The 57,671-nt window shown below is 72.5% G+C and carries 44 protein-coding genes (1 of these 44 running past the window's edge); 21 read left to right on the plus strand and 23 right to left on the minus strand.

Going from position 1 to position 57,671, the window contains the following annotated elements; all coding sequences use genetic code 11:
- A partial coding sequence (locus AB0J69_RS32225; protein ID WP_364124867.1) for a WYL domain-containing protein occupies positions 1-595 on the plus strand: 595 nt, incomplete at its 5' end.
- A gap of 4 nt (positions 596-599) precedes the next feature.
- Positions 600-1,163, plus strand: a complete 564-nt coding sequence (locus AB0J69_RS32230; RefSeq protein WP_364124869.1) for an NADAR family protein — start codon at positions 600-602, stop codon at positions 1,161-1,163.
- On the opposite strand, the gene AB0J69_RS32235 is transcribed toward AB0J69_RS32230, so the two are convergent.
- Together AB0J69_RS32235 and AB0J69_RS32240 are read right to left on the minus strand one after the other, a co-directional pair.
- A complete protein-coding gene (locus AB0J69_RS32235; protein ID WP_364124872.1) occupies positions 1,153-1,347 on the minus strand; it encodes a hypothetical protein in 195 nt (64 codons plus the stop codon). The genes AB0J69_RS32230 and AB0J69_RS32235 overlap by 11 nt on opposite strands.
- 330 nt (positions 1,348-1,677) lie before the next feature.
- On the minus strand, positions 1,678-2,220 hold the full coding sequence (locus AB0J69_RS32240) for an RNA 2'-phosphotransferase (RefSeq protein WP_364124875.1): 543 nt from the start codon (positions 2,218-2,220) through the stop codon (positions 1,678-1,680).
- Between the two features lie 252 nt (positions 2,221-2,472).
- Between AB0J69_RS32240 and AB0J69_RS32245 the strand changes: the two genes are divergently transcribed.
- Positions 2,473-5,397 carry an FAD-linked oxidase C-terminal domain-containing protein gene (locus AB0J69_RS32245; protein ID WP_364124878.1) on the plus strand — a complete coding sequence of 975 codons (2,925 nt, stop codon included), beginning with the start codon at positions 2,473-2,475 and terminating at the stop codon, positions 5,395-5,397.
- Positions 5,398-5,601: 204 nt separating this feature from the next.
- Here AB0J69_RS32245 and AB0J69_RS32250 read toward each other — a convergent pair whose 3' ends face one another.
- From AB0J69_RS32250 to AB0J69_RS32260, 3 genes are read right to left on the minus strand one after another with little or no spacing between them, the layout of a single operon-like run.
- Positions 5,602-7,770 (minus strand): ATP-dependent RecD-like DNA helicase, encoded by a 2,169-nt coding sequence (locus AB0J69_RS32250; RefSeq protein WP_364124880.1) that lies wholly within the window; start codon positions 7,768-7,770, stop codon positions 5,602-5,604.
- 10 nt (positions 7,771-7,780) lie between these two features.
- Complete coding sequence (locus AB0J69_RS32255) at positions 7,781-9,046, minus strand: erythromycin esterase family protein (protein ID WP_364124882.1); 1,266 nt, start codon at positions 9,044-9,046, stop codon at positions 7,781-7,783.
- A gap of 49 nt (positions 9,047-9,095) precedes the next feature.
- Positions 9,096-10,241, minus strand: a complete 1,146-nt coding sequence (locus AB0J69_RS32260) for an acetate/propionate family kinase (protein WP_364124885.1) — start codon at positions 10,239-10,241, stop codon at positions 9,096-9,098.
- 104 nt (positions 10,242-10,345) lie between these two features.
- Between AB0J69_RS32260 and AB0J69_RS32265 the strand changes: the two genes are divergently transcribed.
- Genes AB0J69_RS32265 through AB0J69_RS32280 form a run of 4 tightly spaced genes read left to right on the plus strand, consistent with a single transcriptional unit; the run spans position 10,346 to position 14,371 of the window.
- Complete coding sequence (locus AB0J69_RS32265) at positions 10,346-10,834, plus strand: 2Fe-2S iron-sulfur cluster-binding protein (RefSeq protein ID WP_364124889.1); 489 nt, start codon at positions 10,346-10,348, stop codon at positions 10,832-10,834.
- A complete protein-coding gene (locus AB0J69_RS32270; RefSeq protein ID WP_364124891.1) occupies positions 10,831-11,802 on the plus strand; it encodes a xanthine dehydrogenase family protein subunit M in 972 nt (323 codons plus the stop codon). The genes AB0J69_RS32265 and AB0J69_RS32270 overlap by 4 nt, the downstream gene beginning before the upstream one ends.
- Positions 11,799-13,829 carry a xanthine dehydrogenase family protein molybdopterin-binding subunit gene (locus AB0J69_RS32275; RefSeq protein WP_364124894.1) on the plus strand — a complete coding sequence of 677 codons (2,031 nt, stop codon included), beginning with the start codon at positions 11,799-11,801 and terminating at the stop codon, positions 13,827-13,829. Before AB0J69_RS32270 ends, AB0J69_RS32275 begins: the two co-directional genes overlap by 4 nt.
- 50 nt (positions 13,830-13,879) lie before the next feature.
- Complete coding sequence (locus AB0J69_RS32280; protein WP_364124896.1) at positions 13,880-14,371, plus strand: DUF6328 family protein; 492 nt, start codon at positions 13,880-13,882, stop codon at positions 14,369-14,371.
- Here the strand turns inward: AB0J69_RS32280 and mnhG are convergent.
- The 8 genes from mnhG to AB0J69_RS32320 form a co-directional block, all read right to left on the minus strand.
- Positions 14,326-14,646 (minus strand): monovalent cation/H(+) antiporter subunit G, encoded by a 321-nt coding sequence (gene mnhG / locus AB0J69_RS32285; protein ID WP_364124899.1) that lies wholly within the window; start codon positions 14,644-14,646, stop codon positions 14,326-14,328. The genes AB0J69_RS32280 and mnhG overlap by 46 nt on opposite strands.
- A complete protein-coding gene (locus AB0J69_RS32290; RefSeq protein ID WP_364124902.1) occupies positions 14,643-14,915 on the minus strand; it encodes a monovalent cation/H+ antiporter complex subunit F in 273 nt (90 codons plus the stop codon). Before AB0J69_RS32290 ends, mnhG begins: the two co-directional genes overlap by 4 nt.
- On the minus strand, positions 14,912-15,475 hold the full coding sequence (locus AB0J69_RS32295; RefSeq protein ID WP_364124905.1) for a Na+/H+ antiporter subunit E: 564 nt from the start codon (positions 15,473-15,475) through the stop codon (positions 14,912-14,914). Before AB0J69_RS32295 ends, AB0J69_RS32290 begins: the two co-directional genes overlap by 4 nt.
- Positions 15,472-17,040 carry a Na+/H+ antiporter subunit D gene (locus AB0J69_RS32300; RefSeq protein ID WP_364124908.1) on the minus strand — a complete coding sequence of 523 codons (1,569 nt, stop codon included), beginning with the start codon at positions 17,038-17,040 and terminating at the stop codon, positions 15,472-15,474. Before AB0J69_RS32300 ends, AB0J69_RS32295 begins: the two co-directional genes overlap by 4 nt.
- A 3-nt stretch (positions 17,041-17,043) precedes the next feature.
- A complete protein-coding gene (locus AB0J69_RS32305) occupies positions 17,044-17,853 on the minus strand; it encodes a Na(+)/H(+) antiporter subunit C (RefSeq protein WP_364124911.1) in 810 nt (269 codons plus the stop codon).
- Complete coding sequence (locus AB0J69_RS32310; RefSeq protein ID WP_364124913.1) at positions 17,850-20,615, minus strand: Na+/H+ antiporter subunit A; 2,766 nt, start codon at positions 20,613-20,615, stop codon at positions 17,850-17,852. Before AB0J69_RS32310 ends, AB0J69_RS32305 begins: the two co-directional genes overlap by 4 nt.
- A gap of 139 nt (positions 20,616-20,754) precedes the next feature.
- Positions 20,755-21,945: an alpha/beta hydrolase gene (locus AB0J69_RS32315; protein WP_364124916.1), complete on the minus strand. Its 1,191-nt coding sequence runs from the start codon at positions 21,943-21,945 to the stop codon at positions 20,755-20,757.
- Positions 21,946-22,425: 480 nt separating this feature from the next.
- The gene (locus AB0J69_RS32320) at positions 22,426-22,845 is read right to left on the minus strand and encodes an SRPBCC family protein (RefSeq protein ID WP_364124918.1); all 420 of its coding nucleotides are present in this window, start codon (positions 22,843-22,845) and stop codon (positions 22,426-22,428) included.
- A gap of 126 nt (positions 22,846-22,971) precedes the next feature.
- On the opposite strand from AB0J69_RS32320, the gene AB0J69_RS32325 reads away from it, so the two are divergent.
- From AB0J69_RS32325 to sbnB, 9 genes are all read left to right on the plus strand, one after another.
- Positions 22,972-24,582, plus strand: a complete 1,611-nt coding sequence (locus tag AB0J69_RS32325) for a TIGR02677 family protein (protein ID WP_364124921.1) — start codon at positions 22,972-22,974, stop codon at positions 24,580-24,582.
- Positions 24,579-25,841, plus strand: coding sequence for a TIGR02678 family protein (locus tag AB0J69_RS32330; RefSeq protein WP_364124924.1), 1,263 nt, complete (start codon positions 24,579-24,581; stop codon positions 25,839-25,841). The genes AB0J69_RS32325 and AB0J69_RS32330 overlap by 4 nt, the downstream gene beginning before the upstream one ends.
- Positions 25,838-30,025, plus strand: a complete 4,188-nt coding sequence (locus AB0J69_RS32335; protein WP_364124927.1) for a TIGR02680 family protein — start codon at positions 25,838-25,840, stop codon at positions 30,023-30,025. Before AB0J69_RS32330 ends, AB0J69_RS32335 begins: the two co-directional genes overlap by 4 nt.
- On the plus strand, positions 30,022-31,200 hold the full coding sequence (locus tag AB0J69_RS32340) for a TIGR02679 family protein (protein ID WP_364124930.1): 1,179 nt from the start codon (positions 30,022-30,024) through the stop codon (positions 31,198-31,200). The genes AB0J69_RS32335 and AB0J69_RS32340 overlap by 4 nt, the downstream gene beginning before the upstream one ends.
- A gap of 249 nt (positions 31,201-31,449) precedes the next feature.
- On the plus strand, positions 31,450-32,646 hold the full coding sequence (locus AB0J69_RS32345) for a hypothetical protein (RefSeq protein ID WP_364124933.1): 1,197 nt from the start codon (positions 31,450-31,452) through the stop codon (positions 32,644-32,646).
- Entirely contained in the window at positions 32,639-33,898 is a 1,260-nt protein-coding gene (locus tag AB0J69_RS32350) for a hypothetical protein (RefSeq protein ID WP_364124936.1), read from the plus strand. Before AB0J69_RS32345 ends, AB0J69_RS32350 begins: the two co-directional genes overlap by 8 nt.
- Positions 33,895-35,307 carry a CHAT domain-containing protein gene (locus AB0J69_RS32355; protein WP_364124938.1) on the plus strand — a complete coding sequence of 471 codons (1,413 nt, stop codon included), beginning with the start codon at positions 33,895-33,897 and terminating at the stop codon, positions 35,305-35,307. Before AB0J69_RS32350 ends, AB0J69_RS32355 begins: the two co-directional genes overlap by 4 nt.
- Positions 35,304-36,686 carry a hypothetical protein gene (locus AB0J69_RS32360; protein WP_364124941.1) on the plus strand — a complete coding sequence of 461 codons (1,383 nt, stop codon included), beginning with the start codon at positions 35,304-35,306 and terminating at the stop codon, positions 36,684-36,686. The genes AB0J69_RS32355 and AB0J69_RS32360 overlap by 4 nt, the downstream gene beginning before the upstream one ends.
- 36 nt (positions 36,687-36,722) lie before the next feature.
- Entirely contained in the window at positions 36,723-37,712 is a 990-nt protein-coding gene (gene sbnB / locus AB0J69_RS32365) for a 2,3-diaminopropionate biosynthesis protein SbnB (protein ID WP_364124944.1), read from the plus strand.
- On the opposite strand, the gene AB0J69_RS32370 is transcribed toward sbnB, so the two are convergent.
- The 7 genes from AB0J69_RS32370 to AB0J69_RS32400 form a co-directional block, all read right to left on the minus strand.
- Entirely contained in the window at positions 37,709-38,920 is a 1,212-nt protein-coding gene (locus AB0J69_RS32370; protein WP_364124947.1) for a glutamine synthetase family protein, read from the minus strand. The genes sbnB and AB0J69_RS32370 overlap by 4 nt on opposite strands.
- Positions 38,921-39,214: 294 nt before the next feature.
- On the minus strand, positions 39,215-41,998 hold the full coding sequence (locus AB0J69_RS32375; protein WP_364124950.1) for an SUMF1/EgtB/PvdO family nonheme iron enzyme: 2,784 nt from the start codon (positions 41,996-41,998) through the stop codon (positions 39,215-39,217).
- A 24-nt stretch (positions 41,999-42,022) separates the two neighbouring features.
- Positions 42,023-43,075, minus strand: coding sequence for a trypsin-like peptidase domain-containing protein (locus AB0J69_RS32380; RefSeq protein WP_364124953.1), 1,053 nt, complete (start codon positions 43,073-43,075; stop codon positions 42,023-42,025).
- A gap of 103 nt (positions 43,076-43,178) precedes the next feature.
- A complete protein-coding gene (locus AB0J69_RS32385; protein WP_364124956.1) occupies positions 43,179-43,610 on the minus strand; it encodes a DUF2000 domain-containing protein in 432 nt (143 codons plus the stop codon).
- 143 nt (positions 43,611-43,753) lie between these two features.
- The gene (locus AB0J69_RS32390; protein ID WP_364124959.1) at positions 43,754-44,419 is read right to left on the minus strand and encodes a class I SAM-dependent methyltransferase; all 666 of its coding nucleotides are present in this window, start codon (positions 44,417-44,419) and stop codon (positions 43,754-43,756) included.
- Positions 44,416-45,393, minus strand: a complete 978-nt coding sequence (locus tag AB0J69_RS32395; protein ID WP_364124962.1) for a pyridoxal-phosphate dependent enzyme — start codon at positions 45,391-45,393, stop codon at positions 44,416-44,418. The genes AB0J69_RS32390 and AB0J69_RS32395 overlap by 4 nt, the downstream gene beginning before the upstream one ends.
- Positions 45,394-45,644: 251 nt before the next feature.
- The gene (locus AB0J69_RS32400) at positions 45,645-46,580 is read right to left on the minus strand and encodes a carbohydrate kinase (protein ID WP_364124964.1); all 936 of its coding nucleotides are present in this window, start codon (positions 46,578-46,580) and stop codon (positions 45,645-45,647) included.
- Positions 46,581-46,730: 150 nt separating this feature from the next.
- Here AB0J69_RS32400 and AB0J69_RS32405 point away from each other — a divergent pair, with 150 nt between their 5' ends.
- The 4 genes from AB0J69_RS32405 to AB0J69_RS32420 are packed head-to-tail and all read left to right on the plus strand — an operon-like array spanning position 46,731 to position 50,535.
- Positions 46,731-47,723, plus strand: a complete 993-nt coding sequence (locus AB0J69_RS32405) for a sugar ABC transporter substrate-binding protein (protein ID WP_364124967.1) — start codon at positions 46,731-46,733, stop codon at positions 47,721-47,723.
- Between the two features lie 11 nt (positions 47,724-47,734).
- A complete protein-coding gene (locus tag AB0J69_RS32410; protein ID WP_364124970.1) occupies positions 47,735-48,697 on the plus strand; it encodes an ABC transporter permease in 963 nt (320 codons plus the stop codon).
- Entirely contained in the window at positions 48,694-49,506 is an 813-nt protein-coding gene (locus tag AB0J69_RS32415; protein WP_364124973.1) for an ATP-binding cassette domain-containing protein, read from the plus strand. The genes AB0J69_RS32410 and AB0J69_RS32415 overlap by 4 nt, the downstream gene beginning before the upstream one ends.
- A gap of 24 nt (positions 49,507-49,530) precedes the next feature.
- Positions 49,531-50,535 (plus strand): LacI family DNA-binding transcriptional regulator, encoded by a 1,005-nt coding sequence (locus AB0J69_RS32420; protein ID WP_364124976.1) that lies wholly within the window; start codon positions 49,531-49,533, stop codon positions 50,533-50,535.
- A gap of 35 nt (positions 50,536-50,570) precedes the next feature.
- Here AB0J69_RS32420 and AB0J69_RS32425 read toward each other — a convergent pair whose 3' ends face one another.
- Entirely contained in the window at positions 50,571-53,909 is a 3,339-nt protein-coding gene (locus AB0J69_RS32425; protein WP_364124978.1) for a S8 family serine peptidase, read from the minus strand.
- 229 nt (positions 53,910-54,138) lie between these two features.
- On the opposite strand from AB0J69_RS32425, the gene AB0J69_RS32430 reads away from it, so the two are divergent.
- The gene (locus tag AB0J69_RS32430) at positions 54,139-55,101 is read left to right on the plus strand and encodes a helix-turn-helix domain-containing protein (RefSeq protein ID WP_364124981.1); all 963 of its coding nucleotides are present in this window, start codon (positions 54,139-54,141) and stop codon (positions 55,099-55,101) included.
- Positions 55,102-55,115: 14 nt separating this feature from the next.
- Here AB0J69_RS32430 and AB0J69_RS32435 read toward each other — a convergent pair whose 3' ends face one another.
- Together AB0J69_RS32435 and AB0J69_RS32440 are read right to left on the minus strand one after the other, a co-directional pair.
- Positions 55,116-56,810 carry a PQQ-dependent sugar dehydrogenase gene (locus AB0J69_RS32435; RefSeq protein WP_364124984.1) on the minus strand — a complete coding sequence of 565 codons (1,695 nt, stop codon included), beginning with the start codon at positions 56,808-56,810 and terminating at the stop codon, positions 55,116-55,118.
- A 208-nt stretch (positions 56,811-57,018) separates the two neighbouring features.
- Positions 57,019-57,671, minus strand: the 3' portion of a protein-coding gene (locus tag AB0J69_RS32440) for a glycoside hydrolase family 11 protein (protein ID WP_364124987.1). Its footprint extends 340 nt past the window's final position; the window shows 653 of its 993 coding nt (coding positions 341-993); the start codon falls outside the window, past its right edge; the stop codon is at positions 57,019-57,021.

Here is a 57,671-nt window from a genome sequence, read left to right on the forward strand (position 1 = left end):
CGCCACGGTGCCGCTGGCCGGGGCGGCCGGCCCGGCGGTGAACGCCGACCTGCTGACCGCCGTCGCCGCCGCCTGCCGCGACCGGCGGCGGCTGCGGCTGCGCTACCGGGGGCGCGACGGGGTCTCGGAGCGGGAGGTGGAGCCGCACCGGCTGGTGCACACGCCGCGCCGGTGGTATCTGCTGGCGTGGGACGTGGGCAAGGACGACTGGCGGACGTTCCGGGTGGACCGGATCGAGGGGCCGCCCGGGCTGCCGGGGGCCCGCTTCACGCCCCGGCCGCTGCCGCAGGAGGACGTGGCCGCGTACGTGTCGCGCTCCATCACCTCGGCCCCCTACCGCTACCAGGCCCGCGTCCTGTTCCACGCGCCGCTGGAGGCGGTCGCGCCCCGCACCTCGCCGGGCGCCGGGCGGCTGGAGGCGGTGGACGCGCAAACCTGCCTGTTCCTGGCCGGCTCGAATCACCTGGACGAGCTGGCGGTGCACGTCGCGGCCAAGGGCTTCGACTTCGAGGTCCTGGAGCCGCCGGAGCTGGGGCCGGTGCTGCGCGAACTCTCCGACCGGCTCAGGAGGGCGGCGGGCGGTATGGGACGGTAAGGGGATGTCTGACGAGCTTCCCCTCACCGTCGAGGAACTGGTCGCCGCCGAGCGGGCCGGGAAACGCCTCAAGTACGTGTACTTCTGGGGCCACCAGCCCGCCCGCGACGGCAGTGTCGGCCCGGGGTGCCTGAGCCAGTGGTGGCCGGTCACCTTCACCGAGGACGGGCACACGTACGCCTCCGCCGAGCACTACATGATGGCGCACAAGGCGTGGCTGTCCGGCGACGAGGAGAGCGCGGCCGCGATCCTCGCGACCGGGCACCCGGGCAAGGCCAAGGCGCTCGGCCGCACCGTACGGGGCTTCGACGAGGCGACGTGGCAGCGGCACCGCTTCGACATCGTGGTGCGCGGGAACGTGGCCAAGTTCGGCCAGCACCCGCCACTCGCCGACTACCTCCTGGGCACCGGGAACCGGATCCTGGTGGAGGCCAGCCCGCAGGACCGGGTGTGGGGCATCGGCCTGACCGCCGACGACCAGCGCGCCGCCTCGCCGGCCGGCTGGCGGGGGCTCAACCTGCTCGGCTTCGCGCTCATGGCCGCCCGCGCCCGCCTGGCTACGGGATGACCCCGGTCCACTTGCTGTAGTCGGACGGCGAGTTGACGTAGCGGGCCCGCCATCTGCGGTTCGGGTAGTGGCCGGTGGTGACGGTGAACCAGCCGTTGCCCTGGGGGAAGCCCTTCGTCGGCGGGTACCCGTGCCGGTACGTCCTGCCGTGATCGTCGGGGTCGTTGAAATCGGTGCTCACCACGCTGTAGCTGATGGTGACGTATCCCGACGTCGCCGCTTTCCGCGCGGTCGAATCGCAGCAGCTTGATGGCCACCCGCGTACCGGCCGGATCGTAGGCTTCGTAGACGACGCCCTGGCCGCCGGAGCCGAGCTGTCGTCCCAGCCAATAGTCCCCGAACTGCCGCGCGTCTCCCTGGGCGAATGGTGCCTGAGCCATGGAGACCTCCACCGCCGGACGGTTTCCGGCGCACGGTCGCCCCGAACGGGGTCGGCAGTCACGCTAATCGCCCGTCTCCTGGGCCCGCCTCCGGGAACGCCCTAGGGACAACCCCAGCCGAGCTCCCGCCCGCGTCAGGACGGGAAGCGCAAATAGCCAGGTGGGACGTGGTCGGCCAGCCACACCCCGTTGGCGCTGCGCCGGAAGACGTGCCCGTCGGCGTGCATCATCCCGGCGGCCACCACCAGCACCACCGGAGCGCCCCGCCGCGCCCCCACCCGGGTGGCCGTCTCCCGGTCGGGCGACAGGTGCACGTGGTGCCGGCTCATCGGCCGCAGGCCCTCCCGCCTGATCGCGGTCACGAAGCGCCCGACGGTGCCGTGGTAGAGCACCTCGGGCGGCTCCAGCGCGGGCAGGTCGAGCTCCACGGGCACCGAATGCCCCTGGCTGGCCCGGATCCGGCCGTCCTCGATCGCGTAGCGGCGCTTGTCGTTGGCCGCCACGACCTCCTTCAGCTCCTCCGGCGTGATCGTGAACCCGTGCTCGGCCGCCGCCCGGAGCAGCTCCTCCACCTCCACCCAGCCGCCGGCGTCAAGGGTGAGGCCGATGCGCTGCGGGTCGTGCCGCAGGTGCCTGGCGAGGTATTTCGAGACGCGTACCATTCTCCGTTCATCCATCAGGTGCCATGCTGCCGCGCCCGGCCCCCCGCCGCCAACCCGATGACCAATGCGTCTCGACGTTCCGCCGCGTCCCACCGACGTGAGACCGTCTCCCGGTGACCGCGCGGCAATCGGCTGACATTTCATCTCATTGTGGCACGTGATGATCGCCACGAGGCCCGTACGGAAACCGGGGCGTGGCTTGGCGTGTCGTTGGGGCCCGGCTGAGCCGGCCGGGGTACGGGCCCGGGCATGGACAGCCTGGTCAGTATGCCCGTCACCCACACGCCCCGGCCACGCGAGATCGACGTCGAGGCGCTGAGCCGGCGTCTGGAGGAGGCCGTGGACGGCGAGGTCCGCTTCGACGCCGGCACCCGCGCCGCCTACGCCACCGACGCCTCCAACTACCGGCAGCCCCCGATCGGCGTGGTGGTGCCCCGCGACCTCGACGCCGGGGCGGTGGCGGTGGCGGTGTGCCGGGCCGGCGACGTCCCGGTGCTGTCGCGCGGCGGCGGCACCAGCCTGGCCGGGCAGTGCTGCAACGCGGCCGTGGTGATCGACTGGTCCAAGCACTGCGGGCACGTCGAGGCCGTGGACGTGGCGCGGCGGCGGGTCACGGTGCAGGCCGGGGCGGTGCTGGACGCGGTCAACCACGTGCTCGCGCCGGACGGGCTGATGGTCGGCCCCAAGCCGTCCAGCCATCCGACCTGCACGATCGGCGGCATGATCGGCAACGACTCGTGCGGTGCGTCCGCGCAGGCGTACGGGAAGATGGCGGACTCCGTGCTGCGGCTGGAGATCCTCACCTACGACGGCGTGCGCGCGTGGGTGGGGCCGACCGGTGAGGAGGAGTACGCCCGGATCCAGGCCGAGGGCGGGCGCCTGGCCGAGATCTACCGGCAGCTGCGCGACCTGCGCGACGACACCATGGAGCTGGTCCGCACCCGCTTCCCCCGGCTGGAGCGGCGCGTGTCCGGCTACAACCTCGACCAGCTCCTGCCCGAGAACGGCTTCAACCTCGCCCGCGCCCTCGTCGGCAGCGAGGGCACGCTCGTCACCGTGCTGCGCGCGGAGCTGGCCGTGGTGCCCGTCCCGGCCGCCCGGTCCCTGGCCGTGCTCGGGTTCGAGGACATCTTCGCCGCCGCCGACGCGGTGCCCGCCGTGGCCGCGCACCGGCCGCTGGCGCTGGAGGCCATGGACGAGACGATGTACCGGCTGGCCCGCGCCGAGCACCCGCACGACCCGGCGCTGCGCGACCTGCCCCCGGGGGCGGGGTGGCTGCTGGTGCAGTTCGGCGGGGACACGCCCGACGAGGCGCGCGAGCGGGCCGAGGAGATGATGCGCGAGCTGTCCGGCCGGTCCGCCCGGAACGACGGGACACCGCCGCCCACGCACGCGTTCCTGGGCGACCCCGCCAGGGAGGACCGGCTGTGGCGGCTGCGGGAGTCGGGGCTGGGCGTGGAGGCGTACCCGCCGACGGGGCGGCAGACGTACGAGGGCTGGTCGGACGCGGCCGTCCCGCCCGCGCGGCTGGGTGCCTACCTGCGCGACTACGACCGGCTGCGGCGCCGCCACGGCTACCGCGAATCGGCCCTGTACGGCCACTTCGGGCAGGGCTGCGTGCACGGCAGGCTCCCGCTCGACCTGCACACCGACGACGGGATCGCCAACTACCGCAGGTTCGCCGAGGAGGCCGCCGACCTGGTCGCCGCCTACGGCGGGTCGCTGTCGGGCGAGCACGGCGACGGGCAGGCGCTGGCCGAGCTGCTGCCGCGCATGTTCGGCGAGGCCGTGGTCGGGGCCTTCGGCCGGCTCAAGGCCATCTTCGACCCCCGCGACCGGATGAACCCCGGCAAGGTCGTCCACCCGCACCGCCTCGACCAGGACCTCGCCCAGCGGCACTTCTACCCCCTGGAGCCCCGGCACACGTTCTTCGACTACCCGGACGACCACGGCCGTTTCGGGCACGCCGCCACCCGCTGCGTCGGGATCGGGAAGTGCCGCAAGCACACGTTCGAGGGCGGCGTGATGTGCCCCAGCTACCGGGTGACCCGCGAGGAGGAGCACTCCACGCGCGGGCGGGCCCGGCTGCTGGAGGAGATGGTACGCGGCGACCTGATCGCCGACGGCTGGCGGTCCGAGGCCGTGCGCGACGCGCTCGACCTGTGCCTGGCGTGCAAGGGCTGCCGGGCCGAGTGCCCGGTGAACGTGGACATGGCCACGTACAAGGCCGAGTTCCTCGCCCACCACTACCGGCACAGGCTCCGGCCGGTCGCGCACTACTCGATGGGCTGGCTGCCGCTGTGGGCGGCGCTCGCCGCGGCGGCGCCCGGGGCGGTGAACGCCGTCACCCACCTGCCGGTGCTGTCGCGGCTGGTCAAGGCCGCCGCCGGGGTCGCGGCGCGGCGGGAGCTGCCGAGGTTCGCCGAGGAGCGGTTCACCGACTGGTTCCGGCGGCGTGGCGCCTCACCGTCGGGCACGCGGGGACGGGTGGTGCTGTGGGCGGACACGTTCACCAACAACTTCGACCCGCGCGTCGGCCGGGCCGCGGTGAACGTGCTGGAGACGGCCGGGTTCGAGGTGCTGGTGCCGCCGGTGGCGCTGTGCTGCGGGCTGACGTGGATCTCGACGGGGCAGCTCGGGATCGCCCGCCGGGTGCTGTCGCGCAGCGTCCGGGCGCTGACGCCGTGGGCCGAGGCGGGGGTGCCGGTGGTGGGGCTGGAACCGAGCTGCACCGCCGTGTTCCGCTCCGACGGGCCCGAACTGCTCAACACGCCGCAGACGCGGCTGCTGTCCGAGCGCACGCTCACGCTGGCCGAGCTGCTGGAGGACCGCGCCCCCGACTGGCAGCCGGCCTCCGCCGGCGGGTCGGCGGTGGCGCAGGTGCACTGCCATCAGAGCGCCGTCATGGGGTACGACGCGGACCGGGCGGTGCTGGACCGGTTCGGGATCCGTACGCGGGTGCTCGACTCCGGGTGCTGCGGGCAGGCCGGGAACTTCGGGTTCGAGCGGGAGCACTATGACGTGTCCGTGGCGTGCGCGGAGGAGGGGCTGTGGCCGGCGGTGCGGTCGGCGGGGGAGGAGGCGCTGCTGGCGGACGGCTTCTCCTGCCGCACCCAGATCGCCGCCGCCGGCACCGGCCGCCAGGGCCGCCACCTCGCCGAGCTCCTCTCCACCGCTCTCTCCCGCCCATAGGCCACCGCACGCTCCATGCCGGTCGCGCCGCCCCGTTGCCCGCCCGGCTCCGCCCCCGCCTGCGTCCCCCCGGGGCGCCCGCGTACGGCTTGCGCGGGCCGTGCGTCGGCTCAGGGGGCGGCTTCCGTCGCGACGGTTCGTCGGCAGGCGGGCGGGGCTGGGGCTACCCCGGCGGGCGCCTCACGTGAGCGACGGGGTGGCCGGTCAGGGGTCGAGGGTCAGGGAGAGGCGGCGGGACAGGCCGGTGTTGCGGCGGTGGCCGAGCCGGTGGACCGCGAGCTCCAGCGCCTCCCGCTGCCCCACCAGCACCACCCACGCCTTGGCCCGTGTCACCAGCGTGTACAGCAGCTTGCGCCGCAGCATGATCCCCCCGGACTCGGCCACGATCGGCGCCACCACGAACGGGTATTCGCTGCCCTGCGACCGATGCACGCTGATCGCGTACGCATGCGTCAGGTCGTCGAGCTCGTCGAACCCGTAACGCACGCTCTCCCCGTCGTCCGTCCGGATCTCGACCACCCGCTCCTCCCGCACCACCGCCGTCACCGTCCCCGTCTCCCCGTTGAAGACTCCTTTGTCGTAGTTGTTGCGGATCGGCATCACCCGGTCGCCCACCCGGAACACCGTGGCCCCCGACCAGTGCTCGGCCTTGTCGTCGGCGGCCGGGTTGAGCTGGTCCTGGATCAGCCGCCCGAGCGTCGTGGCGCCCGTCTCGCCCTTGCGCATCGGGCACAGCACCTGGACCTGGTCCGGCTCGACGTTCTGCTTGCGCGGGATGCCCACCATCGCCAGGTGCGCGACCCGCCGCGCCACCTGCTCGGGATCGTCGAGCTCCTCGAACCAGAACCCGCCCCCGCCCGGCGTCGCCGGCAGCCGGCCGGCGCGGATGCGGTGGGCGGCGTCGATGATGCCGCTGCCGCTCGCCTGCCGGAAGACGTGGGTGAGCTGGACCCGGGGGATCGCCGTGACGCGCAGCAGGTCGGCCAGGACGTCGCCGGGACCGATGCTGGGGAGCTGGTCGCCGTCGCCGATGAGGAGCAGGTGGCTGCCGGGCCGCACGGCGGCGGTGAGGCGGGTGGCCAGGTGGAGGTCGAGCATGGACGCCTCGTCCACCACGATCAGGTCGGCCTGCGAGGGCCGCTCGTCGAACAGCGTCTCCGGGTCGGGGTCGGGCTGCTGGGCCAGCATGCGGTGCACGGTCATCGCGGGCAGCCCGGTCAGCTCCGACAGCCGCTTGGCGGCCTTGCCGGTGGGCGCCGTGAGCGTGACCGTGCCACCGGCCGCGCGCACGGTGGTCGCGATGGCCTTGACCGTGTGGCTCTTGCCGCACCCGGGGCCGCCCGTGATGATCGAGACAGTGCTGGTCAGGGCCATGGTGACGGCGGCCCGCTGGTCGTCGTGCAGCCCGGGGTCCTCCCGGAAGGAGCGCAGCGGCAGCGTCGAGCGGGCCTCCATGAGCGCGGTGAGCTGCGCGGTGAGCGCCACCTCCCGGCTGTGCACGTGCTTGGCGTACGCGACCGTCTGTCCCGGCACCTGCCCCGGCTGGTCGGGCGCCGCCTCCACGACCACCCGCCGGTCGGCCACCAGCGCGTCGACCATCGGCCGCACCAGGTCCTGGTCCTGCTCGATCAGCTCGGCCGTCTCCCTGACCAGCGTGGCGACCGGCACGAAGCAGTGCCCGTCGCGGCTGCCGGCCGCCTCCAGCCGGTCGAGCAGCGCCGCCTTGACCCGCTGCGGGCTGCGCTCGGGCACCCCGGACTGCAGGGCGATCCGGTCGGCGATGCGGAACGCGATGCCCCTGACCCGACCGATGAGCCGGTAGGGGTCGGCGGCCAGGACCTCGTCGGCGTCCTGCCCGAACACCTGGTAGATCTTGGCGGCCAGCAGCGGGCTGACGCCGAGCCCCTGCAGCGTCACCATCAGCGCCGCGATGGACTTCTGCTCCCGCCACGCCTCGACGATCTGCGCCTGCCGCAGCGGCCCGATGTTGACCACCTCGGTGAGCCGCTCGGGCTCGCCGTCGATGACCTTGAGCGTGGCCTCGCCGAAGTGGTCGACGATCGCGTACGCCAGCCGCGGCCCGATCCCCCTGATCAGCCCCGACCCCAGGTAGATGCGGATCGCCCGGACCGACGACGGCGTCACCCGCTCGCACCCGGTCACGGCGAAGCGGCGGCCGTGACGGGCGTGCCGGCTCCAGTCGCCGAACAGCCGCAGCGTCTCGCCCGGCTGCACCCCGGCCAGCGCCCGCCCGGTCGCCACGAAGTCGGGCACGCCGTCGGCGCTCATGCGCGCGACGGTGTATTCGTCCTCCCGGACGTAGACGAGCTGCTCGACGGACGCCTCCACAGGGGAGATCCAACCATCCGTCACCGACAATCGGTCACATGGCGGTCGGGAACGTCCGGGGCTCGGCCTCGCCCCAGGGCTCGCCGTGCAGCGGGTGCACCGCCCGGCTCTCGTCCATCCAGAGGAAGGCGTCGTAGCGGCGGCCCACGATCGTCGGCACGTAGTTGCCCCAGCGCTCGCGGTCCGGGTGGTACACGACGCCGATCGCCCGGTGCCCCATCGGCTCGTCGTACCAGTCGGCCCGCAGGCCGGAGGGTGGCACCAGGAACAGCGCGTCCTGGCCCGGGAGGGCCTCGTGCAGGAACGCCTCCAGGGAGGCCGGGCGCGCCGGCGGGACCGGCATGACGTGGTGCTGCGCGCCCCACCGGTCACCGGCCACCACCGTGCCGCGGTGGCTGCCGAAGCCCACGAGCACGACGTCCTCGTGGTGCCGCTCGCGGGCGAGCTGCCCGAGGTTGGTCATCCCGGCGGCGGCCATGTCCGTGGCCCGCGCGTCGCCGATGTGCGTGTTGTGCGCCCACACCACGCCCTTGGCCTGATGGTGCTCGGCCAGCCGGTCGAGGGTGTCGGCCATGTGGACGTCCCTGATGTTCCAGGAGTCGGGGCCGCCGCCCACCATGGCCCGGTAGTAGCGCTCGGCCCCGGCCACGACCTCGGCGTTCTGCCGGACGCCGAAGCCGCCCGCGCCCCCCGGCGCCGTGCCGGCCACCGCGGCCAGCAGGTTCACCACCTCGTCCTCGCAGGTCTCGGGGATCAGGCGGCTGACCAGGCCGTACTGCTGGGGGTCGTGGCCGTAGGACTCGAAGCAGTACAGGGCCTCCATCACGGTCTCCACCTGGTCCGGCAGGTGGGCGGCGGCGTAGCGGCGCAGGGCGCGCAGGGAGTCCCAGAGGCTGTAGACGTCCAGGCCGTGGAAGCCGCAGCGCTCGCCGGGCGGGCGCTCGGCGTTCCAGCGGCTCAGCCAGCGGCAGAAGTCCGCGACCTCCTCGTTGGCCCACATGAAGGTGGGCCAGCGCTCGAAGCCGTACAGCGCGTCGAAGGGGTCGGCGCCGGTGGTGACGGCCTGGTTGACCCGCTCGCAGTCAGGCCAGTCGCCCTCGACGGCGACGAAACCGAAGCCCTTCTCGGCGATCAGGCGCCGGGTCAGCTCGGCCCGCCAGGCGTAGAAGTCGTGCGTGCCGTGGCTGGCCTCGCCGATCAGCACGAACCTGGCCTCGCCGACGCGTTCGAGCAGCGGGCCGAGGTCGCCGGGGCCGGTGAGCGGCAGCGCCGCACGGCGCACCTCGTCCTGGTTCGTCATGGGTCCTCCTCCGAGAGGGGCGCGCGAGCCGACGGGGCCGTGCGGGAGGTCATGGGCCCTCCTCCGCGAGCATCCGCAGGCATTCGCGGGCGAGCTGGAGCTCCTCGCGCACCTGGACCACCAGCACGGGTACGGCGGCGTCGTACGCGCTGACCGGCCCGTCGTCGGGCCGGTTGCCCCGGACCGGGGGCCGCACCCCGAGCAGGCCGAGGCGGCGGCAGACGGCCTCGCGCACCTCCGGCTGGTCCCAGCCGATCTCCCCGGTGAACACCAGCGCGTCGATCCGCCGCAGCGAGGTGGCCGCCGCGGCGATCTCCCGGCTGACCCGGTGGGCGAACACCCGCAGCGCCAGCCCGGCCGCCTCGTCGCCGTCCCGCTCGGCCGCCACCAGCTCCCGCGTGTCCCCGGAGCGTCCTCCCGACAGGCCCAGCAGCCCGGAGCGGCGTTCGAGCCCCTCGCCCAGCTCGTCCACCGACAGGTGACCCTGCGACAGCAGCCACACCAGCATCCCGGGGTCAACGCCGCCCGAGCGCTTGCTCATGGGCAGCCCGTCCAGCGGCGTGAACCCCATCGAGGTGTCCAGGCTGCGCCCGCCCGACAGCGCGCACACCGAGCAGCCGCCGCCCAGGTGCGTCAGCACGAGGTCGAGCTCGGCGGCCGGGCGGCCGAGCAGCTCGGCCACCCGGTCGGCGGCCCAGGCGTAGGACAGGCCGTGGAAGCCGTAGCGGCGCAGGCCGTACCGCTCGCGCCACTCGTGCGGCAGGGCGTAGACGGCGGCGGCGTCCGGCAGGTCGGCGTGGAAGGCGGTGTCGGGGCAGAGCACGTGCGGCACGGCCGGGAGCTGCTCGCGGGCCGCCTCCAGCAGGGCCAGCGCCGGCGGCAGGTGCAGCGGCGCCAGGCTCGTCAGGCGCGACAGCGCCGCGGCCGTCTCGTCGTCGGCCACCGCGGGCGCGCGCAGCAGGTCGCCGCCGTGCACGATCCGGTGCGCCACCGCCCTGACGTCGCGGTCGAAGTGGCCGCCGAGGAACGCCGACAGCTCCTCCCTGGCCGATCCGGGGTCGACGGCCCGCTCGGCGTGCGCGCTGTCCAGCACGCTGCCGCCCTGGACGAGGTCGAGACGCAGGCTGGACGAACCGGCGTTGACGGTGAGTATCGCCGCCGACTCCGCCACCTGCTCGTCCATTGCCCGGCCCATGCCGCCCGGCTACCCCCGACCGTCTTCACAAAACGGACGAACGGCCGCCCCGGCTTTACCCCGCTCAGGGGTTGCCTCTCCTGGAGCTCGGGTAGTCGTGCGCCATGGAAATCACCCTGCAGGTGAACGGCGTGTCCCGCACGGTGGACGTGGATCCGCGAATGTCGCTGCTCGACCTGCTCCGCGAACGGCTGGGGCTCATCGGCGCCAAGAAGGGGTGTGACCACGGCCAGTGCGGCGCCTGCACGGTCCTGATCGACGGGCGGCGGGCCAACTCCTGCCTGGCGCTGGCGGTAGCGGTGGACGGCTCGGAGGTCACCACCGTGGAAGGGCTGGCCAGGGGCGAGGACCTGCACCCTCTGCAGGCCGCGTTCATCGAGCACGACGCCTTCCAGTGCGGCTACTGCACGCCGGGCCAGCTCTGCTCGGCGGCCGGGATGCTGGGGGAGCCGGGCCCGAGCGCCGTCACCGAGGACATCCTCGTCGATCCGGACCTGACTCCCGAGGAGATCAGAGAGCGGATGAGCGGCAACCTGTGCCGGTGCGGCGCGTACGTCAACATCGTCGGCGCGATCGGCGAGGTGGCCCGGTGAAACCCTTCGAGTACGCCCGCGCCGGCAGCCCCGCGGAGGCCGTGCGCGACTTCGCCCCCGGCACCATGTACCTGGGCGGCGGCACCAACCTGGTCGACCTCATGCGGCTGGGCGTGGCCGAGCCCGAGCGCCTCCTCGACGTCAGCCGCCTGCCGCTCGACGCCATCGAGCCCGTCGGCGACCGCGTCCGCGTCGGCGCCACCGTGCGCAACACCGACCTGGCGGCCGACCCTCTCGTCCGCAGCCGCTATCCCATGCTGGCCAGAGCCGTGCTGACCGGCGCCTCCGGCCAGGTGCGCAACGTCGCGACGGTCGGCGGCAACCTGCTGCAGCGCACCCGCTGCGCGTACTTCCAGGACGTGACCAGACCCTGCAACAAGCGCCGCCCCGGCTCCGGCTGCCCCGCGATCGCCGGCGACCACGGCAACCTGGCCGTCCTCGGCACCTCCGGCTCCTGCGTGGCCACCCACCCCTCGGACATGGCCGTCGCCCTGGCCGCGCTGGAGGCCGAGGTGCACGTCACCGGCCCGGGCGGCGACCGCATCATCCCCATACCGGGCCTGCACCGCCTGCCCGGCGAGGAGCCGGAGCGCGACACCGTGCTGGCGCCCGGCGACCTGATCACCGCGGTGGAGCTGCCGCCGCCGCCCCCGGGGGCCTCGGTCTACCGGAAGGTGCGCGAGCGGGCGTCGTTCGCGTTCGCGCTGGTGTCCATCGCCGCCGTGCTCGACGTGGGCTCCGACGGCGTCGTCACCGGCTGCCGCATCGCGCTCGGCGGGGTCGCGCACGCCCCCTGGCGGGCCGAGCGGGCCGAGCGGGCGATCATCGGCGGGCCGGCGACCGGTGAGGCGTTCCTCCAGGCCGCCGAGGCCGAGCTGGAGCAGGCCCACCCGCTGCCGCGCAACGCCTTCAAGGTGCCGCTGGCCCGCAACCTGATCGTCTCCACGCTGGAGGAGCTGGCATCGTGAACCGCATCGAGGGCCGCGTCAAGGTCACGGGGCTGGCCACGTACGCCGCCGAATACCCGGCCGAGGGCGTCACCTACGCCTACCCCGTGCAGTCGCGCATCGCCAAGGGCCGCGTCAAGCGCGTGGACAGCGGCCCGGCGCTGGAGATGCCCGGCGTGCTGGCCGTGCTGTCCTGCGAGGACCCGCCCGACCTGGCCGAGGACGCCGACCCGGAGCTGGCCCTGTTCCAGCGCCGCGAGGTCGCCTACCGGGGCCAGCTCGTCGCCGCCGTCGTGGCCGACACCTACGAGAACGCCCGCGCCGCCGCCGCGGCCCTCCGCGTCGACTACGACCCCGACGACCACGACGTGCGCCTGCACCCCGAGCACCCCGGCCTCTACCGGCCCGAGGTCGTCAACCCGAACTTCCCCTCCGACACCGGGCACGGCGACGTCGAGGAGGGGCTCGCCGCCGCCGCGACCACGGTCGACGTCACCTACGAGACGCCCGTCCTCCACAACAACCCGATGGAGCCGCACGCGGCGCTGGCGCTCTGGGACGCGGAGGGCAGGCTGCTGGTGTACGACACCGCGCAGGGCTCCTCGATCAGCCGCGACATGATCGCCAAGACCCTGGACCTGCCGCCGGACCGGGTGCGCGTGGTGGCCAGGCACGTGGGCGGCGGGTTCGGCTCCAAGGGGACCACGCGGCCGCAGGCCGTGCTGGCCGCGATCGCCGCCAGGGCGGTGGGCCGCCCGGTCAAGATCGTGCTGACCCGGCAGCAGATGTTCGACGTCACCGGCTACCGCACGCCGACGATCCAGCGGGTGCGGCTCGGCGCGGACGCCGAGGGCCGGCTCACGGCGCTGGAGCACGTGGCGTACGAGCAGAGCTCCACCCTGGTCGAGTTCGCCGAGCAGACCGCCACCCCGTCGCGCGTCATGTACGGCACGCCCGCGCTGCGCACCGCGCACCGGCTCGTCCGGCTGGACGTGGCCACCCCGTCGTGGATGCGCGCCCCGGGGGAGTGCCCCGGCATGTACGCGCTGGAGTCCGCCATGGACGAGCTGGCCTACGCCGCCGGCCTGGACCCGGTCGAGCTGCGCGTCATCAACGACCCGGAGACCGAGCCGGACAGCGGCCTGCCGTTCAGCTCCCGCAACCTGGTCGGCTGCCTGCGCGAGGGCGCCCACCGGTTCGGCTGGGAGCACCGCGACCCGGAGCCGGGGATCAGGCGCGAGGGGGAGTGGCTGGTCGGCACCGGTGTGGCCGCCTCGACCTATCCGGCCAGGCGGTTGCCGTGCAAGGCCGTGGCCACCGTGCGGGACGGCGACTTCCTCGTCCAGGTGGCCGCCGCGGACATCGGCACCGGCGCGCGTACGGCGCTGACCAGGATCGCGGCCGGCGCGCTCGGCGTCGCCCCCGAGCGGGTGCACGTCGAGCTGGGCGACAGCGACCTGCCGGACGCGCCCGTCGCCGGCGGCTCCATGGGCACGGCCTCGTGGGGCTCGGCGGTCGTGCGGGCCTGCGAGGAGCTGCGGCGCGACGGCAAGGAGGGCCGCGCCGACACCACGGAGGAGATCAAGGGCGACGCCCGGCTGGCCCGGCACGCCTTCGGCGCCCAGTTCGCCGAGGTCCGCGTCAGCTCCGTGACCGGCGAGGTGCGCGTCTCGCGGCTGCTGGGCGTGTTCGCCGCCGGGCACATCGTGGACGCCAAGCTGGCCAGGTCGCAGTTCATCGGCGGCATGACGATGGGCCTGGGCATGGCGCTGATGGAGGAGACGCTCACCGACGAGGAGTTCGGCGGCTTCCTGCACCGCGACCTGGCCCAGTACCACGTGCCCGCGTGCGCCGACGTACCGGACGTGGAGGCGGTCTGGCTGGACGAGCAGGACGGCGAGCTCAACCCGATGGGCAGCAAGGGCATCGGCGAGATCGGCATCGTCGGGACGGCGGCCGCGATCGGCAACGCCGTCCACCATGCCACCGGCCGCCGCATCCGTGAGTTGCCCATTACGCCGGCGAAGATCCTCCTGCCGAGGTTTTAGCCGCTCTTGGCAAGGAAGAGGAAGTCTCTCGTTGACTGGCGGGAGGCGGCGTGAAGAACGAGTCGGACCAGGAGCGCGCGGATCGCAATTTCGTCGAGCTGCTCCAGGGCGCGCGCGTGGCGGTCACCGGCGTGCAGGTGCTGTTCGCGTTCCTGCTCACCGTGCCCTTCTCCTCCGGGTTCGCCCGGCTGGACCAGGTCGACCGCTGGCTGTACTACGCGGCGCTGGTCAGCGCCGCGATCGCGTCGATCTGCTACATCGCGCCGACCGCCCAGCACCGCGTGCTGTTCCGGCAGGGCCGCAAGGAGACGCTGGTACGCCGCTCCAACCTCTACGGCATCCTCGGCGCGCTCGCCCTGGCCGTGTCGATGACCACGTCCACGATGTTCGTGATCGACTACCTCTTCGACGCGACGCTGGCCTGGATCACCGCGGGCGCCCTGGCCGTGCTGGCGCTGTGGACCTGGTTCGGCCAGCCGGCGCTCAACCGGTCGGATCAGTCCTCGTCGGACGGGAGCCCGGTGTCGTCGTCCGACGACTGACGCCCGTACGCGGCCCGGGCGATCATGTAGGCCGCGACCGACACCGTGATCACCTGGGAGATCGCCACCAGCAGCAACGGCCCGGCGTTCGACCAGGTGGGCCGGTGCAGCCACATGGCCAGCAGCACCAGCAGCACGCCGAGCACCTGCGGCTTCGTGCCGGCGTGCATGCGGTCCAGCGTGGTGCGGAAACGCACCAGCCCCGCCCCGGCCGACAGCGCCAGCGCCGCCCCCAGGAGCAGGCAGACGCCCTCCGCCACCTCCAGCGCGCTCATCGCGGCCCCCTTCCGGTCCGGTCCGCGAAGAACCGGGCCAGCGACACCGACCCGACGAACCCCAGCAGCGACAGCACCAGCAGGATCGGCAGGTCCGAATAGTCGTCCCTGGCCACGGCGAACGCCCCCACCCCGCACATCGACAACGACGTGAACACGTCCAGCGCCACCGCCCGGTCCAGCATCGACGGCCCGCGCCCCGCCCGCCACAGCGAGGCGGCCGCCCCGCACCCGAGCAGGACGAGCGTCACCAGGTACACCGCCGTCACGGCAGCTCCTCCCGATCCCGGCGGGTGCCGAACGCCGCCACGATGCGCGACTCCAGCCCCGCGATGTCCGCCCGCACGGCCTCGGCGACGTCGCCTGGCCGGCCCAGCACGTGCACCAGCAGCTCCCCGGGGTACCTCTCCAGCACCAGGCTCCCGGGCACGGTGGACAGCGCGACGATGATCATCACGGTCAGGGCCTCGGACGACGTACGCAGCGGCACCCGGACGATCTGCGTCGGCGGCGCCCCCGGATGCGCCACCCAGAACACCACCCGCACGGTCGAGATCACCATGTCCCAGCCGAACCACAGCAGGAACCTGACGAGCGCCACCGGGCGCACCCGGATGCCGGGATCGAGGACGGGCAGCGGCAGCAGCCACGTCACCACCAGCCCGGTCACCAGCCCGCCCAGCACGTTGCCCGCCGACAGGTCGCCCCACAACATCACCCACACCAGCGCCAGCCAGGCCACCAGCGGCAGCGGCACCCGCCGGCCGAGCACCCGAGGCGCCAGGGCCTCCCGCCGCACGGGCTCGCCTCCAGGGACGTCCCGCCTCATGGCCGCCCCTCCAGCACCGCCGAGATGTACGGCTCGCGGGCCAGCAGCTCGCCCGCCGTCCGCTGCGCCAGCGCCGACAGCGGCCCCGCCAGCACCGTGAACGACAACCCGAGCGCGACCAGCGCCACCACCGACAGCGGCAGCGCCGCCGGCAGCGTGGCCGTCGTCACGGTGGGCTCCTCACCGGTGTACTCCTCGCTCTCCAGCACCCGGCCCACCCGGTCCGAGCGCGGGCCGCGCCAGAACGCCTTGCCCCACGTCTTGGCCACCGCGTACAGCGTGAGCAGGCTCGTCACCAGGCCCCCGACCACCAGCGTGACCGGCAGCCACCCCCCGGCCGCCAGCCCGGCCTGCACCAGCATCAGCTTGCCCAGGAACCCCGACATCGGCGGGATGCCCGACAGGTTCATGGCCGGCACGAAGAACAGCACGGCGATCAGCGGCGTCGCCCTCATCAGCCCGCCCAGCCGGGTCACCGACGTGGTGCCGGTCCGCCGCTCGACCATCCCCGTCACCAGGAACAGGCTCGTCTGCACGGTGATGTGGTGCACCACGTAGAAGATGGCCCCCGCCATGCCGGCCAGCGTGGACAGGGCCACGCCGAAGACCATGTACCCGATGTGGCTGACCAGCGTGAAGGAGAGCATCCGTTTCATGTCCGTCTGCGCCACCGCGCCCAGCACCCCCGCGAGCATGGTGGCCAGCGCGACCCACATGAGCAGCGTCGAGACCGGCCCACCGGGGAACAGCAGCGCCTCCAGGCGGATGATCGAGTACACGCCGACCTTGGTGAGCAGCCCGGCGAACACCGCCGTGGCCGGGGCGGGCGCGGTCGGGTAGGAGTCGGGCAGCCAGGCCGACATGGGGAAGATCGCCGCCTTGATCGCGAACGCCAGCAGCAGCGTCAGCTCCACCAGCAGCTTCACCTGCTCGGGCAGCGTGGCGAAGCGCTGGGCGAGCTGCGCCATCGACAGCGTCCCGGTGGCGGCGTAGGTGACGGCCAGCGCGATCAGGAACAACATCGACGAGGCCAGGGCCATCAGCGTGTACGTGGCGCCCGCCCGGATCCTGGAGTCCGTGCCGCCGAACGTCAGCAGCACGTACGAGCCGCTCAGCAGCAGTTCGAACGCCACGAACAGGTTGAACAGGTCCCCTGACAGGAACGCGTCCGCCACCCCCGCCACCATCACCAGGAACGCCGGATGGAAGATCGCCATCGGGGCGTCGTGCTCCTGCTCGTCGTAGGCGTTGGCCACCGAGTACGCCATCACGCACAGCGTCACCGCCGAGGACACGACGAGCACCAGCGTCGAGAGCCGGTCGGCCACCAGGCAGATGCCGATCGGCGACGGCCAGCCGCCCAGCTCGGTCACCAGCGGGCCGTGCGCGTCGGCCGCGACCATCAGCACCACCGCCACCGCCAGCGAGATGCCCAGCGTGACGAGGCTGATGAGCGACTGCAGCCGGCGCAGCCGCCCGCCGATCGCCAGCTTCACCCCGGCGGCCAGCAGCGGCAGCATCACCGGCACGCAGACGAGGCTCTCCAGCGTGATCGGGCTCTCCATGGGTCAGTCCTCGCCCTCCAGCTCGGGGTCCTGCGCGAGGGCCTGCCGCTCGCGCTCCTCCCGGATGGCCGCGCGCATCTGCCTGCGCGCGTCCCGCTGGCGGGCCTTGAGCTTGCGGCGCAGCTGCTTCTCCCGGGCCGCCTGCTCCTCCCGCCCCCGCTCGTGCTGCTCGCGCAGCTGCTCGATACGCTCGGCGTTGTCCATGGCGTCCCAGCCCGCGCGCAGCCCCACCTCCTCGAAACGGCGCTGCAGCTCCTCCTCCGACACCCCCTCCTGCCTGAGCCCGCGCATCCACCGGTCGAGCTCTTCGTGCACCCGGGAGATGCGCCGCTCCAGGTCGGCCTCCTCCAGCCGCTCCCGCTCGGCCTGCTCGGCCTCCAGGTGGGCCAGCTCGGCCCGCTGCTCGGTGACCAGCCGCCGGTAGGCGTCCCGCCGGGCGCGTACGGCGTCGCCCAGCTCGCCGCGCCGCGCGCGCAGCCGCACCCGCCGGTCCTCGGTGTCGTCCTGGACCTCGTCGCTGCCGGTGAGCTGCCACGAGCGGTGCACCAGGGCCAGCAGGAACGCCGTCACACCCAGGGTGATCACGATGGCGGTGAGCACCATGGCCTGCGGCAGCGGGTCGGCGAACCCCGGTGCGTCGGTGAAGGGCGGGCCGCCCGCACTGCCGCCGGAGGTGACGATCAGCAGGTTCACCCCGTTGCCCAGCACGATGACGCCGGCCAGCACCCGTACCAGGCTGCGTTCCAGCAGCAGCGTCACCCCGACGGTGATCATCACGCAGCAGGCCGCGAACGGCACCAGGGACAGGCTCACGAGCTCTCCTCGGCGTCGATCTGCCGGTCCAGCTCGGCGCCCAGGCCGCGCAGCACGTCCTGGACCATGCCGACCACGGACACGTACACGCCGAGGTCGAACAGCAGTCCCGTGGACACGTGCACATGTCCGAGCACCGGCACGGCCACGTCCGTGGCCAGCATCTCCAGCGCCGCCGACCCGAACAGCAGCCCGATCAGCGCCGTCCCCGCCGACAGCGTCAGCCCGGCCCCCATGAGCACGCCCGCGTGCACCGGCACGGCCGCGGCCAGCTCGTTCCGGCCGCCCGCCAGGTAGCGCACGGTGATCGCCAGCCCGGCCACGATGCCGCCCGCGAACCCGCCGCCGACTCCGCTGTGCCCGATGAACAGCAGGAATACCGACAACGCCAGCACCGTGTGGAAGGTCAGCCGCGCCGCCACCTCGAACGCCAGCGCCCGCTGCCCGCGCGGCAGCGTGGCCGCCAGCCAGTGCGTGCGCTCCGCGGGACGGTGCCCGGCCTCGCTTCGCTCGATGCTGTACGACCTGCGCCGCAGGAACACCAGGCTCGTCACACCCAGCGTGAGCACGATGAGCACCGCGCTCTCGCCCAGCGTGTCCCACGCGCGGATGTCGAGGATGATCGCGCTGACGATGTTGCGCGCCCCGGCCTGCTCGGCCGCCCGGCCCATCAGCGCGCCGACCGGCTGCTCGCTGCGCGCGGCCATCGCCAGCATGCCCGCGCCCGTGACCACCACCCCGAACGCCAGCCCCACCCCGAGCCGGAACGGGATCGGCAGCCGCCCCCGGTCCGGCTCGATCGGCAGCCGCCGCAGCACCAGCGCGAACACCACCAGGCTCAGCGTCTCGGCCAGGAACTGCGTCAGCGCCAGGTCGGGCGAGCCGTGCGCGAGGAACAGCAGCGCGGTGCCGTAGCCGGTCAGGCCGATGATCAGGGCCAGCAGGATGTACGCGCGGGAGAACAGCGCCAGCACGGCCGCGGCCGCCAGCAGCACGACCACGACGGGCTGCTCGGGCCGCTGCCAGGCGACGACCGGCACGTCCAGGTGGGGTCCGCCGCCGTGCAGGAGGGAGAACAGCCCCACCCCGACCGTCACCAGCAGTGTCAGCAGCAGATAGTCGGGCACGGAGCCGCGCTGGATGAAGCCGGTGAGCTGGATGGCGAACCGGTCCAGCCGCCGCACGGCCGACCAGAAGACCTGGCTGGAGTCGAGCACGTGCAGCGCCGTCCCCGCCCGCGCCACCGGCTCCCGGGCCAGGAACAGCACCACCCCGCCCGCCAGGGCCGCCGCCGACAGCAGCAGCGGCGGCGTGAAACCGCTCCACGGCGCCAGGTGGGAGGGGTGCCCCGGGTCGGTGAACGTGCCGGTGTAGCCGGACATCGCGCCCTCGTACCAGGAGGTCAGGGGCGCGAACGCGAGCCCCAGCACCGACAGCAGCGCGGCCGGGGCGAACATGGCCGCCGGCACCGGGTGCACCTGCCGCGCCGGCTTGCCCGGCTTGTCGACGAAGGCACCCCACAGGAAGCGCAGCGTGTACGCCGCCGTCAGCGCCGAGCCCGTCACCACGCCCGCCAGCGTGAGCGGCGCGCCCAGCAGCGCCTCCAGCGCCGCCTCCTTCCCGGCGAACCCCACCAGCGGCGGCAGCCCCGCCATCGAGGCCCCCGCCAGCACCGCGACCCCGCACACCCACGGCATCGCCCGGCCCACGCCGCTCAGCTCGCCCAGGTCCCGGGTGCCCGCCGCGTGATCGACGATGCCCACCACCAGGAACAGCGCCGCCTTGAACAGCGCGTGCGCCAGCACCATGCCCACGCCCGCCAGCGCCGCGCCCTCGTTCCCCGAGCCGAACAGCACCACGAGGAACCCCAGCTGGCTGACCGTGCCGTAGGCCAGCAGCCGCTTCAGATCGTTCTCCCGCAGCGCCCGCCACCCGCCCAGCAGCATCGTCACCAGGCCGAGCGGCACCGCCACCGCCCGCCACAGCGCCAGGTCGCCGAACGCGGGGCCCAGCCTGGCCAGCAGGTAGACGCCGGCCTTCACCATGGCGGCCGCGTGCAGGTACGCCGACACCGGCGTGGGCGCGGCCATCGCCGCGGGCAGCCACGTGCTGAACGGGAAGATCGCCGACTTCGCCAGCGCCCCCGTCAGCACCAGCACGACGGCGGCCGGCGCCAGGTCCGGCGGACGGGCGACGATCTCCGACACCTGGTAGGAGCCCGCCGCCTGGCCGACCAGCACGAACCCGGCGAGCATGGCCAGGCCGCCGAACGTGGTGACCGTCAGCGCCTTCATCGCGGCCTGCCGGCTCATCCGGCTCATGGGGTCGTAGCCGATCAGCAGGTAGGAGAAGACGGTGGTCAGCTCCCAGAACACGTACAGGAGGAGCAGGTCGTCGGCGGTGACCAGCCCCAGCATCGACCCCGCGAACGCCACCATCGCGCCGCCGTAGCGGCCGAGCGCTTCGTCGCCCGCCGCGAAGTACCGGGCGCTGTAGCACAGCACCAGCACCCCGACCCCGGTGACCAGCGACATCATCAGCACGGTCAGCGGATCCGCGCGGAAGGACAGCTCCATGCCCAGCGCCGGCGCCCACGTCGTGCTCTCCCGGGCGGGCAGACCGCGCAGCGCCAGCCGGCCGGCGTAGCAGAACGCGGCGGCCGGCGGGACGGCCAGCAGGGCGAACGAGGCGCGCCCCAGCCGGGCGGCCAGCCAGGGAGCGCAGGCAGCCACGGCCGCGTGCAGGATCAGCAGCGACTCCATGGGCTCCTCGGACGGGAATTTCCGGCTACGCCCGCCCAATCTCCCCCACCGCGCCACCACCGCCACACAGGCGCGACCGGGATTGACCCGAACGACACCAGTCCCACACCGAGGTGTGGGACTGGCCGTTTCGCGTGCTTCAGGCCTGGTCGTTACAGGTCCCCGCGAGCGGGGCCCTGGTCGTGATCAGGTACTGGTCGACCTTGCGGTCCAGGCAGGCCGAGCCCTTGCGGTAGCCGGTGTGGCCGTCGGCGTCGTGGGTGAGCAGCACGCCGTTCGACAGCTGCGCGGCCAGCGCCTTGGCCAGCTTGTACGGCGTCGCCGGGTCACGCGTCGTGCCCACGACCACGATCGGCGGCGAGCCCTTGGCGTGCACCTTCTTCGGGTAGCGGGTGCCCTTGACCGGCCAGTACGGGCAGGGGTTCTCCGGGTGGTCGACGCAGTTGATGGCCACCAGGGCCTCGAAGCTGTTGTCGTAACGGCCGCCGATCGTCCGCCCGTTGCCCGCGTCGGCCAGCAGCAGCAGCTTGCTGCCGTCGCCCTTGAACGCGTCCGTCAGGGCCTGCCGCAGGCTGGGCCAGCTGGCGGTCTGGTACATGGAGAACTGCACGGCGCCGCGCACCACGGCCTCGGTGACCTGCCTGCCGTCGTACACGTTGCGCAGCGGCGCCGTGTCGGCCCGCCGGTAGAGCTTGTCGAGCTGCTTCAGCGCCGCCTTGACGTCGTGCTTGCGGAACGGGCAGTTCCTGGCCTTGAAGCAGTCCCGCAGGAACGACGTCGTCGCCACCTGGAACCCGCGGGCCTGGTCCTGGACGAACTCCGCGGCGTGCTGGGACGGGTCCTCGGCGCCGTCCAGCACCATCGCCCTGATCCGCTTCGGGAACATGTCCGCGTAGATCGAGCCGAGATAGGTGCCGTAGGAGAAGCCCAGGTACGTCAGGCGCGCGTCACCCAGCGTGGTCCGCATCACGTCCATGTCCCGCGCCGTGTTCACCGTGCCGACCTTGGACAGCAGCTGCTTGCCGGAGTTCGCCACGCAGTACTTGGCGAAGATCTTGGCCCACTGGCGCGAGTGCCTGACCTCGGCGCGGGTGTCCGGGGTCGGGTCGAGCGCGTGGTAGGCGTCGAGGTCGAGCGTCCCCAGGCAGCGCACCGGCGAGGACGCGCCGACGCCGCGCGGATCGAAGCTGACGACGTCGAACCGCTCCCGGACGGCGGCGGAAACGATTTCCTTGCCGGCTTTCAGGGCGGTCACGCCGGACCCGCCGGGACCGCCGAAATTGAGCACGACCGAGCCGATCTTCTTGCCGGTGGCGGGGAGCCGGACCATGCTGATCTTAATCCGTTTTCCGTTCGGCTTCGAATAGTCGAGTGGCACTGACAATTTCGCGCACTCGTACCCGTTGCCGCAGCCTGACCAGGCAAGACGCTGGCCGTAATAAGTGTCGAGCCCGTCGGTGGCAGTGGCCTGCGCCATGGCGGGCAAACCCGTCAGGGCGATCAGGCCCGCGATGACAGGCGTAAAGATTTTGATTAGGCGTCGCATGTTCGAACGGTGCGCGGTAAACCTTGCGGCGCCCTTTATAGTCGCTGGAATAGATCCCTTGCAAGAAGTGTCACCCGCCGGGGAACGGCCCGGCTGACCTGCGCGTCCATCCGTCGGCCCGGACCCCGCGGACCTCGCACGGGGGCGCTGCGCGCCCTGAGTGGCTCGGTCGTTCCGCCAGGCCCCCGGCCGTGGGCATCAGGCGACATGCCGTACCGGCCGGCCGCCGGGCCGGGCCGTGCGGCGAGGCACTATGCCGGGAGGTCAGCTCGCGTCGGAGACGCGTCGGTGGACCTCCTCGGCGAGCCGGTCCAGCGACCGGTCCAGCAGCCCGCGCACCTCATCGGCCCGGGCACCCGAGTCGGGCTCGTCCAGGAGGCTGATGTGCACGGTCACCTCGCTGGTCCCGGCGGCCGAGTCGGAGACCTGCAGCCACCCCGAATAGTCGGGATGGTCACGCCCGCCCCACTCCACCCGGAGCTGGTCCTCCTCGGCGCGGAACAGGCCCTCGTGCTTCCCGGGACCGGGCACCAGCGAGCCGTCCGCCTCGATCGTGCCGGGGCCGCTGTCATGCACCGACAGCCCCTGGGGCAGCCAGCGGTCCATGATCTCCACGTCGGACGCGACGCCGAACACCACCATGCTCTCCGCGGGCATCCCGCGGGTCGCCTCGAACTCCGCCATACCGTCCCCCCGAGTTCCAATGCCAGCGCCGTACCCCTGTGATCTGGTCGCAAACAGCGGTCGCCCCGTCGGTGTCTGCCGCTACGGTTGCGTGGGTGGTAATCGTGTGGCGAGGGGAGCGGGGCGATGGCGGAGCCGCCACGGGTGCCGCCGGAGATGTTCCGGTTCACCACCACCGAGCGGGCAGATCTGCACACCGCGGTGCTCTATGCCTTCGGCGAGGCCAACGAGCGGCTCGAGACGGCGCTGACGGTGGACGAGGTGCGCGAGCGGCTGCGCGCGGTGGGGTGGTACGCGCCGGTCGGGGAGCAGGATCTGGCCGGCACGCTCAAGCAGCTGGCCGGCTGGGGGCTGCTCGACGTGATCTTCAATCACGCGGGGAGCTTCGCGACCGCCGAGGAGTACGAGCGCAAGAACCTGCAATATTCGCTGACCAAGCGGGGCGAGGCGGCGTTCGCCGGGGTCCAGCACGCCATGGCCATGCTGGCCTCGGCGGGGGCGCTGCAGACCGCCGTGCTCGACGCGATCGCCGACCGGCTGGGGGAGCTGGAGAGCCTGCTGCGCGACCCCGATCCCGGGCGTAACCGGCGCATCTTCAGCAGCCTGCAGGAGCTGGAGGGGCATCTCGACGGGCTGCGTAACAACACCAAGCAGTTCAACGGGGAGCTGCAGCGGCTGCTGCGCGTCGAGGGGTCGGATCTGGCCACGTTCCACGAGGTCAAGGCCGCCACCGTGGCCTACCTTCAGGAGTTCGTGACCAATCTGGAGCAGCGGGGCGACACCATCGCGGCCGCGCTGCGCGCCGTGGCCCGGCACGGGGTCAGCGTGCTGCACGCCCGCGCGCTGGACGGCGCCGACCTGCCGAAGGTGCCCGGGGCCGATCATGCCACCCCTTGGCTGGCGGCCCGGGCGGCGAAGTGGGAGGGGCTGCGGCTGTGGTTCGCCCCCGAGGAGGAAGGCGCCGAGGAGGAAGGCGCCGAGGGGGCCGTCGCCGGAGGCAGCGGGGGAGTGGTCGCGGGCGGTGGGGTGCCGCGGGTGCGGCAACTGCATGATGTGGCGCGGCGGGCGATCGTGTCGCTGTTGCAGGTGCTCGACCGCATCACGGACTCTCGCCGGCGCTCCTCCAGCGCCGCCGCCGACTTCCGTACGCTGGCCCGCTGGTTCGCCACCGCGCCCGGCGAGGACGACGCGCACCGGCTGTGGGACGCGGCGTTCGGGCTCGGCTCGGCCAGGCATCCGCACCTCGGGCACGCCGACGCCGAGCTGATCCCCGCCGGGGTGCCCTGGGCGGAGGCCGAGCCGGTCGAGGTGTCGGCGCTGCTGCGCTCGCGCGGGCGTACGGAGCGGATGGGCCGCACGGGCAAGGTGCGCGACGTGGCGGCGCTGCGGGCCGAGCGCAGGGCGCGGGCCGAGAAGGAGCGGGCCGAGCTGGAGGCCGCCTGGTCGGCGCTGGCCACGACGGGCGCGATGCGGCTGTCGCAGCTGGGGGAGCTCGACCATGACACGTTCGGGCGGCTGCTCGACCTGCTGGGGCGGGCCCTGGCCGAGCGGCCCGACTCGCTCGGGTTCCGGCGGGCCGTCACCTCGGACGGGCGGGTGGAGATCGTGCTGCGGGCGCCGGACGACGGGGCGGTGGCGGTGTTGCGCACGTCCGAGGGGTGGTTCCGGGGCCCCGACTACCTCATCGACGTACGGGCGCCGGGGGCCGGCAGCCGCGGGAGGGTGGTGGGCGCGTGAGCAGCCTGGCCAACCAGCTCGTCAGGGCCGAGAAGGAGGAGATCGCCCGCGCGATCAGGACCCTGCTCGGCCGGCCCCTCGTGTCCCTGCACGACGACCCCGCCGCCTTCGACCTGATCAGGAAGCGGCGGCAGCCGCTGATCCAGTGGTTCGACTACTTCTGCGGCTGGCGGCTGGTCGTGGAGTCGCGCCAGGGGTACGCCCGCCTGGTCAAGATCGGGTCCGAGCCCGGCGCCACCCGGCCCGCGCGGCGCCGCCGCACCACCAGGGCGCCGTTCGACCGCCGCCGCTACACGCTGCTGTGCCTGTGCGCGGCCGAACTGCTCACCTCGCCGGTCACCACGATCGGGATGCTGGCCCAGCGGGTGGTCCAGGCGGCCGCGGTGGAGGCCGACGTGCCCGCGTTCGACCCGGTCAGGAACGACGAGCGGGCGGCCTTCGTGGACGCGCTCAAGCTGCTGGAGCACTACGGGGCGATCACCGCCATGGACGGCGCCACCGACTCCTACCTGGATGACGAGGACGCCAAGGTGCTCTACCGGGTGGACACGACACGGGTGATCCGGCTGCTGGCCGCGCCGGTGCCGCCGTCCAGGGTGGCGGCCGCGAGGGAGACCGCCCTGGAGGCCGTCCCGGAGACCGCCCTGGAGGAACGCGACCCGGGAGGCGGTCCGGCGCGTGACCCGGTGCGGGCGCTCACGGTCGAGGCTCGTTACGGTGGGGACGAGCCGACCGAGACCCAGCGCAACCTGTGGGCGCGCCACTCGCTCATCCGCCGCCTGCTCGACGACCCCGTCGTCTACCGCGACGAGCTCACCCCGGCGCAGTCCGCCTACGCCGCCTCCCTGACCGGCCGCCAGATCCTGCGCCGCGCCGCCGAGGAGGCCGGGTTCGTGCTGGAGGAGCGGGCCGAGGGCTTCCTGCTCGTCGACACCGACGCGATCGCCACCGACACCAAGTTCCCCGACGACGGCAGCCACGCCAAGGTGGCCGCCCTGCTCATGCTCGACCTGCTGGTCACCTCCGGCCCCGTCACCGCCGCCAGGCTCGACCGCGAGGCGGCGGGGCTGCTGCGGCGGTTCCCGCAGTGGGCCAAGGCCTATCAGTCCGAGGGCGGCGGGCCGCGGCTGGCCGCCGACGCGCTGCAGGTGCTCACGCAGTTCGGGCTGGCCCGCGTCACGGGTGACCAGGTCGCCGCCCTGCCCGCCGCGGCCCGCTACCGGGTTGATCACGGCGCGGCCGTCCAGGAGGATTCATGACAGTCACCGAGCTCGCCCCGCCGCGCGCCGCGCAGGGAGTGGACGCCCGCTGGACTCCCGTACGCGCCGGGATCCTCAACGTGTGGCGCTACTACGACGAGGTGTTCGAGTTCCACCGGGGCAGGCTGCTGCTGCGCGGGCCCAACGGCAGCGGCAAGTCCAAGGTGCTCGAACTGCTGCTCCCGTACGTGCTGGACGCGAGCCTCAAGCCCAGCAGGCTGTCCACGTTCGGCGGCACCGAGCGCACCATGCACTGGAACCTGATGGGCGACGGCGCCGGCGGCACCACCCGGGTCGGCTACGTATGGCTGGAGTTCCAGCACGCCGACGGCCGCTGGTTCACCTGCGGCGCCCGGCTGCAGGCCACCATCCACACCAAGAACGTCACCGCCACCTACTTCACGACCGAGGCCCGCGTCGACGCCCCCGACGGCGTCCGGCTCACCGGCGACGCCGGTCAGCCGCTGACCAAGGCCCAGCTCGTGGAGGAGCTCGGCGCGTCCGGCAAGGTCCACGAGTCGGCCGAGTCCTACCGTACGGTCGTCCGCCAGACGCTCTACCGCGCGCTCAACGAGCAGCGCTACGACTCGCTGCTGACCGCGCTGCGCCAGCTCCGCACCCCCAAGCTGTCCGAACGCCTCGACCCCGGCCTGCTGTCGGAGCTGCTGTCGAGCGCCCTGCCGCCGCTCGGCGAGGGCGAGATCCACGAGATCGCCGAGGGGTTCGAGCGGCTCGACCGGCAGCGCGAGGAGCTGCGCCTGCTCGACCGCGACGTGGAGGAGGCCGACCGGCTCGCCACCCGGCAGCGCAACTACGCCCAGCGCGTCCTGCGCGCCGCCGCCGCGGCCGTGACCTCCGCCGGATACTCCCTGGAGTCGCTGGCCGCCGAGGTCAAGGCCAAGCGGGAGGCGCTCAAGGAGGCCGAACGGGAGCTGGACGCGGCGAGCGTGCGGCTGGGGGAGGAGGAGGCGCAGGAGCTGGCCCTGGCCGCGCAGATCGATGGGCTGAAGGAGAGCGAGGCGTACAAGGCGGGCGGTGACCTGCACCGGCTCCGCACCGAGGCCCAGGCGGCGCACGAGGCGGCGGGCCGCCTGCGCGACCAGGCGGGGCAGGCGGCCCGCGCGGTGTCGGGCAAGCAGGAGCTGTCGGCCCGGGCCGCCGACACGGCTCGCAAGGCGGCGGCGCTGGCCGACCGCGCCCGGACGGAGGCCCGCCACGCGGCCGAACGCGCCGGGCTGCTCGCCGTCCACGAGGAGACCGAACGGGCCGGATCGGCCCAGGAGCCCGGACCCGTCCATGGGCAGCGCCACGAGCCAGGGGCGGGCGCGGCCCCGCGCGGTGCGGCCGCGCCGGACCCGGGCGAGGGACTGCGGGGCGCGCCGGACCCGGGGGAGGGAGCGCGCGGTGTGGCGGCCCCCGGCGAGGGAGCGCGGAGTGCGGCGGACGGTGAGGAGGCCGTGCGCAGGGCGCGGGAGCTGCTGCGGGCCGCCGTGTCCAGCCGTGCCGCCCAGATCAGGGAAGTACGCGCCGGAGCCGTCGGGCACGAGGAGGCGATCAAGCGCCGCACCACCGCGGAACACGATCGCGACCAGGCCCGCGACGACCTGGCCGCCGCCCAGGAGGCGCACGGGCGGGCCGAGCGGCTGCGCGACGACCGCGCCCGCGACCTGGCCGCCGCCCTGGCCGACTGGGCGGGCGGCTGCACCCAGCTCCAGCTGGAGCCGGGCACGCTGGCCGGCCTGGCCGACGACTTCGAGGGCGCCGACGACCTGGTCGGCACCGCCCGCACGATGGCCGCCGTCGAGCTGGCCGCCCGCGAGCAGCACCTGAGGCGGCTGCGCGAGGGCCTGGCCGCGGAGCGCGCCGAGCTGGCCCAGGAGCGCGAGAGCCTCAACGACCAGACCGTGCTCGAACCGCCCGCCCCGCACACCCGCACCACGGCCGCCCGGCTCGGACGGCCCGGGACGCCGCTGTGGCGGGCGGTCGCGTTCAGGTCGGGGCTCGACCCCGTCGCGCAGGCCGGGGTGGAGGCCGCGCTCGAAGCCTCGGGCCTGCTCGACCTGTGGCTGCGGCCGGACGGCGGGTTCGACCCGGGCGAGCACGACGCCTTCGCCGTGGCCGCGCTGTCCAAGCCCGCCCCCGGCTACAGCCTGGCCCACGTGCTGTTCACCGAGGCCGACTCCCCGGTGCCGGCCGACACCGTGCTGGGCGGCATCGCGTTCGCGCCCACCGCGATCGGCGTCGACCACCCGGCCGTCATCGGCGCCGACGGCACCTGGCGGCTGGGCCCGGCGGCGGGCCGGTGGGTCAAGCCCGAGCCCGCCTACATCGGCGCCACCGCCCGCGAGCGCGCCAGGCGGCGCCGCATCGCCGAGCTGGACGACCGGCTCGGCGAGCTGGCCGGGCGGATCGCCGAGTGCGACCACCTGCTCGCGGTGGTCGACGGCGACCGCGAGACGCTGGCCGCCGAGCTGCGGCGCAGGCCCGACCGCAGGCCGTACGCCGAGGCGGTGCAGGACCTCGACGGCGCGGTGAAGAAGGTGGCGCTGCGGGAGGACCAGCTCCGGGCCTACGAGCAGCGCCTGCAGGAGCGCGAGCAGGACGTCGGCCGGTCACTGCGCCGGCTCACCGAGCTGGCGGACCGGCACGCCCTGCCCACCGCGCTGTCCGCGCTCGACAACCTCGAGGAGGCCCTGCGCACCGCCGAGACCACCGGCGCCGTCTGGCACGACCGCCGCGCCGACGCCCGCGCCGCCAGGGAGCGGGCCGAGCTGGCCGCCGAGACCGCCGGCGAGTACGAACGGCTCGCCGTCGAGGCCGTCGAACGCGCCGAGGAGGCCGCGGCCGCCGCCGTCGTGCTGGCGGAGCGGCTGGCCGCGATCGAGTCCACGGTCGGCGTCGAGCACCTGCGCGTCCTCGAACAACTCCAGGACACCCAGGCCGCCTATCAGGCGTGCCGCCGCCTGATCAAGTCGGTCAACGACGGGATGGCCCGCCTCAACGCCCGGCTCGGCCAGCTCAGGGGCGAGCTCGGCACCGCCGAGGACAAGCACGCCGAGGCGGGGCGCGTGCGCGACGAGGTGTCCGACCGGTTCCGCCGCCTGGCGGCCGGGCACCTGCCGGCGGACGCGCGGGCGCCGGTCGAGCTGACCCCCGAGGCCGGGGTGCGGGCCGTCCTGGAGGCGGCCAGGGCCGTGGCCGAGCAGCTGGCCACGGTCCCGTACGAGCACAAGAACGTCAGGGAGGCCGAGGCGCGGCTGCAGGACGCCTTCCACCACGCCAGGGAGATCCTCGCCGACCGGGCCGACCTGGAGCTGGCGCCCGACGAGGACGTACAGGTGCTCACCGCCACCGTCGGCGGCGTCCGGGCGGGGGCCGCGGCGCTCAGCAAGGCGCTGCGCAAGGAGCGCGACGAGCGGCGCTCGGACATCACCGACGCCGAGCGGGACCTGTTCGACCGGACCCTGGCCGGTGACACGCGGCGGCACCTGGCCGACCGGATCAGGCAGGCCACGGCCCTGGTGGAGGGCATGAACCAGCGCCTCGAACGCGTCCGCACCGCCTCCCGGGTGGCGGTGCGGCTGGTGTGGCAGGTCGATCCCACCCAGTCGGCCGGCACCCGGGCCGCCCGCGACCTGCTGCTGCGCGATCCGGCCGGGCTGTCCGAGGCCGACAAGGAGGCCCTCTACGTCTTCTTCCGGGATCGCGTGGAGGAGGCGCGGGCCGACAACTCCTCGGCGAGCTGGGAGGACCAGCTCATGAAGGTGCTCGACTACACGGCCTGGCACCGGTTCGTGGTCAAGCTCGACCGCGGCGACGGGCAGGGCTGGCAGGACCTGACGCGGAAGCTGCACGGGGCGCTGTCGGGCGGGGAGAAGGCGATCGCGCTGCACCTGCCGCTGTTCGCCGCGGTGGCCGCGCACTACCAGACCGATCCGGGGTGCCCGCGGTTCATCCTGCTCGACGAGGTGTTCGTGGGGGTGGACAAGACGAACCGGGGGCAGGTGTTCGACCTGCTGGTGGACCTGGGGCTGGACCTGGTGCTGACGTCCGACCACGAGTGGTGCGAATACCGGGAGCTGGACGGGATCGCGATCCACCAGCTCATCACGGGCGACGGGGACGACGCGGTGACGACGGCCCGGTTCGTCTGGAACGGCTACCGAACGGTGCCGGCGGAATGACCCGCGGCCAGGCGGGCGGGGAGGTGCCCGAGCGGCTGCGGGCAGTGGAGTTGCGGCCCGTGTGGCAGGCCCTGCACGAGCGGCTCTCCTCCGGTCACCGGGTCAGCCGGGTCCGGGTGACGGGGCTGGAGGCGGCGCAGCAGGCCGCCGTGGCCGATCTTCTCGGCCTCGACCGCTACCCGGGGCCCGCGATCACCATCGACGTGGCCAGGCTCGAAGGGGCGCTGGGCCTCGACGCCCGTACCGTCACCGAGGCCGTGATCGGGCCACTCGACGACCGCAGGCGCAGGCACGCGGAGCGGCGGCTCGAACGCGAGGCGCTGCTCGGCTGGTTCGCCGCCCACCCGGTGGTCGTGGCCGAGCCGGCGCTGCTCGCCCTGTCCGCCGTACGCGCCGGGCGCGACCTGCTCGGGCAGGCCCTGGACGTGCTCGCCGCCCTGCCCGCCGCGGGCCGCCCGCTGGCGGCGGTGGCCGCCGACGTGACCGGCGACCCGCACGCCCTGGACGAGGGCACCCGGCTGTCGGCGCTGGTGCTGAAGGCCCTGTCCATCCTGTACGACGTGCCCGCCCCCGAGGGCGCCGAGGCGCGCCGGGCGCTGTGGGAGCGGGCGGGCGTGGCCTGCGACGCCCTCTCCACCACGGTGCTCGTCGCCGGTTTACGCCCCTCCGGCGACGAGCCCCTGGCCCGGGTGCTGCGGATCTGGGACGGGCAGCCGAGCGTGATCACGCTCGCGCAGCTCCAGGACGTACGCGAGCTGCGGCCGGCCGAGCCGGACGCCTGGGTGGTGGAGAACCCGACCGTGCTGGCGCTGGCCCATCAGCGGTTCGGCACCTCCTGCCCGCCGATGATCTGCACCTCGGGCTGGCCCAACAGCGCCGTTATCCGCCTGCTGCGCTCCCTCCCCGGGGTCCGGCTGCACTACCACGGCGACTTCGACGGGGCGGGCCTGCGCATCGCCGCGTACACCATGGCCAAGACCGGCGCGGTGCCGTGGCGCATGTCGGCCGGCGACTACCTGCGGGCCCTGGCCGACGGCCCGGCCTCCGGCCCCGCGCCCGGCCCGGTCACCGACGCGCCCTGGGATCCCGGGCTGGCCCCGGCGATGCGCTCGCGCGGGCTGGCCGTCCCCGAGGAACGGGTCGTGGAGCGGCTGCTCGACGACCTGGCTCGATGACCTGCGGTCTGTGCGGCGCTTATCGACGCCGGTGCTCCGGCGTCGGTGGGGCGGTGCGATTGACAGAGGCCACCGGACGCGCTCATAGTCCGGGCAGATCCTGCTCACGGAGGTGGGGCGATGGCGGGTCACGCATCGATCGGACCCTTACGGGTCGTGTCGGGTGAAGGCGGGGTCGCGGCCCCGTACTATGTTCTCCCCTTCGACCGGGACGGCTTGTGCACCGGGCCGCTGACCAGGGACCGGTGTGTGGGCGAGGCGGAAGAGGCGTCGGACGTGTTCCTGTTCTCGCACGGCTGGAACAACGACTGGGCGGCGGCGGCGAGCCAGTACGGGCGTTTCATCACCTCGTACCTGACCCTGAGGCGGCGCGAATGGCCGCGCCCGGGTCGCGACTACCGGCCCCTGCTCGCCGGTGTGCACTGGCCGAGCACGGCGTTGGTGGCGCCGTGGGAGCGCGGCCCCAAGATCGCGGGTGCCGTGGAACGATCCGGTAGCGTCATCGACGAGGTAACCGCCCTGGGTGAGTCGCTCGGCGTCAAGGATCGGCAGCGCCTGTACGACCTGGCCGACCGGGACCGACTCGACGACGTGCGGGCCCGCGACCTCGCCGAGCTGCTTGCCCCGTTGCTCGCCGACGAAGGGCAGGACGAACTCGGCCGCGCCGGAGTGAGCGGCGCGGACGACCTCCTCGGGATCTGGGCCCGGCTCAGCCGCCCACCGGTCTCGTCGTCGGGCGGCTTCATCGACGAGCCGACGGACCAGCCCGTCGAGGAAACACCCTTCCCCGCACCCACCGTGGCCGGCGGGCTCGGCTGGCTGGATCCGCGGAACGCCGTCCGGGTAGCCACCGTCCTGCTGATGAAGGACCGCGCGGGCGTCGTAGGAAGCCGGGGCGTCGCCGACCTGCTGGCGGCCCTCTGTCGTACGCAGGCCCGCATCCACCTCATCGGTCACTCGTACGGCGCCAAGGTGATCCTGTCGGCTCTGTGCGCACCCTCGTCGGTCCCCCGCCCGGTCGACTCGGTCCTGCTGCTCCAGCCGGCCGTCTCCTGCTACTGCTTCGCGACCAAGGTGGCCGGCGACGACCATCCGGGCGGCTACCACGCGGCGGTCGAGCGGTGCGTCCAGCCGATCGTGACCACGTTCAGCCGCAAGGACGTCCCCCTGACGAGCCTGTTCCACTGGGCGGTGCGGCGCCGCTCCGATCTCGGGGAGGTGCGGATCGCCGGGGTACCGAGCCGGTACGCCGCCCTGGGCGGGTACGGACCGCAGGGCAGGGAGGACGAGACCGCCGTGATCCAGCCGGTTGCGCCACCGGAGCGGTACGCCTTCGGCAAGCCGATCGTGGCGATCCAGGCGGACGAGATGATCGGCGGGCACGGCGACGTCACGGGCGAGGCGTGCGCGTGGGCGCTGCTGAACCAGGTGATGCACGATGGTTGAGCTGCCCACGCTGCGGGTGAGCCTGACCCGCGAGGGGGACGTGTCGCTGGAGTTGGTGGGGACGGAGCAAAGGGAAACGATCTCCGCCGTCGCGATGGGCCTCCCCGTGAGGGTCGGGTCGGCGGCGGACCTCAACGCCGCGAGCTTCCACCGGCTCCCGCTCCACGGTGCCGGAGGGCACGCGATCCTGGACGGCGTCGGCGACGCCCAGGCCCTGCTGCTCCAGTTCGGGTCACCCCGCGGCTACCTGCATCTCTATCCATGGGAGTACAAACTGGCGGACTGGCTCCGCGTACCCGTCCTGCGCGCGCCGTACCTGGACCTGCGCCCCCACACGCCGGGCACCCATCTGCGGGTGGTGCTGTGCATGAGCCGCTCGTCGCCCCACGCGGCCATCGACCCGGACCTGCTGGAGGCCCTCGTCGTGGCCTACTCTGCGATCCTGCGAAGGTTCCCCGAGATCCACGTCTTCGCGGACAGACGGCTCCCCGACCTGGGCCCGAGCACGATCGTCCACGATCCGCTCCGCCCGCTGTCCAGGCGAAAGGAGATCGACGAGCGGCTGACCAGCCCGTGGCTCCGCTGGATCGCCCAGGCACTCGACGGCTCGCCGATCGACGTCTTCCACGTGCTCGGTGAGGGCTGGCTGTCCGGCGGCTGTGGCACCCTCGCCCTGGCGAGCGACCCAGGGACGGGTGTCCATCCGCAGGTCCCGCGCTTCGTCGGCGTGAGCGAGCTGGTGGATTTCCTCGCTATGACGGGGGCGTGGTTCTTCGCCGTCTCGACCCCGCCGTCCGCCCACTCCCTTTCCGGCCTGCTCGAACTGTGCGACTCGCTCGCTCAGACGAGGCCGGGGCCGGTGCTGCTGCACGACATGAAGCACGACGACGACGCGCGGGAGCTCAGCAAGGCCCTGTCCATGCACATGAGTGAGGAGCTCCAGCCCGGCGGGCTCGCCTCGGTGAGCTGGTGGGGCAGTCCGTTCTCCCGGCCGCGGTCCGTACTGGAGTCCGCGACGCCGCTGCTCACCGAGAACGGCGAGTCGGAGCTGCTGTCGGCGGCGGCCAGAGCCGCGCTCGGGCACGAGACCACGCCCACTTGGATCGCGGCCGGCGCCCGCATGCTGGAGACAATCCAGGCGGAATGGCAGGCCGCCGGAAGGCTGGACGCCGACGCCACACGGGCCCTGCGCGCCGTCTCGGCCCTCTTCGACCAGCACGTTCGCCGCCACGGACCAGGGGGTGTCCGGTGAGACGGATTTACCTGGAGTTCGACATCGGCAGGCAGGTGCCGCCCACCGTCTTGATGAAGCTTCGCGAACCCCCCACCTCCGGCCTTTTCCAGTTCGAGTGCACCGGCCTGGAGCCGGAGTTCGCGGCCCTGCGGTCGGCCGGGATGAACCCGACGGCCGTCAGCGCGGCGGGGCAGATCCTCTTCGAGCACCTCAACAAGCATGAGAGTATCCGCGCTGAGCTGGCCCGCGCACTCGGGATCGACCGCTCCGAGTCCTTCCCCATCTACGTCGACGTGAGCAACATCGAGGCCAAGGCCCTGCCGTGGGAGGCGCTGTTCTCCCCCGACAGGGAGTTCCTGGCGCTGGACCCGCGCTGGCCGGTGGGCCGGATCATTCCCGGCCGCCGCCCGGTGTCTCCGCCGTGGACGCTGGACCGGCCCCTGCGGGTGGCCGCGATCCTGTCCTGCCTCGGCGTGCCGGCGATGGATGAGTACCTGGCGTTGGTCGAGGGTCTGAACAAGGTCCGGGGCACGTACGAGCTGCGCCTGTTCATCAGCGAGAACGAGCTCTGGAGCGAGATAGAGCCGGACCTGCCACCCTCCGTGAGCCTGTTCAAGGTGCCGCAGGACCATGGCGAGCTCAGGGAGCGGATCAGGGAGTTCCGCCCGCATGTGCTCCATCTCTTCTGCCATGGCTCGGCCGTGGGGACGCCCCATCTCGAGGTTGCGGTGAGCTCCGACTGGTCGAACCCTGACGAGGGGTCACGGCACCGCCTGGAGACCCGCGAGATCGCCGACCTGATCGACGTGCCCCTGTGCCTGCCCTGGCTGGTCGTTCTCAACGCCTGCGAGAGCGCGGTCACCCTCGACCCGGGTCCCGGCAGCGGCTCGATCGCCGAGAGCCTGGTGCACGAGTGGTCCGTGCCGGCGGTCATCGGCATGCGCGAGTCGGTTCTCGGGGCGAACGCGGCGCGGTTCACCCGGCAGTTCTACGCCAGCCTGGCTGCCACGCTGGCGCCCGCGCTCTCCGGGCCCGTCCGGAGCCTGCACATCGACTGGGCCGGGCTGGTCGTGGCCGCCCGCGAGGAGCTGTGCAGGAAGCCGACGGCCGGCCCGGTGAGCGTCGTGGCCGGCGGGGCGAAGGAGTGGACGCTGCCCGCCGTGCACGTGCTGCCCCACATGTTCCACCTCAACGTCGGCGATCCGCCGCCGTCGCGGCAGCCGCAGCTTGAAGCAGCCGTCGTCGAGATGCTGCTCGCCGCGGTGGGCGACAGCATGCCGCTCGCCACGCTGCGGGACTTCCTGCGCCACCGGGACGAGCGCCTGGCCGAGACGCTCACCGAGCCGCACGGGCGCCGTGCGCCGGCGCGCTCCGAGCCGGACGGGCGCCTGGCCGAGAGACACACCGAGCCGGACGACGGCCGATGACGCGGGTCGCGATCAACGCCTGGACCGGGCGCGAAGCCGCCACGGGCGAACCAGTGGGCCGAACGGAGTGGGCGCTGGCGGGCACCGTCCTGCCTCCCGTGGGACGGGCCCGGCCCCGCCCGAAGAACGAGTGGGACTGGTGCGACCCGCGTGTCGGGTGGGGTCTGGTCCTTCCCCACCGTCCCGGTCTCACCAACGCCCAGCTTGCCGTGGCCGTCGACGCGCCAACGCCCATCCAGCGCCTCGTGGCCGCCAGGAGCGGTGCGAAGGTCCTGCGCTACATGCCAGGAACGACCTGGGGCTCCTGGACCCTGCGCGACTACGCCACGGGCAGCCAGCCGCCGATCGCCACCGCGCCTGAGGGCACCGATCCCGGCAGCCTGCCGGCGTACTTGCTGATCTACGCCGGCCCTGAGGAGATCCCGTGGGAGGTCCAGTACCACCTCAACCCGGTGCGGAACGTCGGCCGGCTCCACCTCACCGGCCCGGCCCTGGAGAACTACGTCAACGCCCTCCTGTCGGACTGGCGAGGCAGCGCCGCCAGGTACGACAGTCCAGTGGTGTGGGCGGTGGACCACGGCGGCGGTGACATCACCACGATCATGCGGGAGACTCTGGCCGAACCCCTGCACGCTGCCTTCGTCGCGGACGGCGAGATGGGCCGGGCCACGATGCTCGAAGGCCCGGCCGCGACCGCGCGCGGGCTGGCCGCGACGCTGGACGCGGCCAGCCCGTTGGTCGTGGTCACGACCAGCCACGGCCTTACGGGGCCGCTCGACCAGCCTGACCTCATGCGGTCGACGCTCGGCGCGCTCGTCGACGCGGCGCACGAGCCGCTGGACCCGGCCGGCCTCCTCAGCTCCTGGGAGCCCGACGGCATGATCTGGTTGGCCCAGGCGTGCTGTTCGGCGGGCGCCGCCGCGCCGAGCATGTATCGCGGGCTGTTCGACCCCGCCGAGCCGGTCGGCGAGGTGATCGAGGCCGTCGCGGCGCTCGGGCCGATGGTCGCCCCGCTGCCCACCGCCCTGCTCGGCGCACCGCGTCCGGCGCGGGCCTTCATCGGGCAGGTCGAGCCCACCTTCGACTGGACGCTGTACTTCCCCCTGACGGGGCAGTGGCAGAGCGGCTCGCTGCGGGACGCGGTGTACCAGAACCTCTGCCGGGGAGAGCCCGCCGGATACGCGCTGCGCGAGGTCTACCAGCCGATCGGCTCCCTGCTCCAGAGCCACTCCAGGAGCGTCGGCCGCTACAACGGCCTGCCGCCGGGGGCCGCCTCGCGGCAGGCCGTGGAGGTGGCGTTGTACAACAAGGCCACCGCCTACGACAGGGCGAGCACCGTCCTGCTGGGAGACCCGACGGTGGCGGTCCCGCTGCCGTGACCTACCGGAACAGGCCAACCGGAACAGGGAGGAAGCATGCGGCTGACCGTGATTTCGGCGGCGGAGATCGCCCAGCAGGTGGAGGGGAACCGGCATATCTGCCTGGATCTCGTCCGCCGCGCCTACCTGGCCTACGCCGAGGGGCACAGCGCCCTGCCGTTCAGCAGCTTCCTCCGCTTCCCTGGGCGGCCCCGCGACCGGATCATCGCGCTGCCGGCCTACCTTGGCGGGGAGTTCGACGTCTCCGGGCTGAAGTGGATCGCGAGTTACCCTGGGAACGTCGAACAAGGCCTGCCCAGGGCGTCGGGCCTGCTCGTGCTGAACGACACGTCCACCGGGTTCCCGTACGCGTGCCTCGAGGCATCGCTCATCTCCGCGACGCGCACGGCCGCCTCAGCGGTGCTGGCCGCCGAGGCACTGCTCGGGGGCCGCTGGGCGGAGCGGGTGGGCTTCGTCGGCGCCGGGTTCATCGCCGGCCACGTGCGCCGCTTCCTCGGCGAGCTGGGCTGGGACGTGGGCGGCTATCGGATCTTCGACCTCAGGGGGGAGGCCGCACGGAGGTTCGCGGCGGACCTGGGGGACGCCGGCGACGTGGCCGTGGTGGAGAGGGTCGAGGACGCGATCACCGGCTGTGACCTGGTGGTGCTGGCCACCGTCGCGGGCGAGCCCCACCTGGCCGGCCTCGACCTGCTGCGGCACGGCCCGGTCATCCTGCACATCTCGCTGCGGGACCTGCACCCCGAGCTGGTGCTGGCCGCGCGGAACATCACCGACGACATCGACCACGCTCTGCGCGAGCGCACCTCCCTGCACTTGGCCGAGCAGGCGGCCGGGCACCGGCGCTTCGTCCACGGCACCATTGCCGACCTGCTGTCCGGCAGCGTCAGGCGCGAGCCCGGCGAGGCTGTCATCTTCGCGCCCTTCGGCCTGGGGGTGCTCGACCTGGCGCTGGCGAGCTGGATTCACCGTGAGACGGTGGCGCGAGGGGGTGGTACCCAGATGTCGGGAGTCTTCCCTGAGGTCTAGATCGCCTCGAAGTAGCGGGCCAGCTCCCAGTCCGTCACCTGGTTGAGGAACTCCTCCCACTCGAAGCGGCCGTTGGCCGCGTAGTGGGCGACGACCTGCTTGCCGAAGACCGCGGAGGCGAACTCGCTCTCCTCGAAGACCTGGGTGGCGTAGTGCAGCGTGTTGGGCAGCCGGTTGCTGCCGGTCTCGTAGGCGTTGCCCGTGACCGGGTCGGACGGATCCCTCCTGCGCTCGATCCCGTCGCGTACCGAAGCCAGCATGCCGGCGATGGCGAGGTAGGGGTTGCAGTCGGCGCCCGGCACCCGGAACTCGACCCGCAGCGACGAGGGGTTCCCGCCCGCCACCCGGCAGGTCACCGTGCGGTTGTCGAACCCCCACGTCGCGCCGTGCCCGGCGAACTGCGTGCTGGCCGAGCGACGGTAGGAGTTGACCGTGGGCGCGTAGAAGAGCATGAGCTCGGGCGCGTGCGTGAGCAGCCCGCCGATAGCGTGCCGCATGTGCCGGCTCATGCGGTGGGAGGCGTCGGGGTCGTGGAAGACGGGCGTGCCGCCGGGCGTCCACAGCGACACGTTGAGGTGGCACGATGAGCCGGTGTCGGTGATCGTGGGCCGGGCCATGAACGTGGCCGCCAGGCCGTGCGCTGCGGCCACCGCCTTCACCGCGAGCTTGGCCAGCACCAGTTGGTCGGCCATGTCCATCGGCTCGCCGTGCTGGAGTGTCAGCTCCCACTGCCCGCGGCCCCACTCAGCGTCGTGCGAGCGCACGCCGACCCCGGCCTGGTGCAGGTGGTCACGCAGCTCGCGGTGGTGGGCCTCCTCGCGGCCGATGCTGTGGCTGATGAGGTCCTGCTGGCGCCGCAGCGAGCCGCCCGCCAGATCGCGGTACGCCTTGTCGCGGGCTTCGTCGTAGCCGCCAGGGAAAAGGTAATATTCCAGCTCCGCGCCGACCGAGGCGGTGTATTCGCCGGTGGGCAGCCGGTCGAGCTGCTCGCGCAGGATGGTGCGCGGCGCCAGGGGGAGCAACTCCCCGGAGCTCTGGTCCGCCACGTCTGCCAACACGATGGCGACTCCCGGCCACCAGGGCGTCGGCCGCAGGGTGGCGAGGTCGGGGATCAGCCGGATGTCGTGCCAGCCGCTGTGGTAGCCGGTGTAGTCGACGACGAGGCGGTCGGTCTGCCCGAGGTCCCAGCCGAGGGCGCAGGACGACACGTTTATCTCGCCGTCCAGGCAACGGCGGAAGCTTTCCAACGGAAATCGGCGGCCGAAGAGCCTGCCCTGCATATCGACCGAGGCCACGATGACCGTGTCAATTGCAGCTTCACCGAGTGCGGCCAATCGGGCGTCGGTATCCATGTGATGAATCCTCTGCGGGTGGGGAGTATTGGAGATCATCCGCGGGAAAATGTCGCCACCGACTCTAACACAGGCGAGAATGTTCCCGCCGCCGCGGCCAAATAGGTCAGTAGGTAATCGGGGCAGACCGCCGCCTGAAACCCCGGCGCGCTAACCGGAGAGATCCATCCCGATGTCCAGCCCGGACTCCAGCCTGGCGGCGCACACCAGCAGTCGGAAACCGCAATGGGAAAAGCTGTCGGAGGGCGCGTCCGCCGCTCGCATAAAGGTGCAGGGCCGGCCCACGTCGTGATACCAGCCGCCGCCGCGGTCCACCCGCCGGTCCCCGGCGACCGCGGGCTGGTAGCCCAATTCCGGCGACAAATCGTCGACGAACCAGTCCAGGCACCATTCCCATACGTTGCCCGCCATGTCGAGGGCGCCGCACGGGCTCGCCCCTGCCGGATAGTCACCCACCCGGGTGGTGCGATTGGGTCCCCTTTCCCAGGAATTCAGCCGGGCCGGATCCCATTCATCGCCCCACGGGAACCGGAATTTCCGCGAACCGTTCCACGAAGCGGCCTTCTCCCATTCGTATTCCGACGGCAGGCGTACGTTGGGGAAACGCTGGGCGGCCCAGTCGCAGAACACCTTGGCCTCGTACCAGGAAACGTCAACCACGGGATGGTGGTCCAGTTCCCTGGGGTCGACGTCGTCCTGGAACGGGCGATAGGCGCGATGCCCGCGGTCGAATCTCTCGTACATCTCGTTGGTCACCAACACGCGGCCGATCCACATCTCGGGCAGCACCACCTCGTGGTGTACCGGGACCCATTCCGGGCGATCCTCGTCATCCTCCGCGCCGCCCATGACGAAGGACCCGGCCGGCAGGTGACACCAGTAAGGGGCGTCCATGCCGGGGGGCATCGTGAACAGATCCTCGGGGACCGGCCCGAGGTGCTTGAACGCCTCGTTCGCGAGCTGGTCGGCCAGAGGCGTGCGGAAGGTGCTCAGCAGGTCCCGGATGAAGTAGACGTCCACCCGGGGGATGTGCTCGCCGGCCGCCTCCAGGTACGCCCAGAGCGTGTCCATGAGCTGCGACTTGTCGGGCAGCTTGCGGGCGAGCTCGACGAAGATCTGCCGCCGGTTGCGCAGGCTGGTCGGCCGCAGCTCCAAAATCTGCGCCGCCAGCCCCGGGTCCAGGTCGTTGACCTCCTTCAGCGCCCGCAGCGCCAGGTCCGGCGGCCCTTGGAGCAGGGACATCAGGTGGTCGTCCACGTCAGAGACCAGTCCGCCCAGGAGGATGAGCACCTCCGCCCAGTGCTGCTCGTTGACCACCTCCCCGACGATCCGGCGACGTTCGTCGGGAGGGCTGAGCGACAGTTCGAGCGCCGCCAGGAACTCGCGGACGGTCCGATGCAGATAGCGGTAGCGGGTCCGGAGCGCGTCCACGGGATGGATGATGTTGGAGACGGCCGACACGTCGTCGATGAACTCCCTCGGCCCCCGCCACGGCGCCAGGTGTTCGCCGCCGGCCTGCCGGACGGCCGCCTCGATCTGGATGTCGCGGAAGGTCTCTTCGCCGCCGCGCTGGCCGGACAGGTCGTGCAGCAGCAGGCTCGTGCCCGCCAGGACCTGTTCGGCCGCGTACGGATCGGCCACCGACCGCCGCGACCGGTGCCGTCCCTCCAGCAGGATTCGCACGGCGAGCCGGAACAGGTCGCTGTGCCGGCGGAAGTAGTCGTCCAGCGTCGCGCTGATACCCGGCTGACCCGGCGGCTCCAGGGCGACGTGCTCCGACTCCCGCGCCACCAGCCCGAGCACGGTGAGCATCATCGGGACCCGCGCCATCTCCCGCACCTCCGCCCGGCCGGTGATCTCGGCGAGTAGCACCCGGGTGCGCTCGGGCCCGCACAGCACCATCAGCAGGTTGCGCTGGTCGTCTACGGTGAACGGGGCGATGTCGAGCCGCCGGTAGCCGGTGAACCGCGCGGCGCCGACCCGCCGGGAGGTGATGAGGACCCGGTTGCCGCTGCCGGCGTAGAGCCCGTAGTTGACCATCTCCATCACGGAGTCGCGCAGGCTCTCCGGCACCTCGTCGGCGCCGTCGAGGAGGAACATCACCTCGCCGCGCCGGGCCAGCTTGCGGACCTCGCTGTCCAGGCCGGGCAGCTGCAGGTCCTGTCCCAGGGCGGAGATGTACTCGTACAGCGAGTAGGCGGCGCTGCCCGCCGCGCGCTGGGCCAGGTTGGCCAGGGAGACGAAGACCGGTACCGGGCCGCCCGCGCCGGCCGCCGCCCGCTCGGCGAGCCGGGCCGACTCCTGCAGGGCGAGCGTTGTCTTGCCGGTGCCCGGATCGCCGAGCAGCAGCCAGCGCTCGGTCTCGGAGGTCTCCTCCAACAGGGTGAGCAGGTCGACCGACGGCCGGATGTCCTTGCGCTCCTTGGCCGGCTCCTGAGCCGCCTCCCTGGACAGCCGGCCGCCCTCGTCGCGGCGGTCCTCGAAGACCGGGGTGACGCGCAGCTGGATGGCCACTTCGGAGAACGTGCACCCCTCCGGGAGCAGGGGCGAGCCCGCGGTGCGCCAGCGGTCCACGAGGTGCCGCAGGTAGGAGGTGAGCAGAGGTGATCTCGCGCCCTGGGTCTGCCTGGCCTGAGCCCACAGCGCGATGATCTGGTCGAGCTCCTGTTGCCCGTCCACGCCGAACAGCCGCTTGCACGCCTCCAGGAAGGCCGTGAGGGCGTCCCTGCCATCGGTCAGCTCGCCGTACTCGGTGAGGGTGTCGATCAGCTGGGCGAGGAATGTGAACGGTGTCCCCTCCAGACTCACCTGGGCGAGCAGCCCCTGGTCGAGGCCGCTGGTCAGCAGGAGCGCCCGTCGCTCGGCCTGCCGGCCCACGGAGGGGTGCTTCGACAACAACGCCGTGGTCCGGCTCTGCACCTCAACCAGGCCCACCTGAGCGCCCCCTCCTGCTGGTCCCTACGCGGAGACCACCTGGATCCGCTGTCTGACGTCGGGTGGGAGGATCCGGAGGATCGCTCCCGCGGAGATTCCCTCGTTGCGGAAGAAGAGCCGGTGGGCGCCCGGCTCGCTCAGCATGCCGCCGGCGTGGTGGACGGCCACGACGTCCCAGTGGTCGTCGAACACCGGCGAGCCGGACGATCCCCCGAGGGTGGGGGTGAGATATTGGACGATGCGGTCGTCGGCGTACTGGACGAAGTTGTTTTGCAGCGAGATCTGCTTGGGCATGCCCGCAGGATGCTGGATGATGTTGACCCGCTGGTCCGGGACGGGCGACCGGAGACTCAGCCGCAGCGTGCCCCACCGGTCGCCGGCCGGCTCGTCGAGCTGGATGAGGCTGACATCGAGGCTCTGGTCGGTGAGGAACAGGCCGTGGGGTGCCGCGCGATACTCCTCGACCTGGTTCTCGGCGCCGTTCGCGTTGAGCTGGTAGTTGAAGCGGAACACCGCCCTGGACGCCTGCTCGCGGTCGGCCACGACGTGGTGGTTGGTCAGCACCAGGTCGGAGGCGATCAGGAATGCCGTGCCCGTCCAGGTCCCCACGTCCACGAACGCGACCGGGCGGGCCGCCTCCAGGCCCTTCTCCAGGAAGAACAAGTGGCGGAGGGTGTTCTCGCCGATAATCTTCTCTTCGGTCTTGGCTAGGTCCACCGGGCCCGACCAGGGTGCGGAGAAGTCTGCCGTCTTGACGGGGGTCATCAGGCCGTAGGAGTGGAGGATGAGGTCGAGGAACTCGCGTCCCTCGTGCGCCGCGCCCACCGTCTCCTTCACGGCGTTGAGGAACAGCCCGAGGGCCTCGTGCTCGGACGTCACCCGCCCGTAGGCCTCCAGCACCTGGACCAGCTCTCCGATCGCGACCAGCCCGGGGCCTTCGAGGTCGACCTGGGGCAGGACGGCCTCGAGGCCCGCCAGTTCGAGCAGTTGCCTGCGCCCGCGATAGGTCTGCAGGAGAGGCTGATCGGCGAGAAACCTGACCAGTTCGGTCCGATGCCGGAACGATAACCGCGCCATGTGAGTGCCGCCTCGCGATCACGTCACGCGGTCGCACCCATCCGTGCCCGCCGGCCGACGCGAGCCGCGTCTGACCGGCGAACGCGGCTGAGGAACCGCGAGCCTAGGCCCGCCAGAGGGAGAACCGTCGGGTGATGGGGTCGAGGGCCTCCTTGGGGCCGAACATGGCCAGGCCCCAGTAGTCGAGCTCCTCGTCCTTGAGCTTCGCCGTGCGCTCCATCTGCTCGACGTAGGTGTCCTTCGTCATCGACTCGGTGAAGTCGACGCAGAAGACGCCGGTGTTGATGGCTTCGAGGCGCGCGGTGCGGATCTGGTTGCCGTTCTTCGCGCTCAGCACGATCAGGGAGAGCGCCGAGACCGGGTGCACGTTTCCGTCGACGTCCTTGTAGTCCACGAAGGCCATCTGCGACTGCAACTCGGCGTCCGCCCGCGCGGTCAGGCAGGCGGCCATGTGGGCGCAGGCGTTGAGGGCGGCGCCCGGCTCGACCTTCTTGCTGAGCACGATGACGAACTTATGGGTCGTCACGCTCGTCATGGATTCAGACACTGGCCATCACTCCGGTGGTTTCGCTGCATTAATCGACCGCGGGGCGGTGAGTTCGTGGATATCCGCCCCAGCCCTCACTCTAGGGAAATCGGCTCCCCGGGTGCGGCCGTTTCACGGAATCGTCGCCGTCGTCAAAAATCTTCTCTCTCCGGAGTGGCGACTACGATCCAGTTGTCGTGTGTGTGTTCATGTGGCCGGAATGCGCCGTGCGGTGGATCGACCCACGACTGCCGCCCCAGGGAGAGGAGTTTCCACCCGTCGAAGATCTTCCGGACGTCAGCCTCCTCGAAGAACCGGAAAAGGGTGCCCCGGTACTCGAAGGCGTGATCGCCCACAGGGGTGCCCATCCCGTACTCGCTGTCCGCCGGTGTGTACGCGTTGACCGCGCAGATCCCGCCCGGCCGCAGGACGCGCCGGAAGTTCCCGACCATTCGCTCGGCCTCGGGGATCTGCCCGAAGACGTCGAAGTTCGTGATCGCGTCCACCGAGCCGTCGGGGATCGCGTCCAGGCTCACCGCGTCGCCCCGGACGAGGAAGGCCCGGCCGCCCAGCCGGCGGCTCGCCCGCTGGAGCGCGGTGCCGGAGATGTCCAGCCCCGCCCCGGCGAACCCGTGCCCGAGCAGGGCGGCGAGGTTGCGGCCGTCGCCACAGCCGACGTCGAGCACCGTACGCACGCCCGCCGCGGTGAGATGCTCGGCCACCTGATCGAGGCAGGGGATCGGGTCCTCGCTCCACAGGGTGTCCGAGGAATGCTCGGCGTAGGCCTTCTCCCAGCCGCTGCCGTAGTCATGCGTCACGACACGTACCTCCTGGTTCCGGACAGGGCGTCATCGGTGGGGGCGCCGGCTTCGAGCCAGGCGTCGTCGTAGATGGTGTCGACATAGGCGGTGCCGGCGTCCACCAGCACGCAGGCGGGCCGGCGGACCTCCGGATGCCGTCCGAGGTAGTCGACGCAGGCGGCGACCACGGCCCCGCTGGACCCGCCGGCGAAGAGGCCGGCCACGCGCCACATCGTCCGGCACATGGCGAAGGCCGCGGCGTCGGTCACCCATATGCGCTCGTCGTACAGGGCGGGGGACAGCAGGAGGGAGGGTCTGCTGGAGCCGATGCCCACGAGCCTGCGGGGGCCGGGGAGGCCGCCGATCGCGGCCGAGCCGGCCGAGTCCACCGCGACGATGACGGTCCGCGGCGACATCTCCCTGAAGAACCGGGCGACGCCCGCCAGGCTGCCGCCGGTCGAGACGGCGACGAAGAGCGCGTCCACGTCCCGGTCCAGCTGCTCGTAGAGCTCCGGTCCGGTGGTGCGGTAGTGGATGTCCGCCCCCGCCTCGTTACGGTACTGGTTCGGCCACACCAGCGCGCCGCCGGTGTCAGCCCGGAGTAATCGATCGACCTCCTCCAGGCGCGCGGCCAGGTGGTCAGCGCCGTCGCCGGCGGACTCCACGGGCCGGACTGAGGCGCCATAGGCGCGCATCCGCCGTACGTTGGCCGGGCACGCTCGCGAATCCACCACGGCCACGAACGGGATGCGCAGCGCGGACGTCGCGAAGGCCAGGGCCACGCCCAGATTGCCGCTGGTCGACTCGATGAGCGTGTGGTCGGGGCCCAGCTCGCCGCCCGCGACGAGGGTCGCCAGGAGCGAGATGGCGGTGCGGTCCTTGAGCGAGCCGGTCGGATTGAACCACTCCAGCTTGACGAAGATCTCCCTCGGGATCCCGCCGACTTCCAGGCTGATCGACGTAATGGGCGTATTTCCGGTCGCGCCTAACAAATTATTCAGCGTGTCGCGAAAATCATTGGTCGGGCTCATGCTTCTCTCGCAAATCCGAAAGTGATGAAGAGAGAGCGTACTTCCCCCCTGGAAGTCCCGTCTGAAGATAGCCCAGGCAAAGGGTGGCGTCAATAACACAATGTGCCGGAGGATTTCAATGATCGTCCATGTGGAAAAAGGGTGTGCCGGGCGGGATTACGGTCGTGCCCTTTGTCGTGCGGGACGGGCCAATCGGCTTCCGGTTCGATTCTTCAGTCCGTACGGAGCCGGTGCGCCCAGGGCGGGTTGGCGCCCGCGACCGAGCACGTCAACGCCGACACCCGCGCCGCGAACGTCGCCGCCGCCACGGCCGTCTCCAGGTCGAGGTCGTCGAGCCGGCCGCCGAGCAGCCCTCTCGCGCCGAGGTCGTGCAGCAGGCCCGCCGTGAACGAGTCGCCGGCGCCGACCGTGTCCACGACGTCCACCTCCGGCGCGGGCACCGCGGCCCGCGCTCCGTCGAGCGAGACCAGCGCCCCGTCGGCCCCTCGGGTGATCACGATCAGCCGGGCGCCCGCCGCGTGCCAGGTGTCGCAGGCGTGCTCCATCGGGGTGCCGGGCAGCAGGAAGTCCAGGTCGTCCGCGCTGAGCTTGAGGATGTCGGTCCACTCGCACCAGCGGGCCACCTGGTAGTCGTCCTTGGCGGCGAGGCTGGGGCGGACGTTCGGGTCGATGGAGATCGTGGCCCGCCGCGACGCCGCCCGGGCGAACTCCGCCACCGCCTCCCGGCCCGGCTCCCTGACCAGGGCGAGCGAGCCGGTGTGCAGGCAGGCGACCGGTCCGAGGCGGCCCGGGTCCAGCTCGTACGGGGTCCACTGCCAGTCGGCGGTGCCGTCGGCGTAGAAGGTGTACTCGGCCCGGCCGTCGGCGTCGAGCGCGGCGACCGCGAGCGTGCTGGGCTCGCCGGCCGCGACGGACGCCGACAGGTCCACGCCGGAGGAGGTCAGGTGCTCCCGGAACAGGCCGCCGAAGACGTCGCCGGAGATCCGCCCGAGGAACCGGGCGGGCGTGCCGAGCCGCGCGAGCGCCACGGCCGTGTTGGCCGGCCCGCCCCCGGGCAGCACCCGTAACGCCAGCCCGCCCGCCGCCGCGCCGCCCGCCGCACGGTCGGTGAAGGCGTCGGCGACGCACTCGCCCAGGACAGCGATCATCGGGCCTGCCTCTCGTAGGCGCGTTGCCGATTCGTTACGGCACGGGGGCATTGACGTTTCTCGGATCGGAGTTCATCATCGCAGCACAGGCGATGTCAACGTTGACATATGTCAACGATGACATTGAATACCCCCTGATAGGAACCGCCCATGAATGCGAAGCTTCCGGTTGGAATCCTGGTCACCACCCTTCTCATCGCCGGCTGCGGCGGCGGTGGCGGTGGAGGCGGGCAGAGCGCCTCCGCCACCCCCAAGGTCGGCCTGATCACCAAGACCGAGACGAACCCGTTCTTCGTCAAGATGAAGGAGGGCGCCCAGAAGTCCGCCCAGGCCAACGGCCTGGAGCTGATGACCGCCGCGGGCAAGTTCGACGGCGACAACGCCACCCAGATCACCGCCATCGAGAACATGGTCGCGGCCGGCGTGAAGGGCATCCTCATCACCCCGAGCGACACCAAGGCCATCGTCCCCGCGATCAAGAAGGCGCGGGACGCGGGCGTGCTCGTGATCGCCCTCGACACCCCCACCGAGCCCCAGGACGCCACCGACGCGCTGTTCGCCACCGACAACTTCAAGGCCGGCGAGCTGATCGGCCAGTACGCCAAGGCCGCCATGGCCGGCAAGCCCGCCAAGATCGCCACGCTGGACCTGGCCCCCGGCATCACCGTCGGGCAGCTCAGGCACGACGGCTTCCTGAAGGGGTTCGGCGTCCAGGCGGGCGACCCGTCCATCGTCTGCTCCCAGGACACCCGCGGCGACCAGGCCAAGGGCCAGACCGCCATGGAGAACTGCCTGCAGAAGGCCCCCGACATCAACCTCGTCTACACCATCAACGAGCCCGCCGCCCTGGGCGCGCACACCGCGCTGAAGGCCAAGGGCCGCGACAAGGACGTGCTGATCGTCTCCGTGGACGGCGGCTGCACCGGCACCAAGGCCGTGCAGTCCGGCCAGATCGCCGCCACCAGCCAGCAGTACCCGCTCAAGATGGCCGAGGACGGCGTCAAGGCCGTGGCCACGTTCGCCAAGGGCGGCCAGAAGGCCAGCGGCTACACCGACACCGGCGTCACGCTCATCACCGACAAGGCCGTCTCCGGGGTCGAGGCCAAGGACACCACCTTCGGCCTGGCCAACTGCTGGGGCTGACCATGGCCGTGATGGAAGCACCGCTGCCGCGCCGCCTGGTCGCCACGCCCGTCGCCGGGCCGCTGGCCGCGCTCGTGCTGGCCTGCCTGTTCTTCGGGGTCAACACCGACCAGTTCTTCACCGGCCCCAACTTCTCCCTGATCATCCAGCAGGTCATGGTGGTCGGCACGCTGGCCATCGGGCAGACCCTGATCATCCTGACCGCGGGCATCGACCTGGCGTGCGGCGCGATCATGGCGTTCGGCGGGATCGTGATGACCAAGCTGGCCGTGGACAGCGGCCTGCCGCCGCTGCTCGCCCTGGCCGCCGGGCTCACCGTCTGCGCCGGGTTCGGGCTGGTCAACGGGCTGCTGGTGACGCGGATCTCGCTGCCGCCGTTCATCGTGACGCTGGGCATGCTGAACGTGGTGTTCGCCCTGACGCACATCTACTCCAACGAGCAGACGGTGACCGAGCTGCCCGCGCTCCTGACGTTCCTGGGGCAGACGTTCCAGCTCGGCCAGACGAACGTCACCTACGGCTCGCTGCTGACGATCCTGCTGTTCCTGCTGTTCGCGTACCTGCTCGGCTCGACCGCGTGGGGCCGCCACGTGTACGCCCTGGGCAACAGCCCCGAGGTGGCCCGCCTGACCGGCATCAGGACCGGCCGGCTGACCGTCGGGGTCTACACGCTGGCCGGCCTCGTGTACGGCATCGCGGCCCTGCTCCTGGTCTCCCGCACCGGTGTCGGCGACCCGCAGGCCGGCCAGACCGACAACCTGGACAGCATCACCGCGGTCGTGCTCGGCGGCACCAGCCTGTTCGGCGGCCGGGGCCTGGTGCTGGGGACGCTCGTCGGGGCGCTCATCGTGGGGGTGTTCCGCAACGGCCTGCAGCTCATGGGCGTACCGTCGATCTATCAGACGCTCATCACCGGCATCCTGGTGATCCTCGCGGTCACCGTCGACCAGCTCTCCCGCAGGAGGACCCGATGAGCACACCGGTGCTCCAGGCCCGCGGCCTCGTCAAGAAGTACGGCCACGTCGTCGCGCTCGACGGCGCCGACTTCGACCTCATGCCCGGCGAGGTGCTCGCCGTCATCGGCGACAACGGCGCGGGCAAGACGAGCCTGATCAAGGCGCTGACCGGCGCGCTGCAGCCCGACGCGGGCGAGATCCGGCTCGACGGCGAGCCGGTGCGCTTCCGCGACCCCCTCGACGCGCGCCGGCACGGCATCGAGACCGTCTACCAGGACCTCGCGGTCGCGGCCTCGCTCGACATCGCGACGAACATGTTCCTGGGCCGGGAGATCCGCAAGCCGGGCCTGCTCGGCACGGTCTTCCGGATGCTGGACAAGAAGCGCATGCGCGAGGAGTCGGCCCGCCACATGGCCGAGCTCAAGATCGGGCTGCGCTCCCTCACCCAGCCGGTCGAGTCGCTGTCGGGCGGGCAGCGGCAGGGCGTGGCCGTGGCCAGGGCGGTGGCGTGGGCGACGCACGTCGTGGTCATGGACGAGCCCACGGCGGCGCTCGGCGTCAAGGAGTCCGGCCAGGTGCTCGACCTGATCAGGCAGGTCCGCGACCGGGGCACGCCGGTGGTGCTGATCAGCCACAACATGCCGCACGTGTTCGAGCTCGCCGACCGCATCCACGTCCAGCGCCTGGGCCGCAGGGTCGCCGAGATCAGCCCGCGCGACCACAGCATGGCCGAGGTGGTGGCCATCATGACCGGCGCGCTCCAGATGTCGGAGGGCAAGTCGGTGGTCGCGGACAAGGACGCGGCGGAGGCGATCGGGCTGTCCTAGTGACGGACCATTAGCATGAGCGGAATGCGGCGTCCGACGATGACAGATGTGGCCCGTGAGGTCGGAGTCACCGCGAAGACCGTCTCCCGGGTGCTCAACGACGAGGGCCCGGTCGCCGTGGAGACGCGCGAGCGGGTCATGGCCGCGGTCCGGAAGCTGGGCTACCAGCCCAACCTCATGGCCCGCAACATGCGGGTCGGCGCGCGGGACGCCGCGATCGGCCTGGTCATCCCCGAGATGGGCAACCCGTTCTTCGGCACGCTCGCGGGCGGCGTCGAGAGCGCCGTGCGCGCCCGGGGGCTCACGCTCATCGTCGGCTCCTCCGACGAGACGGCCGACCTGGAACAGTCGCTGATCGCCACGTTCCTGGCCCGCCGGGTGAGCGCCCTCATGGTCGTCCCGGCCGCCGCGAGCGACCACCGCCACCTGCGCTCGGAGCGGGTGGCCGGGCTGCCGATCGTCTTCCTCGACCGCCCGGCCGTCGGCCTGACCGCCGACTGCGTGGTCAGCGCCAACCGGGAGGGCTCGCGGGCCGGCGTCGCCCACCTGATCGCCCACGGCCACCGCAGGATCGGCTTCGTCGGCGACCTGCCCGCCGCCCTCTACACCCGCCGCGAGCGCTTCCAGGGCTACCGCGACGCGCTCGACGGCGCCGGCCTGCCGTTCGACCGCGCGCTGGTGGAGACCGGGCACGACCTGGAGGCCGCGGCCCGCGCCACGCTGCGCCTGTTAGCCCTGCCCGATCCGCCGACGGCGCTGTTCACCGGCAACAACTTCGCCTCCATGGGGGCGGTGGTGGCGCTGTCGCGGGCGGGACGCAAGGACGTGGCGCTGGTCGGGTTCGACGACCTGCCGCTGGCCGAGGTGCTCGATCCGCCGCTGACGGTGGTGGCCCAGGACCCGGCGGCGGTCGGGGCCGCGGCGGCGGAGCTGGTGCTGTCGCGGCTGGACGGCGACCGGTCGAAGGCCCGCCGGGCCACCGTGCCGACCCGGCTGATCGTGCGCGGCTCCGGCGAACTGCCTCCGTGAAGGAGGGGCCGCCCGCGCCGGACGGCCCCCGCTGGTCAGCGTTCGACCGTGAACTGCCCGGTCAGCGGCCCGAGCACGACGGTGTAGGTGCCCGCCTCGCTCCGCCGCAGGCCGAACGAGACCCGCGTGCTCCGGCCGGGCGCCAGCGACAGGCTGCGCCGCTGGTCCTCCTCGCCATTCACGCGCAGCACGGCCTCGTACGAGCCCGCGAGCTCGCCCACGTTCTTCACCACGGCCCGGACCTCCACGCGCCCCGACCGGGACACGGCCGGCGAGACCTCCAGGCCGCCCACCGCGAACAGCGCCTCCGGCCCGGCCACCAGGTCGTGCACGAACACGTCGGACCGCTTGTTGGTGTCGCCCTCGACCAGGTTGGCCGACGTGCTCTCGAACGCCACGTACCGCCCGTCGTCGCTGATCGACGGCAGGTCGGCCCGGCCGTCGCCCTCCTCGCCCCGGGGACCGGCGGAGATCCGCGTGGTGGTGCCGGCCGCCACGTCGCGCAGGAAGATGTCGCTGCGGTTGTTGGCGTCGCCGCTGACCAGCTCGCCCGAGTCGCTGTAGAAGACGACCTTGCTCCCGTCGGCGGAGAGCGAGGGGGCGAAGGTCAGCGCGTTGGAGGGCTTGCCGTCCATGGTCGCCGACACCATCCGGGACCTGCCGGTGGCCAGGTCGTGCACGTAGAGCTCGCCGAGCCCCACGCCGTTGCCGAAGGCCAGCGCGGTCCCGCCGGCGCTGATCACCGGCCCGGAGGTGTCGGTGTCCGGGTACGGCCCCGTCACCCGCTTCAGCGTCCCGCTCTGCCGGTCGAGCACGAAGGAGTCGATCACGCCGTTGTCGTCGCCGGGCACCAGGTCCGCGGCGTCGCTCTGGAAGGCCACGTACCGGCCGTCGGCGCTGATCGACGCCTCGCGCGCGTTCCCGTTCACCTGCGAGCCGTCCTGTGCGACGGAGATCCGCTCCGTCCGGCCCGTCTGGCGGTCGCGCAGGAACACGTCGTTGCGCTCGTTCGTGTCGCCCGGCACCAGGTTCGCCGCGCCGCTGTCGAAGACCGCGAAGCGGCCGTCCGCGCTGAGCCTGGGCGCGCCCGAGATCCCGTCCCCGGGCGTGCCCTCGGACGACACCGAGACCATCTCGGTCGTCCCCGTCCGCCGGTCCCGCACGAAGGAGTCGGTCGTGCCGTTGCCGTCACCCGGTACGAGATTGGCCGCCCCGCTGTTGAAGCCGACGAACCGCCCGTCCCTGCTGACCGTGGGCGACAGGGAGAACGCGTCGGCCAGCCCGCCGCCGGTCGGCACCGAGACCCGCTCGGTCACCCGGGTACGCAGGTCGGTGGCGAAGATGTCCAGCTCGCCGTTGGTGTCCTGGTCGTCGGCGAGGTTGGAGGCGAAACTGGCGAACACCACCACGCTCCCGTCGCCGCTCAGCTCCGGCCACCACGCGTCGTGGTTGCCCTGCCGCCCGTCCGAGCCGAGTGACACCCGGTCGGTCCGCGGCCGCCGCGGCAGCGTGACGTCGGCGGTCGCCGGGCGGCGGCCCACGGTGACGGCCACCGGGTCCGACCTCGACACGCCGGGGGCGTGCGCGGAGACCTGGTACTCGCCGGCGGGCACGTCCTTGATCGTGTACCGCCCGCTCGTGTCGGTCGTGCCCGCCAGCTCGTCTGGCACGCCGAGCACCGTGACCGTGGCGCCGGGCACGGTCGAGCCGGTCGGCTCGTAGGCCACCCGGCCCGAGATCGTGCTCCAGCGGGTCCGCTCCAGCTCCAGGCGCACGTCGGAGAGCCGGTCGGCCTTGACGCGGAAGGTCTCGGACTCCGTCTCGTACCCGAACCTGGACAGCGTCAGCTCGTGCTCGCCCGGCGCGAGCCGCAGCTCGAAGCGCCCGTCCGCGCCGGTCTCGGTGCCGCGCCCGTCGGCCCTGACGACCCGCACGCCGGCCAGTGGCCGGCGGCTGCGCTCGTCGATGACGGTGCCGCGCACGCCGCTCTTGAGCGCCGCCTCGGCGACTGCGGCGTAGGCGTCGATGCGGCCCTGGCCGACGCGGGTGTTCGGGCGCGGGCCGTAGCGGTCGTCGGAGACCGACGTGCCGGCCAGGATCTCCTCGGCCGCGTCCACGGTCAGGTCCGGGCGGGCCTCCAGCATGAGCGCGACCGTGCCGGACACGTGCGGGGTGGCCATCGAGGTGCCGTTCAGCGCGGCGTACTGGCCGCCGGGCATGGCCGACACCACGTCCACGCCGGGGGCGGAGATGTCCGGCACGACGTACGAGTCCGGCCACTCCGGCGGCGCGGCGAACCAGTCGCTGTGCTTGACCACGCCGCCGCAGGAGAAGTCCGGCACCTCGTCGTTGACGTCGGTCGCGCCCACGGCCACGGCCTCGTACACGTTGCCCGGGCTGCCCGACTGGCCCTCGGCGCAGTCGTTGCCGATGGCGAAGGAGGGGAACGCGCCGGCGCGGTGGATGTTCCTGGCCGGCTCGATCAGCTCGTCGGCGTAGCCCTCCGCGCCCAGCGACATGCTGACCACGTCGGCGGGCTTGCCCGCCGGCCTGCCGTCGGCCGCGTACGGCGCCAGCGCCCACTGCATGCCCGCGACCACCTGCGCGAGCGTGCCGGAGCCGCCCGGGATGACCAGCCCGGCCATCAGCTCGGCGCCGGGCGCGACCCCGATCTGCGTGCCGGACGCGTCGCCGCCGGCGATCGTGCCCGCCACGTGCGTGCCGTGGTAGCTGCTGTCGTGCGGCTCAGTCGGCACCGGCTTGCCGTCGGGGCCGAACTCGATCCAGCCGCCCGGGTGCTTCGGGTCCGCGGCGTCGGCGGTGACGAGCTTGCCCTTGAGGTCGGGGTGGGTGGCGTCGATGCCCGTGTCGAGCACGGCCACGCGCACGCCCTTGCCGGTCAGGCCGCGCTCGCCGCGCACCCGGTCGGCGCCGATCTTGGCGATGCCCCAGGTGGCGGCCTCCGCGGCGGTGGTCCTGGGGGTGGCGCCCCTGCCGGGCTCGGGGGCGGTCAGGGTGAAGTTGGGGATGATCCGGTCGACCAGGTCGAGCTCGGCCAGGGCGGCCAGGGTGGCGGGCGTGGCGCGTACCAGGACCATGTTCTTCAGCCAGAACGTGTTGACCACCTGGTCGCCGCGCGACCGGACGAACTGGACGATCGGCTCCTGCACGGGCGCGGCGCTCGCCTTCAGGGCGGCGCGCGCCTGAGCGGCTGATTCCGGCGCGGGCGGGTCCTGCACGGTGCGCAGCACGACGGCCGCCTCCAGGCGGCCGCGAGCGCTCCTCATCTGCTCGGCGAGCTTGGCGTCGATCTTCGGCTGGGGCGCGGGCTCGGCGGTGACGGATTCCGCCGCCGTGGCCGGGCTCGCGAGCATGCCGAAAGTCCCGAACGTTCCGGAAGTCAGTAATACGGCTGGTAAGACGGCCGCGAGCAGGCGTCGCCCAGGGGAACGGCGGGGGGACAGCGGCATGACGCTCCTTCGTTCATGTGGCCACAGGGGCCGATGGTGCTCAAGAACGCTGACATCTTCCGCTGTTTCCTGACAAGATCCGTTAGTGACGAGTTTCTGTCATGTGACGTGAACCTGACACCCGGAGGTGGGCTTGTTCGAGGCGATCGGGCTCGGCCGTCAGGACGAGGAGGTGTACCACGCGCTCGTCCGGCGCACCCAGGCGACGGTCGCGGAGATCGTCGCCGACTGCCATCTCCCGGCCCCCGCCGCGCGGCGCACCCTGCAGTCCCTGGTCGACCTGGGGCTGGCCACCCGCTCGACCGGCCGCCCCACCCGCTACGTCGCCGTCTCGCCGGACAGCAGCCTGGAGGCCATCCTGCGCGAGCGCGAGCGGGAGCTGGACGGCGTCCGCGCGCACATCCGCGCCCTCATGGACGTCTACCGGGCCAACACCCGCTTCGCCCATCCCGGGGAGCTGATCGAGGTGGTCTCGGGCCGCGACGAGGTGAACCACCGGTGGGTGCAGATGCAGCACGACACGCGGGCCCAGATCCGCGGCTTCGACCGGCCGCCGTACGCCGCGCCGCAGGAGCACACGGAGTCGAACCCGATCGAGCTCAACCTGCTCCGGCGCGGGGTGAGATATCGCGTCATCTACGACACCAGCGTGCTGGAGCTGCCCGGCTGGCTGGAGGACGTCACGGCCGGGATGCAGCACGGGGAGCAGGCCAGGATCGCCGCCGTGCCGATGAAGCTGGCGATCTCGGACGACCGGCTGGCGATCATCCCGCTGCTGCGGGCCGGCGACGACGTGGTCGCGGCCTCGTACCTGATCCACCCGTCGCCGCTGCTGGACGCGCTGGTGGCGCTGTTCGAGGCGCTGTGGGAGCGCAGCGTGCCGGTGCGGCTGACGGCGCCCGGCGGAGAGCTGTCGCAGGACGAGGAGCGGCTGCTGACGCTGCTGGCGTCGGGGGCGACGGACAAGGCGGCCAGCCGCGCGCTGGGCTGGAGCGAGCGGACGGTGCAACGGCACATCACGAAGCTCATGCGGCGGCTGGGCGCGCAGACCCGCTTCCAGGTCGCCATGGAGGCGACCCGGCGCGGCTGGATCTGATCGGCTGGATCCGATCAGGCGCACTGGTAGCCGGAGGGCAGCTGGGTGTTGCCGTTCGGGCGGCCGGCCTGGAAGCCGAATGTGGTGCTCTGGCCGGGGGCGAGCGCGCCGTTGTGGCCGGCGCTCCTGGCCGTGACGGTCTGGCCCGCGGTGGTCAGCGTGGCGTTCCAGGAGCCGGTGACGGTGTGGCCGGCGGGCAGCGTGAACGTCACCGTCCAGCCGGTCACCTGGGAGGTGCCGGTGTTGGCGACGGTGACCGGCTGGATCACGTACCCGTTGCCCCACTGCGTCTGGGTGGCCGCCGTCGCCGTGCAGCCGCCCGTCGTGCCGCCGCCGGTGGTGGTGACCGTGACCGTGCCGGACACGGGGGAGAGGTTGCCCGCCGCGTCGCGGGCGCGGGCCTGGTAGCGGTAGGCGGTGCCCGCGCTCAGGCCCGTGTCGGTGTACGAGGTGGTCGCGGACGTGCCCACCTGGGCGAAGGCGCCGCCGGACGTGCCCGGTGCGCGCAGCACGTCGTAGCCCGTCACGCCCACGTCGTCGGTCGAGGCGGTCCAGGTCAGGGTGGTGGAGGTGGCGGTCGTCCCTGAGGCGGCCAGGCCGGCGGGGGCGGTCGGCGGGGTGGTGTCGCCGCCGGTCGTGGCCGGCGGGACGCGGACGATCCGGTCGTCCTGGGCCACCGGGGTGCCGCGGCCGTCCCGGTTGCTGGTGCCCACCCAGAGCCAGCCGTCCGGCCCGAGCGCCACCGAGCGCAGCCGGCCGTAGGTGGACTGGAACTCGGCCACCGGCGTGCCCGGCGTGCCGCTGGCGCTCAGCGGCACGGCCCAGAGCCGCTGGCCGCGCAGCGCCGCCGCGAAGAGCGTGTTGTTGGCGTACGCCAGCCCGCTCGGCGACGCCTGGGCCGTGGTCCAGGTGACGATCGGGTCGCGGAAGGAGGCGTTGCCGCAGGTGCCCTCGCAGGTGGGCCAGCCGTAGTTGCCGCCGGCGACGATCTGGTTGACCTCGTCCCAGGTGTTCTGGCCGAACTCGGTGGCGTACATCCGGCCCTGCCCGTCCCAGGCCAGGCCCTGGACGTTGCGGTGACCGTAGCTCCAGACGCGGGAGTTCGGGAACGGGTTGCCGGACGGGACGCCGCCCGTGGGCGTCATGCGGAGGATCTTGCCGGCGGGGCTGTTGAGGTTCTGGGCGTTGGCGGTGGTGCCGGCGTCGCCGGTGGCCACGTACAGCAGGCCGTCCGGGCCGAAGGCGATGCGGCCGCCGTCGTGGATCGCCGCGCTCGGGACCCCGGAGAAGATCACCGTCTGCGTCTGTGGTGCGCTCAACTGCAGCCTGACCAGGCGGTTGTCGCCGCTCGTGCTGGTGAAGTAGGCGTACACCCAGCCATCCTGCGCGTACGTCGGCGACACGGCGATGCCCAGCAGGCCGCTCTCACCCGAGGCGCTCACCCCGCTGATCGTGGCCACCTGGACCGGCGCCTGGCCGGGGCGAACCTGGACGATGCGCCCCGAGTTCCGCTCGGAGACCAGCGCGCTGCCGTCCGGCAGGAACGCCATCGCCCACGGAACCTGCAGTCCCGTGACCGACACCTCCGCCCGGGAGAAGTCGAAACCTCCCACCACCTGGGCTCGGGCCTGCGGGACATTGATCCCCAGGGCCAGCAGGGTCAGGACTAGTGCCTGGATGACCCGGGCACGGATGACACGGGCGCGCATGACGGACTCCTTGACTGGATCACCGGATGCGGATGTCAGCACCGTAGGCCTCGTGACGTTCGATCACAACCAGCGTGAACGGCGTGATTCGGCTATCTGCGACTTTGGCCACCCGGCGGTGAAACTTTCCACGAAACAGTGCACTGACTGACCACGGCGCGGCGGTCGCGGGCCGCCGCGCCGTGGGCGGTGGTGCGGGGCCGGGCGGTCAGCCCGCGCTGCAGGAGACCGAAGGCCAGGTGTAGTTGCCGTTGTGCTGGATCGTCACACCCCAGTTGTTGCCGCTGCCGTTGGGTCTGGCGGTCAGCACCTGGGCACTGGGATAGCTGGCGCTGATGTTCCAGGTGGAGAGGACCTTCGCCGGGGACGGCACGTTCATCGTCACGGTCCAGTTGCTCGAACCGCTGACCGCGACGTTGAGGTTGTACCGGTCGCTCCACTGCTGGCCCGCGGACAGCGTGGCGGTGCAACCGCCGCCGCCCCCGCCACCGCCACCGCCGCCGGAGGAGCCGCCCACCGTGATGTTGGAGTTGCCGCTGCTCTGGTAACCCTCGGTGGCGAGGATCATGTAGTCGTGGGTGCCCAGGCTCATGCCATTACGGGCCCACGCGTCGAAGTGGTTGCCGGAAGTGATGGTCCCGCCGGTCTTCTTCGACTGCCGGACGCTCCAGTACTGGTTGAACGTCCTGGTGCCCTCGATGGAGGGGGCGTTGTAGCGCGTCGTCTGGTAGATGTCGTACGTGCCGCCGTCACTGGTCACCGTGCCCTTGTACGTTCCCGTGGGCCGGTAGGTGCCCCAGTTGTCGACGATGTAGTACTCCACGAGCGGGTTCCTCGTCCACCCGTAGAGCGTCAGGTAGG

The organism is Nonomuraea sp. NPDC049709, assembly GCF_040674815.1.
GTDB lineage: Bacteria > Actinomycetota > Actinomycetes > Streptosporangiales > Streptosporangiaceae > Nonomuraea.

Bases quoted from the DNA above. Each gene is read 5' to 3' on its own strand.
- AB0J69_RS32260 (WP_364124885.1), bottom strand. From the start codon at position 10,241: ATGGGCCGGGCAATGGACGAGCAGGTGGCGGAGTCGGCGGCGATACTC.
- AB0J69_RS32340 (WP_364124930.1), top strand. From the start codon at position 30,022: ATGACCCGCGGCCAGGCGGGCGGGGAGGTGCCCGAGCGGCTGCGGGCA.
- AB0J69_RS32405 (WP_364124967.1), top strand. From the start codon at position 46,731: ATGAATGCGAAGCTTCCGGTTGGAATCCTGGTCACCACCCTTCTCATC.
- AB0J69_RS32245 (WP_364124878.1), top strand. From the start codon at position 2,473: ATGCCCGTCACCCACACGCCCCGGCCACGCGAGATCGACGTCGAGGCG.
- AB0J69_RS32310 (WP_364124913.1), bottom strand. From the start codon at position 20,615: ATGGAGTCGCTGCTGATCCTGCACGCGGCCGTGGCTGCCTGCGCTCCC.
- AB0J69_RS32295 (WP_364124905.1), bottom strand. From the start codon at position 15,475: ATGAGGCGGGACGTCCCTGGAGGCGAGCCCGTGCGGCGGGAGGCCCTG.
- AB0J69_RS32415 (WP_364124973.1), top strand. From the start codon at position 48,694: ATGAGCACACCGGTGCTCCAGGCCCGCGGCCTCGTCAAGAAGTACGGC.
- AB0J69_RS32230 (WP_364124869.1), top strand. From the start codon at position 600: ATGTCTGACGAGCTTCCCCTCACCGTCGAGGAACTGGTCGCCGCCGAG.
- AB0J69_RS32385 (WP_364124956.1), bottom strand. From the start codon at position 43,610: ATGACGAGCGTGACGACCCATAAGTTCGTCATCGTGCTCAGCAAGAAG.
- mnhG (WP_364124899.1), bottom strand. From the start codon at position 14,646: ATGAGCGCGCTGGAGGTGGCGGAGGGCGTCTGCCTGCTCCTGGGGGCG.
- AB0J69_RS32300 (WP_364124908.1), bottom strand. From the start codon at position 17,040: ATGGAGAGCCCGATCACGCTGGAGAGCCTCGTCTGCGTGCCGGTGATG.
- AB0J69_RS32410 (WP_364124970.1), top strand. From the start codon at position 47,735: ATGGAAGCACCGCTGCCGCGCCGCCTGGTCGCCACGCCCGTCGCCGGG.
- AB0J69_RS32255 (WP_364124882.1), bottom strand. From the start codon at position 9,046: ATGACGAACCAGGACGAGGTGCGCCGTGCGGCGCTGCCGCTCACCGGC.
- AB0J69_RS32425 (WP_364124978.1), bottom strand. From the start codon at position 53,909: ATGCTCGCGAGCCCGGCCACGGCGGCGGAATCCGTCACCGCCGAGCCC.
- AB0J69_RS32240 (WP_364124875.1), bottom strand. From the start codon at position 2,220: ATGGATGAACGGAGAATGGTACGCGTCTCGAAATACCTCGCCAGGCAC.
- AB0J69_RS32420 (WP_364124976.1), top strand. From the start codon at position 49,531: ATGCGGCGTCCGACGATGACAGATGTGGCCCGTGAGGTCGGAGTCACC.
- AB0J69_RS32320 (WP_364124918.1), bottom strand. From the start codon at position 22,845: ATGGCGGAGTTCGAGGCGACCCGCGGGATGCCCGCGGAGAGCATGGTG.
- AB0J69_RS32325 (WP_364124921.1), top strand. From the start codon at position 22,972: ATGGCGGAGCCGCCACGGGTGCCGCCGGAGATGTTCCGGTTCACCACC.
- AB0J69_RS32435 (WP_364124984.1), bottom strand. From the start codon at position 56,810: ATGCGCGCCCGTGTCATCCGTGCCCGGGTCATCCAGGCACTAGTCCTG.
- sbnB (WP_364124944.1), top strand. From the start codon at position 36,723: ATGCGGCTGACCGTGATTTCGGCGGCGGAGATCGCCCAGCAGGTGGAG.
- AB0J69_RS32380 (WP_364124953.1), bottom strand. From the start codon at position 43,075: ATGGCGCGGTTATCGTTCCGGCATCGGACCGAACTGGTCAGGTTTCTC.
- AB0J69_RS32360 (WP_364124941.1), top strand. From the start codon at position 35,304: ATGACGCGGGTCGCGATCAACGCCTGGACCGGGCGCGAAGCCGCCACG.
- AB0J69_RS32315 (WP_364124916.1), bottom strand. From the start codon at position 21,945: ATGGTCCGGCTCCCCGCCACCGGCAAGAAGATCGGCTCGGTCGTGCTC.
- AB0J69_RS32350 (WP_364124936.1), top strand. From the start codon at position 32,639: ATGGTTGAGCTGCCCACGCTGCGGGTGAGCCTGACCCGCGAGGGGGAC.
- AB0J69_RS32265 (WP_364124889.1), top strand. From the start codon at position 10,346: ATGGAAATCACCCTGCAGGTGAACGGCGTGTCCCGCACGGTGGACGTG.
- AB0J69_RS32335 (WP_364124927.1), top strand. From the start codon at position 25,838: ATGACAGTCACCGAGCTCGCCCCGCCGCGCGCCGCGCAGGGAGTGGAC.
- AB0J69_RS32400 (WP_364124964.1), bottom strand. From the start codon at position 46,580: ATGATCGCTGTCCTGGGCGAGTGCGTCGCCGACGCCTTCACCGACCGT.